51 protein-coding genes and 1 tRNA gene (1 of these 52 cut by a window edge) are annotated in these 53,919 nt (G+C 60.0%); 22 read left to right on the top strand and 30 right to left on the bottom strand.

Annotation, left to right across the window (positions count from 1 at the left end; all coding sequences use genetic code 11):
* Nucleotides 1-401 precede the first annotated feature (401 nt).
* Entirely contained in the window at nucleotides 402-749 is a 348-nt protein-coding gene (locus VMV64_RS17105) for a DUF167 family protein (RefSeq protein ID WP_325332560.1), read from the top strand.
* A 60-nt stretch (nucleotides 750-809) separates the two neighbouring features.
* On the opposite strand, the gene rng is transcribed toward VMV64_RS17105, so the two are convergent.
* From rng to leuS, 10 genes are all read right to left on the bottom strand, one after another.
* Nucleotides 810-2,261 carry a ribonuclease G gene (gene rng, locus VMV64_RS17100; RefSeq protein WP_325332558.1) on the bottom strand — a complete coding sequence of 484 codons (1,452 nt, stop codon included), beginning with the start codon at nucleotides 2,259-2,261 and terminating at the stop codon, nucleotides 810-812.
* A gap of 83 nt (nucleotides 2,262-2,344) precedes the next feature.
* Nucleotides 2,345-2,962, bottom strand: coding sequence for a Maf family protein (locus tag VMV64_RS17095; RefSeq protein WP_325332556.1), 618 nt, complete (start codon nucleotides 2,960-2,962; stop codon nucleotides 2,345-2,347).
* A gap of 4 nt (nucleotides 2,963-2,966) precedes the next feature.
* A complete protein-coding gene (rlmH, locus tag VMV64_RS17090; RefSeq protein WP_325332554.1) occupies nucleotides 2,967-3,437 on the bottom strand; it encodes a 23S rRNA (pseudouridine(1915)-N(3))-methyltransferase RlmH in 471 nt (156 codons plus the stop codon).
* Nucleotides 3,434-3,787 carry a ribosome silencing factor gene (gene rsfS / locus VMV64_RS17085; RefSeq protein WP_325332552.1) on the bottom strand — a complete coding sequence of 118 codons (354 nt, stop codon included), beginning with the start codon at nucleotides 3,785-3,787 and terminating at the stop codon, nucleotides 3,434-3,436. The genes rlmH and rsfS overlap by 4 nt, the downstream gene beginning before the upstream one ends.
* Nucleotides 3,788-3,791: 4 nt before the next feature.
* A complete protein-coding gene (gene nadD / locus VMV64_RS17080) occupies nucleotides 3,792-4,463 on the bottom strand; it encodes a nicotinate-nucleotide adenylyltransferase (protein ID WP_325332550.1) in 672 nt (223 codons plus the stop codon).
* An 81-nt stretch (nucleotides 4,464-4,544) separates the two neighbouring features.
* Nucleotides 4,545-4,823: a hypothetical protein gene (locus VMV64_RS17075; RefSeq protein WP_325332548.1), complete on the bottom strand. Its 279-nt coding sequence runs from the start codon at nucleotides 4,821-4,823 to the stop codon at nucleotides 4,545-4,547.
* A gap of 26 nt (nucleotides 4,824-4,849) precedes the next feature.
* Entirely contained in the window at nucleotides 4,850-6,106 is a 1,257-nt protein-coding gene (locus VMV64_RS17070; RefSeq protein WP_325332546.1) for a glutamate-5-semialdehyde dehydrogenase, read from the bottom strand.
* A gap of 94 nt (nucleotides 6,107-6,200) precedes the next feature.
* Nucleotides 6,201-7,211, bottom strand: coding sequence for a DNA polymerase III subunit delta (gene holA, locus VMV64_RS17065; protein ID WP_325332543.1), 1,011 nt, complete (start codon nucleotides 7,209-7,211; stop codon nucleotides 6,201-6,203).
* The gene (lptE, locus tag VMV64_RS17060) at nucleotides 7,192-7,698 is read right to left on the bottom strand and encodes an LPS assembly lipoprotein LptE (protein ID WP_325332541.1); all 507 of its coding nucleotides are present in this window, start codon (nucleotides 7,696-7,698) and stop codon (nucleotides 7,192-7,194) included. Before lptE ends, holA begins: the two co-directional genes overlap by 20 nt.
* A gap of 10 nt (nucleotides 7,699-7,708) precedes the next feature.
* Entirely contained in the window at nucleotides 7,709-10,159 is a 2,451-nt protein-coding gene (gene leuS, locus VMV64_RS17055) for a leucine--tRNA ligase (RefSeq protein ID WP_325332539.1), read from the bottom strand.
* Nucleotides 10,160-10,371: 212 nt separating this feature from the next.
* Here leuS and VMV64_RS17050 point away from each other — a divergent pair, with 212 nt between their 5' ends.
* On the top strand, nucleotides 10,372-11,274 hold the full coding sequence (locus tag VMV64_RS17050) for a phosphoribulokinase (RefSeq protein WP_325332537.1): 903 nt from the start codon (nucleotides 10,372-10,374) through the stop codon (nucleotides 11,272-11,274).
* A 75-nt stretch (nucleotides 11,275-11,349) separates the two neighbouring features.
* Here the strand turns inward: VMV64_RS17050 and VMV64_RS17045 are convergent, their stop codons facing one another.
* Together VMV64_RS17045 and VMV64_RS17040 are read right to left on the bottom strand one after the other, a co-directional pair.
* Entirely contained in the window at nucleotides 11,350-13,221 is a 1,872-nt protein-coding gene (locus tag VMV64_RS17045) for a GNAT family N-acetyltransferase (RefSeq protein WP_325332535.1), read from the bottom strand.
* A gap of 107 nt (nucleotides 13,222-13,328) precedes the next feature.
* Nucleotides 13,329-13,577 (bottom strand): MoaD/ThiS family protein, encoded by a 249-nt coding sequence (locus tag VMV64_RS17040; protein ID WP_325332533.1) that lies wholly within the window; start codon nucleotides 13,575-13,577, stop codon nucleotides 13,329-13,331.
* Nucleotides 13,578-13,639: 62 nt separating this feature from the next.
* Between VMV64_RS17040 and uvrD the strand changes: the two genes are divergently transcribed.
* The gene (gene uvrD, locus VMV64_RS17035; protein ID WP_325332531.1) at nucleotides 13,640-15,808 is read left to right on the top strand and encodes a DNA helicase II; all 2,169 of its coding nucleotides are present in this window, start codon (nucleotides 13,640-13,642) and stop codon (nucleotides 15,806-15,808) included.
* Between the two features lie 18 nt (nucleotides 15,809-15,826).
* Here uvrD and VMV64_RS17030 read toward each other — a convergent pair whose 3' ends face one another.
* From VMV64_RS17030 to VMV64_RS17015, 4 genes are all read right to left on the bottom strand, one after another.
* Nucleotides 15,827-16,582 (bottom strand): BPSS1780 family membrane protein, encoded by a 756-nt coding sequence (locus VMV64_RS17030; RefSeq protein ID WP_325332529.1) that lies wholly within the window; start codon nucleotides 16,580-16,582, stop codon nucleotides 15,827-15,829.
* Between the two features lie 9 nt (nucleotides 16,583-16,591).
* On the bottom strand, nucleotides 16,592-17,539 hold the full coding sequence (locus VMV64_RS17025; protein WP_325332527.1) for a homoserine kinase: 948 nt from the start codon (nucleotides 17,537-17,539) through the stop codon (nucleotides 16,592-16,594).
* Nucleotides 17,540-17,560: 21 nt separating this feature from the next.
* Nucleotides 17,561-17,905 carry a DUF2782 domain-containing protein gene (locus tag VMV64_RS17020; RefSeq protein ID WP_325332525.1) on the bottom strand — a complete coding sequence of 115 codons (345 nt, stop codon included), beginning with the start codon at nucleotides 17,903-17,905 and terminating at the stop codon, nucleotides 17,561-17,563.
* 247 nt (nucleotides 17,906-18,152) lie between these two features.
* Nucleotides 18,153-18,881, bottom strand: a complete 729-nt coding sequence (locus VMV64_RS17015) for a TIGR00730 family Rossman fold protein (protein ID WP_325332523.1) — start codon at nucleotides 18,879-18,881, stop codon at nucleotides 18,153-18,155.
* Nucleotides 18,882-18,897: 16 nt separating this feature from the next.
* On the opposite strand from VMV64_RS17015, the gene polA reads away from it, so the two are divergent.
* The 3 genes from polA to VMV64_RS17000 all read left to right on the top strand — a co-directional run bounded on the left by polA (nucleotide 18,898) and on the right by VMV64_RS17000 (nucleotide 22,162).
* The gene (polA, locus tag VMV64_RS17010) at nucleotides 18,898-21,603 is read left to right on the top strand and encodes a DNA polymerase I (protein ID WP_325332521.1); all 2,706 of its coding nucleotides are present in this window, start codon (nucleotides 18,898-18,900) and stop codon (nucleotides 21,601-21,603) included.
* Nucleotides 21,604-21,720: 117 nt separating this feature from the next.
* On the top strand, nucleotides 21,721-21,876 hold the full coding sequence (locus tag VMV64_RS17005) for a hypothetical protein (protein ID WP_325332519.1): 156 nt from the start codon (nucleotides 21,721-21,723) through the stop codon (nucleotides 21,874-21,876).
* A 28-nt stretch (nucleotides 21,877-21,904) separates the two neighbouring features.
* On the top strand, nucleotides 21,905-22,162 hold the full coding sequence (locus VMV64_RS17000; RefSeq protein ID WP_325332517.1) for a hypothetical protein: 258 nt from the start codon (nucleotides 21,905-21,907) through the stop codon (nucleotides 22,160-22,162).
* Between the two features lie 92 nt (nucleotides 22,163-22,254).
* Here the strand turns inward: VMV64_RS17000 and VMV64_RS16995 are convergent, their stop codons facing one another.
* Entirely contained in the window at nucleotides 22,255-23,160 is a 906-nt protein-coding gene (locus tag VMV64_RS16995; protein WP_325332515.1) for an ice-binding family protein, read from the bottom strand.
* Between the two features lie 580 nt (nucleotides 23,161-23,740).
* Nucleotides 23,741-24,373: a MarC family protein gene (locus VMV64_RS16990; RefSeq protein WP_325332513.1), complete on the bottom strand. Its 633-nt coding sequence runs from the start codon at nucleotides 24,371-24,373 to the stop codon at nucleotides 23,741-23,743.
* Between the two features lie 325 nt (nucleotides 24,374-24,698).
* Here VMV64_RS16990 and dusB point away from each other — a divergent pair, with 325 nt between their 5' ends.
* The 8 genes from dusB to VMV64_RS16950 all read left to right on the top strand — a co-directional run bounded on the left by dusB (nucleotide 24,699) and on the right by VMV64_RS16950 (nucleotide 32,705).
* On the top strand, nucleotides 24,699-25,700 hold the full coding sequence (dusB, locus tag VMV64_RS16985) for a tRNA dihydrouridine synthase DusB (protein ID WP_325332511.1): 1,002 nt from the start codon (nucleotides 24,699-24,701) through the stop codon (nucleotides 25,698-25,700).
* A complete protein-coding gene (locus tag VMV64_RS16980) occupies nucleotides 25,697-25,933 on the top strand; it encodes a helix-turn-helix domain-containing protein (protein ID WP_325332509.1) in 237 nt (78 codons plus the stop codon). The genes dusB and VMV64_RS16980 overlap by 4 nt, the downstream gene beginning before the upstream one ends.
* 158 nt (nucleotides 25,934-26,091) lie before the next feature.
* The gene (gene purH, locus VMV64_RS16975; protein ID WP_325332507.1) at nucleotides 26,092-27,660 is read left to right on the top strand and encodes a bifunctional phosphoribosylaminoimidazolecarboxamide formyltransferase/IMP cyclohydrolase; all 1,569 of its coding nucleotides are present in this window, start codon (nucleotides 26,092-26,094) and stop codon (nucleotides 27,658-27,660) included.
* A gap of 94 nt (nucleotides 27,661-27,754) precedes the next feature.
* The gene (purD, locus tag VMV64_RS16970; protein ID WP_325332505.1) at nucleotides 27,755-29,050 is read left to right on the top strand and encodes a phosphoribosylamine--glycine ligase; all 1,296 of its coding nucleotides are present in this window, start codon (nucleotides 27,755-27,757) and stop codon (nucleotides 29,048-29,050) included.
* Nucleotides 29,051-29,060: 10 nt separating this feature from the next.
* Nucleotides 29,061-29,564 carry a 5-(carboxyamino)imidazole ribonucleotide mutase gene (gene purE / locus VMV64_RS16965; protein ID WP_325332503.1) on the top strand — a complete coding sequence of 168 codons (504 nt, stop codon included), beginning with the start codon at nucleotides 29,061-29,063 and terminating at the stop codon, nucleotides 29,562-29,564.
* A 215-nt stretch (nucleotides 29,565-29,779) separates the two neighbouring features.
* On the top strand, nucleotides 29,780-30,337 hold the full coding sequence (locus tag VMV64_RS16960) for an L-threonylcarbamoyladenylate synthase (protein WP_325332501.1): 558 nt from the start codon (nucleotides 29,780-29,782) through the stop codon (nucleotides 30,335-30,337).
* Between the two features lie 13 nt (nucleotides 30,338-30,350).
* Nucleotides 30,351-31,253 carry an oxygen-dependent coproporphyrinogen oxidase gene (gene hemF / locus VMV64_RS16955; protein ID WP_325332499.1) on the top strand — a complete coding sequence of 301 codons (903 nt, stop codon included), beginning with the start codon at nucleotides 30,351-30,353 and terminating at the stop codon, nucleotides 31,251-31,253.
* A 48-nt stretch (nucleotides 31,254-31,301) separates the two neighbouring features.
* Nucleotides 31,302-32,705 carry an amino acid permease gene (locus VMV64_RS16950; RefSeq protein WP_325332497.1) on the top strand — a complete coding sequence of 468 codons (1,404 nt, stop codon included), beginning with the start codon at nucleotides 31,302-31,304 and terminating at the stop codon, nucleotides 32,703-32,705.
* A gap of 45 nt (nucleotides 32,706-32,750) precedes the next feature.
* Here VMV64_RS16950 and VMV64_RS16945 read toward each other — a convergent pair whose 3' ends face one another.
* The 4 genes from VMV64_RS16945 to ilvD form a co-directional block, all read right to left on the bottom strand.
* Nucleotides 32,751-33,074: a c-type cytochrome gene (locus tag VMV64_RS16945; RefSeq protein WP_325332495.1), complete on the bottom strand. Its 324-nt coding sequence runs from the start codon at nucleotides 33,072-33,074 to the stop codon at nucleotides 32,751-32,753.
* Nucleotides 33,075-33,118: 44 nt separating this feature from the next.
* Nucleotides 33,119-35,164, bottom strand: a complete 2,046-nt coding sequence (locus tag VMV64_RS16940) for a thioredoxin domain-containing protein (protein ID WP_325332492.1) — start codon at nucleotides 35,162-35,164, stop codon at nucleotides 33,119-33,121.
* Nucleotides 35,165-35,225: 61 nt separating this feature from the next.
* On the bottom strand, nucleotides 35,226-37,013 hold the full coding sequence (locus tag VMV64_RS16935; protein WP_325332490.1) for a GspE/PulE family protein: 1,788 nt from the start codon (nucleotides 37,011-37,013) through the stop codon (nucleotides 35,226-35,228).
* 7 nt (nucleotides 37,014-37,020) lie between these two features.
* Nucleotides 37,021-38,874, bottom strand: a complete 1,854-nt coding sequence (gene ilvD, locus VMV64_RS16930) for a dihydroxy-acid dehydratase (protein ID WP_325332488.1) — start codon at nucleotides 38,872-38,874, stop codon at nucleotides 37,021-37,023.
* Between the two features lie 288 nt (nucleotides 38,875-39,162).
* Here ilvD and lgt point away from each other — a divergent pair, with 288 nt between their 5' ends.
* From lgt to VMV64_RS16915, 3 genes are all read left to right on the top strand, one after another.
* Nucleotides 39,163-39,945, top strand: a complete 783-nt coding sequence (gene lgt, locus VMV64_RS16925) for a prolipoprotein diacylglyceryl transferase (protein WP_325332486.1) — start codon at nucleotides 39,163-39,165, stop codon at nucleotides 39,943-39,945.
* 75 nt (nucleotides 39,946-40,020) lie between these two features.
* On the top strand, nucleotides 40,021-40,701 hold the full coding sequence (locus VMV64_RS16920) for a DUF2189 domain-containing protein (protein WP_325332484.1): 681 nt from the start codon (nucleotides 40,021-40,023) through the stop codon (nucleotides 40,699-40,701).
* The gene (locus VMV64_RS16915; RefSeq protein ID WP_325332482.1) at nucleotides 40,698-41,078 is read left to right on the top strand and encodes a VanZ family protein; all 381 of its coding nucleotides are present in this window, start codon (nucleotides 40,698-40,700) and stop codon (nucleotides 41,076-41,078) included. The genes VMV64_RS16920 and VMV64_RS16915 overlap by 4 nt, the downstream gene beginning before the upstream one ends.
* On the opposite strand, the gene VMV64_RS16910 is transcribed toward VMV64_RS16915, so the two are convergent.
* From VMV64_RS16910 to VMV64_RS16900, 3 genes are read right to left on the bottom strand one after another with little or no spacing between them, the layout of a single operon-like run.
* Complete coding sequence (locus tag VMV64_RS16910; protein ID WP_325332480.1) at nucleotides 41,075-41,257, bottom strand: YbdD/YjiX family protein; 183 nt, start codon at nucleotides 41,255-41,257, stop codon at nucleotides 41,075-41,077. The genes VMV64_RS16915 and VMV64_RS16910 overlap by 4 nt on opposite strands.
* Nucleotides 41,258-41,282: 25 nt before the next feature.
* Nucleotides 41,283-41,963, bottom strand: coding sequence for a DUF4197 domain-containing protein (locus VMV64_RS16905; protein WP_325332478.1), 681 nt, complete (start codon nucleotides 41,961-41,963; stop codon nucleotides 41,283-41,285).
* A gap of 37 nt (nucleotides 41,964-42,000) precedes the next feature.
* Complete coding sequence (locus VMV64_RS16900) at nucleotides 42,001-44,073, bottom strand: carbon starvation CstA family protein (protein ID WP_325332476.1); 2,073 nt, start codon at nucleotides 44,071-44,073, stop codon at nucleotides 42,001-42,003.
* Between the two features lie 65 nt (nucleotides 44,074-44,138).
* Here VMV64_RS16900 and VMV64_RS16895 point away from each other — a divergent pair.
* Both VMV64_RS16895 and VMV64_RS16890 read left to right on the top strand, forming a co-directional pair.
* Nucleotides 44,139-44,214: transfer RNA gene (locus tag VMV64_RS16895), tRNA-Ala, on the top strand.
* Nucleotides 44,187-44,378 (top strand): hypothetical protein, encoded by a 192-nt coding sequence (locus VMV64_RS16890; RefSeq protein ID WP_325332474.1) that lies wholly within the window; start codon nucleotides 44,187-44,189, stop codon nucleotides 44,376-44,378. Before VMV64_RS16895 ends, VMV64_RS16890 begins: the two co-directional genes overlap by 28 nt.
* A 197-nt stretch (nucleotides 44,379-44,575) precedes the next feature.
* Here VMV64_RS16890 and VMV64_RS16885 read toward each other — a convergent pair whose 3' ends face one another.
* The 5 genes from VMV64_RS16885 to VMV64_RS16865 all read right to left on the bottom strand — a co-directional run bounded on the left by VMV64_RS16885 (nucleotide 44,576) and on the right by VMV64_RS16865 (nucleotide 48,123).
* Nucleotides 44,576-44,878 carry a DUF3223 domain-containing protein gene (locus VMV64_RS16885; RefSeq protein WP_325332472.1) on the bottom strand — a complete coding sequence of 101 codons (303 nt, stop codon included), beginning with the start codon at nucleotides 44,876-44,878 and terminating at the stop codon, nucleotides 44,576-44,578.
* Between the two features lie 122 nt (nucleotides 44,879-45,000).
* Entirely contained in the window at nucleotides 45,001-46,902 is a 1,902-nt protein-coding gene (locus VMV64_RS16880) for a hypothetical protein (RefSeq protein WP_325332470.1), read from the bottom strand.
* Nucleotides 46,889-47,401 carry an ABC-three component system middle component 5 gene (locus tag VMV64_RS16875; RefSeq protein ID WP_325332468.1) on the bottom strand — a complete coding sequence of 171 codons (513 nt, stop codon included), beginning with the start codon at nucleotides 47,399-47,401 and terminating at the stop codon, nucleotides 46,889-46,891. Before VMV64_RS16875 ends, VMV64_RS16880 begins: the two co-directional genes overlap by 14 nt.
* Entirely contained in the window at nucleotides 47,395-47,949 is a 555-nt protein-coding gene (locus VMV64_RS16870; protein ID WP_325332466.1) for an ABC-three component system protein, read from the bottom strand. The genes VMV64_RS16875 and VMV64_RS16870 overlap by 7 nt, the downstream gene beginning before the upstream one ends.
* Nucleotides 47,950-47,970: 21 nt before the next feature.
* On the bottom strand, nucleotides 47,971-48,123 hold the full coding sequence (locus tag VMV64_RS16865; RefSeq protein WP_325332464.1) for a hypothetical protein: 153 nt from the start codon (nucleotides 48,121-48,123) through the stop codon (nucleotides 47,971-47,973).
* Between the two features lie 421 nt (nucleotides 48,124-48,544).
* Here VMV64_RS16865 and pepN point away from each other — a divergent pair, with 421 nt between their 5' ends.
* The 3 genes from pepN to VMV64_RS16850 form a co-directional block, all read left to right on the top strand.
* On the top strand, nucleotides 48,545-51,190 hold the full coding sequence (gene pepN, locus VMV64_RS16860; protein WP_325332462.1) for an aminopeptidase N: 2,646 nt from the start codon (nucleotides 48,545-48,547) through the stop codon (nucleotides 51,188-51,190).
* Between the two features lie 463 nt (nucleotides 51,191-51,653).
* Nucleotides 51,654-52,697 (top strand): Fic family protein, encoded by a 1,044-nt coding sequence (locus VMV64_RS16855; protein WP_325332460.1) that lies wholly within the window; start codon nucleotides 51,654-51,656, stop codon nucleotides 52,695-52,697.
* On the top strand, nucleotides 52,697-53,919 hold the 5' portion of the coding sequence (locus tag VMV64_RS16850) for a DUF3375 domain-containing protein (protein WP_325332458.1). The gene runs 232 nt beyond the window's last position; 1,223 of the gene's 1,455 nt are visible here — the first part of the coding sequence; the start codon lies at nucleotides 52,697-52,699; its stop codon lies beyond the right edge, outside the window. Before VMV64_RS16855 ends, VMV64_RS16850 begins: the two co-directional genes overlap by 1 nt.

Genomic DNA, 53,919 nt, shown 5'->3' with positions numbered 1-53,919 from the left:
CGGCATCCCGGATTTACAAATTTCGCGGCTCAATGGCTGGCCTGTCGGTGTCCCCTGTCAACGCTTCGCTACGCACCTCGCGATGCGCAACGCATGACTCGGGGTCAAGACGGTTCGCTACTCCTTTCTTGTGTTGGACTTGCACCAACTATCACTTGCCAGTTTGTGCTGGCGCACTGCCTTTTTGTTTGGTTACTTGTATTTTGGGCAAGTGTATAGACTGGGGACATAGACGTGTTTCTTCTTACGCCACGCCGGGTTTGTTTTGCAAAAACAATTCTGATCAATGGATAAACTGAATCCCACAAAGATTATATGACGCATGGCGCCAGGTTACATTTCACTTTTGATATCGAATTTACGTTAGGCATCTTAAGCGCCAATCTATGAGGCAAGAGTCAATGCATGTCGGAGGTAGAGCGCGTAAAAAATCAGCAATTAATTCTTTCTGTGCCTGGGATGGTGAAACGTTAGTGCTCAATATTCTCGGTAAACCTAGCGCAAAACGGGATGCTATTGGCAAGGTTAAAGGTGAACAACTCAAAGTTAGTGTCACTGCCGCGCCAGTGGCGGGCAGAGCAACCGATCATATGGTTCGATTCCTGGCAGAAGAATTTGGGGTGACATTCAATGATATTGAAGTTGTGTTTGGCAGATTCAATGTCAATAAACAACTACGCATTAAATCGCCTAGGAATCTACCATCTGTTATTAGCAAACATTTATCCAAAGAAGTGCAAAATGCCTAAAAATTCGTTCACGCCGAAGCCGCTTCGCAGATCGGCTTAACTCCAGCGTTCGTGCCCCCTCTACATCAACACAATATCGTACTGCTCCTGACTGTACTGATTCTCCACCTGAAGATAAATCGGCTTGCCGATAAAATCGCCCAGCTGCGCCAGGCTTTGTGATTCCTCGTCGAGAAACAGGTCGATCACCTTCTGGGAAGCCAGGATGCGAAACTCGCGCGCGCTGAACTGGCGCGCCTCGCGCACCAGCTCGCGCAGGATGTCGTAGCACACCGTCTGCGCCGTCTTCAGAACCCCGCGCCCCTGACAGGTGGAGCAGGGCTCGCACAGGATGTGCGCCAGGCTCTCGCGGGTGCGCTTGCGCGTCATCTCCACCAGGCCCAGCGCGGAGAAGCCGTTCACCGTCATGCGCGTGCGGTCCTTCGCCAGCGTCTTCTTGAACTCGGCGAGCACGGCGGCCTGGTGCTCCTCGTTGTCCATGTCGATAAAATCCACGATGATGATGCCGCCGAGGTTGCGCAGCCGCAGTTGGCGCGCGATCGCCTGCGCCGCCTCGAGGTTGGTCTTGAAAATGGTGTCGTCGAAATTGCGGCCGCCGACGAAGCCGCCGGTATTCACGTCTACCGTGGTCAACGCCTCGGTCTGGTCGATGATCAGATAGCCGCCGGATTTCAGGTCGACGCGCCGCGCCAACGCCTTTTCGATCTCGTTTTCCACGCCATGCAGGTCGAACAGCGGGCGCTCGCCGGCATAATGTTCGAGCAGGCCGACGACGTTGCTGGTGTACTCCAGGGCGAAACCCTGCATTTTCTGGAAGGTCTCGCGCGAATCCACCCGAATGCGGATGGTTTCCTCGTTGACGAAATCGCGCAGCACCCGCAGCGAGAGATTCAGGTCGTGGTAGAGCATGGTGGTCGGCTTGGCGCTTTTGGCTTTGTCGTTGATGTCGCGCCACTGCTTGCGCAGGTACTCGATATCGGCCGCAAGCTCGCTGTCGGAGGCCGCTTCCGCCATGGTGCGGATGATGAAGCCGCCGCCCGCATCGGGCTGCAGCAAGTGCTGCAACTTGTCGCGCAGGAGCTCTCGCTCGGCTTCGTCCTCGATGCGCTGGGAGATGCCGATGTGGGTCTCCTGCGGCAAAAACACCAGAAAGCGTCCGGCGATGCTGATCTGGGTGGAAAGGCGCGCGCCCTTGGTGCTGATCGGGTCCTTGATCACTTGCACCAGCAGGGTCTGCCCCTCGTGCAGGATCCTCTCGATCAGCCGGGTTTCCACATCCTGGCGCTCCTGCCAGATGTCCGCCACATGGAGAAAGGCGGCGCGATCCAGGCCGATCTCGACGAATGCCGACTGCATGCCCGGCAGCACCCGGCACACCCGGCCGACGTAAATGTTGCCGACCAGGCCGCGGCTGCTGATGCGCTCGATATGGATTTCCTGGGCCACACCCTGTTGCATGACCGCCACCCGGGTTTCCTGCGGGGTGACGTTGATCAGTATTTCTTCGCTCATATTTTTTGATTTTTATCCGCGGATGTCCATGGATAGCCCAGATTTTAATCCGTGTAAATCGGTGTTAATCCGCGGCAAGTGATTTATAAAACCTCAATGCCAAAGCTGGCCAGCAGCTCCGCCGTTTCGTACAGCGGCAGCCCCATCACGCCGGAGTAGCTGCCTTCTATTTTTTCGATGAACGCCGCCGCATGCCCCTGGATCGCGTAAGCGCCAGCCTTGTCGAGCGGTTCGCCGGTCATGGCGTAACGGCGAACGGCATGATTGGTCAGCTTGCCGAACTGTACGATAGACGCTGACAGCTTTTGCTCGATCCTCCCCGCATTCGCCACCGCCACGGCAGTGAGCACTTCATGCCTTTTTCCCGACAAAGCCAGCAACATCTCCATGGCTGCGTCCCGGTTCGCGGGTTTGCCCATGATCCTGCCGTTCAGCACCACCGCCGTATCTGCCGCCAGCACGGGGAAATGCGGCAGCCTGCGCTGTTGCACGCGCAGCCAGCCGACCTCGGCCTTGGCGTGACTGACACGCAGCACGTAGTCATGCGGGTTTTCGCCGGGCAGGGGGCTCTCGTCCACATCCATGCCGCGCGCCAAGTCGTCCCGAAGCAGCAACAGTTCGAAGCCGACGCCGATTTGCGCGAGCAACTCGCGCCGGCGCGGCGAGCGCGAAGCCAGGTAAATTTTTTTATCTGAAATCAAACCCTTACTCCCGATGATAGGGGTGGTTCTGGATTACCGTCATGGCACGATACAGCTGCTCCGCCAGGACCACCTGAACCAGGCCATGGGGCAGCGTCAGACGGGACAAGGACCAGAGCCGGTTGGCTTGGCGCTTCACCTCCGGGTGCAAGCCGTCCGCGCCTCCGATGACGAAAGCCACGTCGCGCCCGCCACGCATCCAGTCTTTCAACTCATCGGCCAGTTCCAGGGTGCTCCAGTCCTTGCCATGCTCATCCAGCACCACTCGCACGCAATCGGCCGGCAGGGCGGCTTCGATGCGACTCCGCTCTGCCTCATGAACCTGTTCCCTGGTTTTTCCGCCGGCCCGCTTTTCCGGTTTGATCTCGACCAGTTCGATGCGGGCCTCGCGCGGCATGCGCTTGGTGTATTCCCCGAAGCCCTCTTTCACCCAGGCGGGCATCTTGTGGCCGACCGCCAGGATCAACAGTTTCACGGATGAACCGTGGATTCCGCCAATTTAGGTTTCTTGCTCATCGGAGGGCCGCCCCACAATTGCTCGAGATTGTAGTATTCCCGTACCGTGGGCTGCATGATGTGAACGACCACCGACCCCAGGTCCACCAGCACCCACTCGCCGGTTCCCTCACCCTCCACGCCCTGCACATGCGCACCGGCCTCCTTGAGCTTTTTCTGCACGTTATCGGCCAAGGCCCGGGTCTGGCGGTTGGAATCGGCGCTGGCTACGATCATGTAATCGGTCATGCTGGTGAGCTTGCGCACATCCATTACCACGATATCGCGCGCCTTGATGTCTTCCAGCGCGGAAATTACCGCTTGTTTCATGGCTTCAGGTTCCATTGATGTCCTTATAGAGTCCGTTTGTCTGAATATAATCGAGAACCGCGTCGGGGAGCAAATAACGCGGGCTGCGCCCGGCTGCGAGATCGCTGCGGATTTGCGTGGCGGAAATGTCGAGCGCAGTGACCGGATGCACGAGAATGGCGCCGGATGGTGCATCACGCAAGGCCTCCGGCTCATTGACCAGGCGCCGGTTGAGTTCATCCAGCAGCTCGGCGGGCAAGGTTGCGGCAGCCCGGGTAATGCCGGCCACGCCAGGGCGCTGCGCCACCACGATATGAGCCAGGCCGAACAACTCGCGCCAGCGATGCCAGGTGGTCAGGCCGAGAAAAGCGTCCGTGCCCATGAACAGGCACAGCGACTGCATCGCGCCCAGCTCCCGGCGCAAATCCAGCAGGGTTTCCACCGTGTAGCTGGGAGTCGGCTTGAAGATTTCTCGCTCGTCGAGCGCGAACAGCGGGTTGCCGGCAATGCCCAGGCGCACCATTTCCAGCCGCTGTTGCGGCGAGGCGAAGGGCGGGCTGCGATGTGGCGGCAACCCCGCCGTAATGAAGCGCGCCTCGCTCAGGCCCAGCCCTTCCACCAGCTCCTGAGCCAGCCGCAGATGGCCGAAATGAGGGGGGTCGAACGTGCCGCCGAGAATACCGACAGGGGAAATCATCTGGTAATCGGTAATGAGTGATGGGTGAGAAGCATAACCCTCCTACCACTTACCCATTCCTCATCGCCCATTCCCCACTTATCAGTGATCTTCAATGTGATGCGTTTCCTCAGCAGGCAGGCCGGTGTCGGGGTCATTCCAGTCCGCAATGCCGATTTCAGCCTCCACTTCCGCCAGCGACTCGCCGGGCTCGTAATCGGAGTCGGCGTTGTATTCCATGTCCTGCACCGCATCCAGCAGCGTCGGGAAAGGCCCGAACGCCTTGTCGGTTTCCCTGTCCTGCCAGTAAAAACCGTCCGGCCGTTCGATAATCCGGGTTTGGTCATACCCGGCTGGAGTTTCTGGAATGTTGATCGTCATGCCGCCCTCCTTAGTAAAATATAATTTTAGCCACGCACTTGGCCGTCGCCCAACACGATGAATTTCTGGCTGGTCAGCCCTTCCAGCCCGACCGGACCGCGTGCGTGGATCTTGTCGGTTGAGATGCCGATTTCCGCTCCCAGCCCATATTCGAAACCGTCGGCGAAGCGGGTCGAGGCGTTCACCATCACCGAGCTGGAATCCACCTCGCGCAGGAAACGGCGCGCCCGGCTGTAGTCTTCGGTGACGATGGATTCGGTGTGCTGCGAGCTGTAGGTGTTGATATGCTCGATCGCCGCATCGAGATCCTTCACCACCCGCACCGAAAGGATAGGCGCAAGGTACTCAGTGTGCCAGTCTTCCTCGGTGGCTTCCTTCATCTGCGGAATGATCGCGCGCGCTGCCGGGCAGCCGCGCAGCTCCACGCCCTTGTCCTGATAGATCTTGCACAGCGGCGGCAGCACCGTCGCCGCCACGCCCTCCGCCACCAGCAGGGTTTCCATGGTGTTGCAGGTGCCGTAACGGCTGGTCTTGGCGTTGTCGGCGATCCGGATCGCCTTGTCCAGATCTGCCTTGTCGTCGATATAAACATGGCACACGCCATGCAGGTGCTTGATCACCGGGATGCGCGCCTCGGCGATCAGGCGCTCGATCAGTCCCTTGCCGCCGCGCGGCACGATCACGTCGACGAATTCCTTCATGGTGATCAGCTCGCCCACTGCGGCGCGGTCGGTGGTTTCTATCACCTGCACCGCCGTCGCCGGCAAGCCGGCCGCGGCCAGCCCTTCGCGCACGCAGGCGGCGATCGCCTGGTTGGAGTGGATCGCTTCCGAACCGCCACGCAGAATCGCCGCGTTGCCCGCCTTCAGGCACAAGCCGGCGGCATCCGCCGTGACATTGGGGCGGGCCTCGTAGATGATGCCGATCACACCCAGCGGCACGCGCATCTTGCCGACCTGGATGCCGGAGGGACGGTAATTAAGGCCGGTGATCTCGCCCACCGGATCGGGCAGGGCCGCAATCTGCAACAGCCCCTCCGCCATGCCGGCAACGCCTTTTTCGGTCAGGGTCAGGCGGTCGAGCAGGGCTTCTTCCAGGCCGGCCTCGCGGGCTTCGGCCAGATCCTTGGCATTCGCCGCGATCAGCTTGGCGGTGTCGCGCTGGATTGCACTCGCCATTGCTGTCAGCGCCTTGTTCTTGGCATTGGTGTCGGCCTTCGCCATCAGGCGCGAAGCGGCGCGTGCCTGCTGGCCGACGGTATGCATGTAAGCTTTGATATCCATCCACATACTCCTTAAAACCTGATTAACCGCGAAGGCGCGAAGAACGCCAAGGGTTAACGCCACATTTTTCTTTGCGCCTTCGCGCCTTTGCGGTTTAGCCTGTTCGGGCTATCCCCAGCCCCAATTGCAGCAGCTCGTCCCACACATCGCCACGGCTCAAGCCCTTGATCATTCGGTCCAGCGCCGCAGCCTGCTTCAACCCGGCAACCAGCCTGGTTTCGCTCAGTCGGCCCAGTGCGCGCTGGACCAAGCCTTGGCGGGATTCCCATACCCGCGCCTCGCGGAACAGTTGCGGCAGGGCGGCGCCCCTGCGCTGGCCCAGCTTCAATTTTGCCAAAGTGCGGATTTCCTGGGTCAGCGCCCACAGCGCCAGCGTCGGCGCCACGCCCTCACCCTTCAGCCCTTCCAGAATCCGCGCCAGGCGCACGACATCTCCAGCCAGCATAGCATCGGAGAGATTAAATACATCATAGCGCGAGACATCCAGCACCGCTTCGCGAACCTGGTCAAAATTCAGCGGGCCTTCGGGGAACAACAACCCGAGCTTCTGGATTTCCTGGTGTGCCGCCAAGAGATTGCCTTCGACGCGGTCAGCCAGGAACTGCAAGGTCGTCGCGTCGGCACGCTGTTTCTGTGCCGCCAACCGCACCCCGATCCATTGCGGCAGTCGCGGCCGCTCTACCGGATAAACCGGTATCGCCGTGCCGGTCTGCTCCAGCACCTTGAACCATTTCGTCGCCTGCGCCTGCTTGTCGAGCTTGGGGCAGGTCACCACGGTGATGGTTTCATCCGGCAACCGCGCACAATAGTCCTGCAGCGCCTGGCCGCCCTCCGTGCCAGGTTTGCCGGTGGGGATGCGAATTTCAATGATACGCCTGGTGGCGAACAACGACAGGCTGTTGCCGCTCGCCAGCAGGTTCTGCCAGCTGAAGCCGGACTCGACCGTAAACACCTCGCGCTCGGCATGGCCCTCCTGGCGCGCTTTGGCGCGGATCGCATCGGCGGCCTCCATCGCCAGCAGCGGCTCGTCGCCGTAAATCAGGTACAACGGCGCGAGGCCGCGCTGCAAATGCGCGGCCAGCTGGTCAGCGTTGAGTCGCGCCATCTTCCGGTTGGAGCTTCGCCGCGGCCAGGCGTCGCATCAGCTGGCTGAGCACATCGTTCTGCATGTCGCGGTAGAGCAGCGCCTCTTCCTGCTCCTTCGCCAGGACCAGGGCATCGTCCCAGAGCATGGCGCGCCTCATTTCGATGGGCAGGGGAGAAATCAGGTCACGCCCCTCCTTGTCTATCAAGCGGAAGCCCACGCGGTAAATCAACTCGTATTCCCTTACCCGTCCAGCGCCGCTCAGCGCCAGGATGCGTTTTTCCCGCGCGGCCCCCTGCACCTGCAGCACCGCCTGCGCGTCTTCGGCCTTGTCGGTTAGCTTGGTCTGGGTCCCGGAACGAATCGCCCGGCCGATCTCCGCCGCCAGCGCAGGATTGCCGCCACCGTCCACATACAGCAACTCGAAAGGCAAGTTCGCCACGCCACGCAACTGGAAGCCACATGCGGCTAGAAAGAGAAGAGCGGTTACCGCCAGGAGTTTGCGCATCGTTAATCCTCTAAACCACGACATTGACCAGTCGGCCCGGCACCACCACGACTTTCTTCGCTGGTTTGCCTTCCATGAACTTCTGCACGTTGGGGTTGGCCAGGGCCAGTTGCTCGATCGCCTCTTTCAATGCGTCCTTGGCAACAGTGATGCTGCCCCTGAGCTTGCCGTTGACCTGCAGCACCAGTTCGATCTCGTCCTGCACCAGTGCCGCAGCATCTACCTTGGGCCAAGGCGCATCGAGCAGGTTGGCCCCGCCCTTGAGCTCGGCCCACAACGCCTGGCAGGCATGCGGCACGATCGGTGCGAGCAGTTGTACCGCAGCCTCCAGCGCCTCCTGCATCACGGCACGCCCGGCGGGGCTGTCGTCGCCGGCCTTGCCGAGCGCGTTCATCAGCTCCATCACTGCGGCAATGGCGGTGTTGAACTGCTGGCGGCGGCCGTAGTCGTCGCTGACTTTCTGTATGGTGCCATGCAACTGGAAGCGTAGCGTCTTGAGTTCCGCGGTCAGATCGCCGCCCTTGTAGCCCTCGACCACGCCCTTCTCGACGTGATCGTGCACCGCCTTCCAGAGTCTTTTCAGGAAGCGGTATGCGCCTTCCACCCCGGCGTCGGACCACTCCAGGCTCTGCTCCGGCGGTGCCGCGAACATCATGAACAGGCGCGCGGTATCGGCACCGTACCGGTCGATCAGCGCCTGGGGGTCTACCGTATTGCCCTTGGACTTGGACATCTTGGTGCCGTCCTTGAGCACCATGCCCTGGGTCAGCAACTGGGTAAAAGGCTCGCTGCAGTTCACCAGCCCGACGTCGCGCATCAGCTTGTTGAAGAAGCGCGCATAAAGCAGATGCAAAATGGCGTGCTCGATGCCGCCGATGTACTGATCGACCGGCAGCCAGTAGTTGGCGCGCTCGTCGAGCATGGTCTTGTCGTTATCCGGGCCGGTATAGCGGGCGTAGTACCAGGAAGACTCGACGAAGGTGTCCATGGTGTCGGTCTCGCGCTCGGCCTTGCCGCCGCACTTGGGACAAGTCGTCTCGTAGAAGGACGGCATTTTCTTGATCGGCGAGCCGATGTCGATCTTCACGTCCTCCGGCAGCACCACCGGCAGGTCTTTTTCCGGCACCGGCACGTCGCCGCAGGACGCGCAATGGATGATCGGGATCGGGCAGCCCCAGTAGCGCTGGCGCGAGATGCCCCAGTCGCGCAGGCGGAACTGGGTGCGCTTGGCACCCAGGTTTTTGGTCTGGAGATCGCCGGCGATGGCGTCGGAAGCCTGGCTGAAATCCAGTCCGTCGTACTTGCCGGAGTTGATGCACGTCCCGTGCTCGGCATAGGCATCCTGCCACGGCGCGGGGGTATCATCGCCAGCCGAGGTACGGATTACGGCCTTGACCGGCAGATTGTATTTGGCAGCGAAAGCGAAGTCGCGTTCGTCATGGGCGGGAACGGCCATCACCGCCCCTTCGCCATAACCCATCAGCACATAGTTGGCCACCCACACCGGCAGCTTCTCGCCGTTGAGCGGGTGCGCCACGAAGCTGCCGGTGGGCATGCCCTTCTTTTCCATCGTCGCCATGTCGGCTTCCGCTACGCTGCCGTGCTTGCATTCCTCGATGAAAGCGGCAAGCTCCGGATTGCCCTGAGCCGCTTCGGTGGCAAGCGGATGTTCGGCGGCCACCGCCACATAGGTCGCACCCATCAGGGTGTCGGGACGAGTGGTGAAGACCTTCAGCACGCCCTGGTCATTGTCATAGGGGAAATGAACTTCGGCACCGAAGCTCTTGCCGATCCAGTTCTTCTGCATGGTTCTGACCTGCTCCGGCCAGCCGGTCAGGTTGTCCAGATCGGCGAGCAGTTCCTCGGCGTAGGCGGTGATCTTCATGAAATACATCGGGATGTCGCGCTTTTCCACCAGCGCGCCGGAGCGCCAGCCGCGGCCGTCGATCACCTGTTCGTTGGCAAGGACGGTCATGTCCACCGGATCCCAGTTCACCGGAGCGGTTTTCTTGTAGATCAGGCCCTTCTCGAACAGCCGGGTGAACAGCCACTGCTCCCAGCGGTAGTAGTCCGGCTTGCAGGTGGCCAGTTCGCGCGACCAGTCGATGGCCAGGCCGAGGCTCTTGAGCTGCCCGCGCATGTAGTCGATGTTGGAGTAGGTCCACGCCGCCGGGGCCACGTTGTTCTGGATCGCCGCGTTTTCCGCCGGCAGGCCGAAGGCGTCCCAGCCCATCGGCTGCAGCACGTTGTACCCCTGGAAACGGTGGTAGCGCGCCAGCACGTCGCCGATGGTGTAGTTGCGCACGTGCCCCATGTGCAGCTTGCCGGAGGGATAGGGGAACATCGACAGGCAGTAGTATTTGGGCTTGCCAGGGATTTCCACGGCCTTGAACGCGTTGCTTTGATCCCAGAAGGCCTGGGCCTGACGTTCGATCTCGGTGGGTAAGTATTGCGCTTGCATGAACGGGTGATATTCCTCTTTAACGATACGCAATTATACCCGCGAACGGCTGGCTCGGTTTACGCCTTTCAGCGGGTTACTGCGATGAAAAACAAAATAACTTTATCCTTCCATTCAAGAATCGAATGCCCCGCATAGTGACAAAAGCGGCAGCGCACGATTATACTCGCCCCATTCATTATTAATGACTTAAGCAGCGGGAGGAAATCCAGATGTCGAAGAAGCACCCTGTTATTGCGGTTACCGGTTCGTCCGGCGCCGGCACGACCACCGTCAAGGTTGCGTTCGAGCACATTCTCATCCGGGAGAACATCCAGGCAGCCGTGGTGGAAGGCGACAGCTTCCACTCGCTGAACCGGGTTCAATTCAAGGAAGCCGTAAGCAAAGCCGAAGCTCAGGGCAACGGCCATTTAAGCCATTTCGGGCCGGAAGCCAACCATTTCGACAAGATCGAGGCCTTATTCAAGAGCTACGGCGAAACCGGCACCGGCAAGAAGCGCTACTACCTGCACAACGACGACGAAGCCGAAACGCACAACGCCCGCCTGAAGCTGAAAACCAAGCTGAAAGCCGGTGAATTCACGCCTTGGGAAGACATCCCCGGCGGCACCGACATCCTGTTCTACGAAGGCCTGCACGGCCTGGCAGCAAACGGCAAGGTTGACGCGTCCAAATATGTGGATCTGGGTGTCGGCGTGGTGCCTATCGTCAACCTGGAATGGATCCAGAAAATCCACCGCGACGCCAAGGAGCGCGGCTACTCGGCAGAAGCCACGGTGGAAACCATCCTGCGTCGCATGCCCGACTACATCAACTACATTACCCCGCAGTTCTCACGCACCGACGTCAACTTCCAGCGCGTGCCGACCGTGGACACTTCCAACCCCTTCATCGCCCGCGACATCCCGACGCCCGACGAAAGCTTCGTGGTGATCCGCTTCAAGGATCCCAAGGGCGTCGATTTCTGCTATCTGCAAAGCATGATCCCCAACTCGTTCATGTCGCGCCGCAACACCCTGGTAGTGCCCGGCGGCAAGATGGGCTTCGCGATGGAAGTCATTCTCGCCCCGATGATCCACGACATGATGGAAGCCAAGAAAAAGCACAAGAAGTAAGCATCGAGAGCTGCAGCAAAAAAACCGGGTACGGGCTTCTGCCCCTACCCGGTTTTTTTTGCCGCAAACCAGGCCCTATTCGAACAGCATGGTGACTTCGTGCGTATCGCCATGCCGCTCGATGCTGATATCGTCGCAAGCCCGCTTCGCCAGATTGATCATGTTGGCGTTATAGGTCTGGATTTCGGCGGTAAAGCCCCGCAAGCCACGCTTCTTCGCATGTTCCATGAGCCTGAGCTGCATAGCGGTGCCGATTCCCTTACCCTGCCATTCCGGCGACACCATATAGGCGACCTCCGCCATGTTGGCAGACGGGTTCACAAAGTAAAACGCGCTGCCGATAATGGTTTCCTTTCCCTTGGCGCCATACAGCACCAGGAAGGCCACCTCGCTGTCCTGGTCGACATTGCACAGGCGTTGCGCCTCGGCATCGGAAAGATGGCTCAGGCGCCGGAAAAAGCGCGTGTAAAGATCTTCCTTGCTCATACTCCTGAAAAACCCCTGCAAAGCCGGCGTGTCCTTGGCCCGGGTCGGGCGGATCAGCACGGTCTTCTGGTCCCTCAGGAGCAGGCGCCGCTCTTCTCGATCCGAGGCCGCGCCGGACTTCCTGAGAGACAGCCCCTTCTCGACATAACCGAGCTTCCTGGCCTCTTTCAGCAGCTTGGGGCGGAAATCCGGATGGGCAATCCGGATCAGTGCGAGCACCCGTTCGCGAATGGACTTGCCAAACAGGTAGGCAATGCCGTACTCGGTCACCACGTAGTGGACGTCGGAACGCGCAATGGTCACGCCTTCTCCCTGCAACAGCAGCGGGCGGATGCGCGACATCTTGCCGTCCTCCGTCGTGGAGGTCAGGCAGACGACAGGCTTGCCGCCGGGCGACAGGGCCGCGCCCCGGATGAATTCCACCTGGGTCGTCACCCCGCCGCAAAACTGGCCGGCAAACTGGTCAGTGCAGACCTGCCCGGTCAGGTCCACCGCGCAGGCCTGGTTCACCGAAACCATCTTGTACTGCCGGGCGATGGTGTCGATGGCACTGACGCGCTCGATCGACTGGAAGGAAAACAGGGGGTTACCATCGATCAGGTCGTAAAGCCGCCGCGTACCCAGACAGTAGCTGCCGACAACCATGCCCCGGTACTGGCTTTTGCAGCGGCCGGTCACCACCCCATTCTCCATCAGTTCGACCAGGGCATCCGTAATGACATCCGTATGAACGCCGAGATCGCGCCGGTCACCGAGATGCCGGAGCGTCGCCTGCGGCAGGCAGCCCAGCCCGATCTGCAAGGTGGAACGGTCTTCGACGAGGCTTGCGACATGCCGGGCTATCCGCTCGGTCACCTCGTCGACGGGGGCCGCAGGCGCTTCGATAACCGGCGCGTCGTGCCAGACCATGCGATCGAAGCGGCTGACATGGACGAGACTGTCCCCGGTAGTGCGGGGCATGTTGGGGTTGATTTCGGCAATGACGCGGCGGGCGTTCTGGACCATCGAGGCGGTCACGTCAACCGAAACGCCTAGACTCGAATAGCCGAATTCGTCCGGCGGGGATACCTGGACAAATGCCACGTCGATCGGGATACGCCCGTTTTCGACGAGCCCGGGTACCTGCGACAGGGATACGGGTATGTATTCGGCCAGCCCCTTTGCGACAGCAGTGAGCATGTCGCTGCCGACAAAGAAACATTTGTGTCTGTACCGCGTCGAGGGTTTGCCCTCCTTGTGCGGCATCGCACCATCGGTCAGGAAATGGAAAAGCGTCACATCGGGGGGCGGATCGGCAAGGTTCTCCAGCGCAGCGCACAGCAAGCGGGGGGTTGCGCAGGCCGTGCCGAGATAGACATTGTTTCCGGCACGAACCGTAGCAACAGCCTCCTTCGCCGAAACCATCCTGGACTCGTGTCCCGCCAGGGCGGGATGCGTCGAAACGATTTTTGCTAGTTCCATTGCCTGGCCTCCCCCTCTCTATTTCCAGATCGAAGATAAAACCTAACCTAACCCTTCAAATCATATTATGTTTATCCCTGCCTGTCTGCTTTAAGCCACCCACAATCCTATTTCAGCCGTTCGGGAATGAAGGCAATCTCGTCGCCCTCCTTGATCGCCGTCTCTGGGGCGGCCGGCTGCCGGTTCACCATCACCGCCACCTTGTCTCCGGCCAGCGCTTTCCAGCATGCGTCGTCGCGGCGGCCCAGCCAGTCGATCAATGCTTTTACGCTGCTCACCGAAGCCGGCAGCGTAACCTGTTCCGAGGTGCGGTCCAGCGATTCTGCCAGTTGCGCGAAATACATCAGTTTTGTCATCGTGTTTCCTCCGTTGCCATGCTTTATAATAGGTTTTCCGTTGCCCAGAAGTCTACCACGCCATGCCCCAGTCCTTTCTTGCCGGGCTCAACCCCGAACAACTCGAAGCCGCCACCCTGCCGCACCAGTCCGCGCTGATCCTGGCCGGCGCCGGCAGCGGCAAGACGCGGGTGCTGACCACCCGCATCGCCCACCTGATCCAGACCGGTCAGGTCAGCCCGGCGGGGATACTGGCCGTCACCTTCACCAACAAGGCGGCCAAGGAAATGCTGACGCGGCTGGGCGCGATGCTGCCGATCAACACCCGCGGCATGTGGATCGGCACTTTCCACGGCCTGTGCAACCGCCTGCTCCGCGCTCACCACCGCGAGGCCGGCTTGCCCGCGCAGTTCCAGATTCTCGATTCCGCCGACCAGCTCGGCGCGATCAAGCGCCTGCTCAAGGCGCTGAATGTCGACGACGAGAAATACCCGCCCAAGCAGCTGCAGCATTTCATCAACAACACCAAGGATCAGGGGCTGCGCGCCAAGGACGTGGAGGCCTACGACCCCTACACGCGCAAACAGCAGGAGCTGTTCGCCGCCTATGACGAGCAGTGCCAGCGCGAGGGCGTGGTGGATTTCGCCGAGCTGCTGCTGCGGAGCTACGAGCTGCTTTCCCGCGATGCCGCCTTGCGCGCCCATTACCAGAGCCGCTTTTGCCACATCCTGGTGGACGAGTTTCAGGACACCAACCGCCTCCAGTACCTCTGGCTCAAGCAACTGGCGGGGCCGGATGCCGCAGTGTTCGCGGTCGGCGACGACGACCAGTCGATCTATGCCTTCCGCGGCGCGCGGGTGGGCAACATGCAGGATTTCGAGCGCGATTTCGGTGTCGAGAAAGTCATCAAGCTGGAGCAAAACTACCGTTCTCACGGCAACATCCTGGATGCCGCCAACGCCCTGATCCGCCACAACCGCGGCCGGCTCGGCAAGAACCTGTGGACCGCCGAAAGCACCGGCGAGCCGATCCGCCTGTACGAAGCCGCCAACGATCAGGAAGAAGCCCAGTTCATCGTCGACGAAGCACGCGCGCTGAAGCGCGAAGGCGTGGACTTCGCCCAGATCGCCTTGCTGTACCGCTCCAACGCCCAATCCCGCGTGCTGGAGCACGCCCTGTTCAACGCCGGCATTCCTTACCGCGTCCATGGCGGCCTGCGCTTCTTCGAACGGCAGGAGGTCAAGCACGCGCTGGCCTACCTGCGCCTGATCGGCAATACCGACGACGACGGCGCCCTGATGCGGGTGATCAACTTCCCGGCGCGCGGCATCGGCGCGCGCAGCCTGGAGCAGTTGCAGGAAATCGCCAGACAAAACCAGCCCAGCCTGTGGCAGGCGGCAAAAAGCGGACAGCTCGGCGGCAAGGCGGGGTCGAGTATCGGCGCCTTTCTTGAGCTGATCAGGGCGATGCAGGACACCTGCGAAGGTCTGCCATTGCCGGAGCAAATCGAGCACATGCTGGCGCAGAGTGGGCTGGTGGCGCATTACCAGGCCGAGAAAGACGGCGCCGACCGGGTCGACAACCTCAACGAACTGGTCAACGCCGCCGTCGGCTTCGTCAACGAGAACGAGGACGACAGCCTTACCGCTTTCCTCACCCATGCCGCGCTGGAGGCGGGCGAGCATCAGGCCGAGGCGGGCAGCGACGCGCTCCAGCTGATGACCGTGCACGCCGCCAAGGGGCTGGAGTTCCACGCCGTGTTCCTGAGCGGGCTGGAGGAGGGACTGTTTCCCCACGACAACGCCCGCAACGAAGCCGACGGCGTCGAGGAAGAGCGGCGCCTGATGTACGTCGCCATCACCCGCGCCAGGCGCCGGCTTTACCTCAGCCTGGCGCAGAGCCGGATGCTGCACGGCCAGTTCCGCTACGGGCTGGCTTCGCGCTTCCTGAGCGAGATCCCGGAAAACCTGCTGAAACGGATCAACCCGGCGCCTAAAGCCTCACGCCCATACCCGCAATCTGTTGCGGACAACTGGGCGGCACGGCCAGAGCCGGCCAAACCCAGCGCTTATGAGCGCAGTATGATCGACTCGCCCTGGCATGTCGGCCAGAACGTGGCTCACGCCAAGTTCGGCGCGGGCGTCATCGTCAACTGCGAAGGCAGCGGCGCGGATGCACGGGTGCAGGTGAAATTCCGCAATGCTGGGGTGAAATGGCTGGCGCTGGAGTATGCCAAGCTGACGGCTGCTTGAGCTGGACGGAAAGGGAAGTTACGCCGGCAGCGTGGGCGACTCGGTTTCCTGCTCCCGCTCAGCCGGAAAAATATCCTTGTAGCCCAAATAGATCGAGGCATTCAGTACCGGCACCAGAATCAGCATGCCGAGGCCGAAGGGGATCATTGCGATCATCATCAGGATAAAGGCGATCACCCCGTAAACCAGAAACGGCCACATATTGCGCAGACAGCCCACAAAGCTCAGCTTCATCGCGTCCATGGCCGTCATGTTGCGCAACACCACCAGTGCCGGGGCGAACCAGTACGCCATCAGCAGCGGGATCAAGAGCGCAAAGGCGACCAGCAGGGCGATCAGCATTCCGCCCATCGCGCCCACCATCGCCTCGTTCGGCTCTACGCCCTGCATCTGGCCCAGCGCCGCCGAGCCGAGAATGGCGCCGCCGCCGCTCATCATCATCAGCCCGAGGATAATGATCGACCCCACCAGATACAGGCCGCCGACGGTAACAAGCTGGCCGGTGTTGTGCTTGAATCCTGCGATCAGATAGCCCAGTTCGAGCTCTTCACCCGCCTCCACGCCGCGGCAGGCCAGCATGAAGCCGGCGGTGAACACCGGCGCCAGCAGCGTCATCACCAGCGGACCGACCACGGGAATGATGGAAACCACGATGACGATCAGAAAATAGATCACGAACAGCGCGATCCAGATCGGCGGATTCTTCCGGAACAAGGCGAAGCCGCCCACTATCCACTGCCAGCCCCGTCCGGCATCGACTTTACGCACTTCCATGTTTGATCCTTACAATAAATGCTGCAATTCGGACGGCGTCGCCACATGCCGCTGCAAAATACGGCGGAAATGGCCGGGGTCCTTGGCGTGGGTGAGCTCGCCCGGGCGCGGAAAATGGAAATCGTAGAGGCGCGACAGCCAGAAGCGCAGCGCGCCGGCGCGCAGCATCGCCGGCCATGCCTGCTGCTCCATCTCGGACAGCGGACGGGTCTGGTGGTAGGCGCGCAACATGGCCGCAGTCCGCTCACTATCCAGCGATCCATCCTCGGCGATGCACCAGTCGTTCACCGTAATCGCCAGGTCGTAAAGCCAGGCGCCGCTGCAGGCGTAGTAAAAATCGATGGCGCCGCTCAAGGCGTCGTCCTTGAACAATACATTATCGCGGAACAGGTCACCGTGGATCACGCCGCGCGGCAGGTCCTCGAAGCGAAAGCCGGACTGGTAGCCGATTTCCTGGCTGAGCAATTCGGTTTCCTCGGGCGGCAGCTTGGGCAGCACCAGCGGCGCGGTCGCCTTCCACCAGGCCGGACCGCGCGGGTTCGGCATTTCAGCCTTATAGGAACGGCCGGCGAGGTGCATGTCAGCGAGCATTTCGCCGACTTGGCTGCAGTGGTGCGCATTCGGCTGCTCCAGCGACTTACCCTCAAGGCAGCTGACGATACAGGCCGGCTTGCCGTTCAGCTCGCCGAGAAAGCTGTTTTCCAGGCTGGCGATCGGCCGCGGGCAGGGGATGCCGTGGGAGGCAAGATGGTCGAGCAGGTTGAGGAAAAACGGCAACTCTTCGCGGTTGAGCTTCTCGAACAGAGTCAGCACATAGCGCGCATGGCTGGTGGTAACAAAATAATTGGTGTTTTCGATGCCGGCGGAAATGCCCTGCAGATCGACCAGGCTGCCCAGGGAATAATTCTTCAGCCAGACGGCAAGTTCATCTCTGGAAACGGTAGTAAAAACGGACATGCGGTAACGATCGTGAGTGGCTTAGAAACGCATCAACACCCACTGCGGCACGCGCACCCCGGAATCCAGGTTGTCCTGACGCGAGAATTGCCCGTCCCCTTTGTGGTCAACCAGGTAGTAGGGCACGCCATGGGGCGGGGTGACTTTCAGCATGTACAGCTTGCCGCCGATGCGGTATTCCTCGACCTTTTCCTCGCCGCGCTTGATGATGGTCACCTGCGGCTCCAAAGCCGGGTCAAGCTCCATTCCTGCCGGCGCCGCAGGCGGCTCGGGGATCGGCTGCAGGTCCTTGGGCAGGGTTTTGGCGCCTTCCGCATAGGCAGGCAGGGTCAGGGCAATCAGCAATAGGGCGATCAGGGCGCGCATGTTTTTTTCCTTAAATACAGAAGACCATTATACATTTGAATCGATAAAAAGCTGTTGAACCGCAAAGGACGCAAGGGACGCGAAGAAATTCAAGGGCTTGAACAACTTAATCCGCTTACCAGATGGGTGGTGCAGAATAATTCATTTACTCATTGTTTCGCCTAGAGGCGCCTACTTTTGGTACCTTGCGAACCTTAGCGTCCTTTGCGGTGAAATGCCGTTTTTAGGTTAAAGGGCTTATTCGAAATTACAGGCTGAGCAGCATTTCCCGCTCGGCGGCGGAAGGCTCGAAACCGCGAGTTTCATAGTACTTGAAGATCGCATCCACCACGTCCTTGGGCTCGTCGATCAACTGGATCAGGTCCATGTCGTCCGCATTGATCGTTCCCTCCTTGACCAGGGTATCCCTGAACCAGTCCACCAGGCCGCGCCAGTAAGGTTCATGCACCAGGATGATCGGAATTTTGCGGGTCTTGCCGGTCTGCACCAGAGTCAGCGCTTCCATCAGCTCGTCCAGAGTGCCGAAGCCGCCCGGCATCACGACGTAGGCCGTGGCGAACTTGACGAACATCACCTTGCGCGCGAAAAAATGGCGGAAGGTCTGGCTGATGTTCTGGTAGAGGTTGGTATGCTGCTCGAATGGCAGCTGGATGTTCAGGCCGACGCTGGGGGATTTGCCGAAAAAGGCGCCCTTGTTGGCCGCCTCCATGATGCCCGGGCCGCCGCCGGAAATCACGCTGAAACCGGCATCGGACAAGAGCCGGGAAATTTCCTCGGTGAGCTTGTAATAATGATGATCGACGGAGGTGCGGGCGCTGCCGAAAACGCTCACGGCGGGACGGATGGAACTCAGGCGCTCCGTCGCCTCGACGAATTCTGCCATAATCTCGAACACGCGCCAGGATTCCCTGGCTGAATAGGCGTACCCGGCAATGTCCGTGCCCTGCATTTTGGGGATTTTTTCTGAGCCGTTCATAAAGGTTTAACCGCAAATGGAAACTAAAACGCTGCTGCTGGTGGATGGATCATCTTACCTGTACCGCGCTTTTCACGCGCTGCCAGATCTGCGCAACCGCCTCAACGAGCCGACCGGGGCGATCTACGGCGTGCTCAACATGCTGCGCCGCCTGCACAAGGATTATAGCGCCGATTATAGCGCCTGTGTGTTCGACGCCAAGGGGAAAACCTTCCGCGACGACCTCTACCCGCAATACAAGGCCCACCGCCCGCCGATGCCGGACGACCTGGCGCGCCAGATCGAGCCGCTGCACGAGGCGATCCGCGCCATGGGCTGGCCGCTGTTGATGGTGGACGGGGTGGAAGCCGACGATGTCATCGGCACCCTGGCCGAAATAGCCTGGCGCCAGGGCATCCGCACCGTGATCTCGACCGGCGACAAGGACATGGCGCAGCTGGTCAATCCGCACGTTTCCCTGGTCAACACCATGAGCAACGAGAAACTCGACGAGGCCGGCGTCGCCGCCAAGTTCGGCGTACCCGCCACGCGCATCGTCGACTACCTCGCCCTGGTCGGCGACGCGGTGGACGGCGTGCCGGGCGTGGACAAGGTCGGGCCGAAGACCGCGGTCAAATGGCTGGCCCAGTACGGCTCGCTCGACAACCTGATCGCCCATGCCGACGAGATCGGCGGCGTGGTCGGCGAGAACCTGTGCAATACCCTGGACTGGCTGCCCAAGGGCAGGGAGCTCCTCACCATCAAATGCGACGTGGCGCTGCCGGTCACCCTGCAAGAACTTGGCCCGCAACCTCAGGACACGCCGAAGCTGATTGAGCTGTTCGAGCGCTGCGAGTTCAAGACCTGGCTGCGCGAGGCGGTCGATGCCGGCACGCAAAATCAGGCCGGCGAGACGGTCGAACGGCCACCGAAGCAGGAAGCGAGTTATGAAACGGTATTGACCGAAGCTCATCTGTCGGCCTGGATCGAACGCCTGGAGCGCGCCGAGCTGATTTCGGTCGACACCGAAACCACCAGCCTCGACCCGCTGGCGGCAAAAATTGTCGGCATCTCCCTGGCGCTGGAGCCGCACCATGCCGCCTACATCCCGCTCGCCCACCGTTACGCCGGCGTGGCGCAGCAGCTCGATCGGGAAACGGTGCTGCGCCGGCTCAAGCCCCTGCTGGAAAGCAAGACCCGGCCCAAGCTCGGGCAGAACCTCAAGTACGACAAGCACGTGTTCGCCAACCACGGCATCATTCTCGACGGCATCGTCCACGACACCCTGCTGCAATCCTACGTGCTCGAAAGCCACAAGCCGCACGACATGGACTCCCTGGCGCTGCGCCACCTCGGCGCCAAGACCATTACCTACGCCGAGGTCGCCGGCAAGGGCGCAAAGCAGATCGGCTTCGACCAGGTCGACATCGAAACCGCCACCCGCTATGCGGCGGAAGATGCCGACATCACCCTGCAACTGCACCAGGCCCTGTTCCCGCAGATAGAGCCCGATGCCAAGCTGGGCTTCGTTTACCGCAATATCGAAATGCCCCTGCTCGACGTGCTGTTCACCATGGAGCGCAACGGGGTGCTGCTGGATACCCAACTGCTCGCCCAGCAAAGCCACGAGCTCGGCACCAGCATGCTGCGGCTGGAAAGGGAAGCGCACCAGTTGGCGGGCCAGCCGTTCAACCTCAACAGCCCGAAGCAGATCCAGGAAATCCTGTTCGACCAGCTCAAGCTGCCGGTGAAAAAGAAAACCCCCAGCGGCGCCCCCTCCACCGACGAGGACGTGCTGCAGGAGCTGGCGCTGGACTACCCGTTGCCGAAATTGCTGCTCGAATACCGCGGGGTGGCCAAGCTCAAGTCCACCTACACCGACAAGCTGCCGCGCATGGTCGACCCGCAAACCGGCCGCGTCCACACCAGCTACAACCAGGCGGTGGCGGTGACCGGACGGCTGGCCAGTTCCGACCCCAACCTGCAGAACATCCCGGTGCGCACTCAGGAAGGGCGGCGCATCCGCGAAGCCTTCATCGCTACGCCGGGCAGCCACATCATCGCCGCCGACTACTCGCAGATCGAACTTCGGATCATGGCTCATCTCTCCAGCGACGAAAGCCTGCTCAGGGCCTTTGCCGCTGGCGAGGACATCCACCGCGCCACCGCCTCGGAAGTCTTCGGCGTAACGCCGGCCGAGGTCAGCAGCGAGCAACGCCGCTACGCCAAGGTGATCAACTTCGGACTGATCTACGGCATGTCCGCGTTCGGCCTGGCCTCGCAGTTGGGCATCGAGCGCAACGCCGCCCAGGCCTACATGGAACGCTACTTCGCCCGCTACCCCGGCGTGGCCCGATACATGGAGCGCACCCGCGAAGCCGCCAAGGCGCAGGGCTATGTCGAAACCGTGTTCGGCCGCAGGCTATGGCTGCCGGAAATCGGCGGCGCCAACGGCATGCGCCGCCAGGCCGCCGAGCGCGCCGCGATCAACGCGCCGATGCAGGGCACCGCCGCCGACCTGATCAAGCTCGCCATGATCGCGGTGCAGGGCTGGCTGGAGAAACACCGGATGCAGAGCCTGATCATCATGCAGGTGCACGACGAACTGGTGCTGGAAGTGCCCGACGCCGAGCTGGAAACCGTCCAGCGCGAATTGCCCGGCCTGATGTGCGGGGTAGCTCAGCTGGCCGTGCCGCTGATAGTGGACATGGGGGTCGGACCGAATTGGGAGCAGGCGCACTGAAATCGACCCATCACCATGGCGGTTGACACGCATGGACATGATGCAGACGATGGTGGAAAATGTGCCGGAGCAGCGCCACCACATGCAGCCAAGCAAATCATTCTCCGGTACTTTACAATGAAATTCGTCGTCCGATACTGGTCATCCCAGCTCCCGGATTACCGCAAGCCGGACGGCGAACCGCATTGGCTGGATTACTCCCTGCACCCCGCCACCAAGCTCGGCCTGCATAACGCCTTGCTGACCCTGCAAGACCGCCTGCAAATCCCTTGAACAGCATGGCGGCCATTACGGGTGTGCGGTGTTCGTGCTGGAATTCGGCAAAGAGGAAAAACTCACACAGGAGGCCGCCGAGCGGCTGTTCGCCTCGCTACCGCACGGTGAAGTTAAATGGCTGGATATCCGGAATTTTCTGCTGTTGCCGCTGGCCGAAGCGAAAGATTCAGTTTCCTCCACGCACGAGGGTGAGCAGGAACAGCAGCTTCACCTGTTCGAACAACACCATACCCCCTACGACGAGGCCGGGGCGGAACGCCACAAAATTGAAACGGATGCTTAAGACATCGAATTCAACTCGCATAAGGCGCCCATCCCTGCGAACCCCATTGCATAGAAAAATTCCAGGGTCGTTATCGTCGCGGACTGTAGCTCTCAACCGTGACGACGACGAGCAAATCCAAGACCCGCGAGTCCGAGTCCCAGCAGCGCCAGCGTGGCTGGCTCGGGAACGGTCCCATTACCGTTGCTGCTGCCGCCGCTGAAGCCGACGCTGCCGTAGTCCTCGCGCCCGCTGCTGAAGTCTTCGGCGATGCAATCATTGGAGATGGTGTTGCCAATCATCGTCACCGCAGCATTGAGCGAGATGGCCCTACCGCACAGAATTTTTGCGGTCGAACCGAAGCTGACGGTGTCGAGGGCAATAATATTTCCTGCAAACACAGTACTGGAACCCAGAGTTGCGGCCCCGGTGCCGGCCCCGCCAGTGACGCCCATCAGCCAATACACGCCGCTGAGTTCGCTAGTTGAATCCCCACCGATGACGTTAACAGAAGAGGCGCTTCCAGTTGTGAGCGCAGTCCCTATCTGGAAAACGAAGTCCCCATCGGGGTTGCTCGAAAAGTCGAGAGTGAGGGCTCCGTTCAACGCAGCCGTTGTATCAAAATGATAGACGCCGGGCGCGAGCACCATTCCAGCCAGATCCAAGCCAGTCAAGTCATTGGGACCGTATGGCAGGAGTTTCAGAGTATTGTACGCAGTGAGGGCGTCACTCTGAGCCTGCGCCGCGGCCGCATCACCTAAGTGTACAGCACTGGGGTTGAGCAACGCGTTAATCCCATTGACGGTTAGGCTCTCCTGGCCAGTGATCGACGCAGCTGGGTAGACACCCACATCTCCCCAGAGGGTGGTCGTGCCGGTATTGGTCACGCTCGGGGTGGCACCCAAGACCGAGAAGCTCTGCGCCGTACCCAGATATGGCGTCGCCATTGCCGGCGAGGCGCCGTAAAGCGCTCCGATCACTGCCAATGACAGTACCAACAAGTTTTTTGGTGTTTTCATCTCATGCTCTCCTTGATCGTTATTTAATATCAGTAGTGCCCGGCTAAATCGAGTCATGAAGGCTGCAAAGCGCAGTATTGATCGATTCTGGGGTGCCCCCTATTGGATAGGTTGAATTGCTATTCGGTCTTCAACTGAAAATAAGCACATCCTATGCCATATTAAATAACTCCAGTATCATCAATATGATAGGAATTAAATAAGTTTTCTGACTGCCCTTCTCCCACCAATGTGTAAAGAATTCCGACAGTCCGCCACAGGCAATTCCTTCCCCTTGCGCCGGCTTAGAACCCAAAGGAATTCATTGGCGGTTGAATACTTTTTTCAGGTTAAATTCAACCCCGTGCAGTGCCTCATTCTGATTGGAATTTAATCGGCTATTGGCACGAACGACTTTCTGAAGGATATCGTTGGCCTTGGCGGTCCAGATGTAAGGTTTGGCGATGAAGGGAGCGCCACCCTTTTAATATGCGTTATTTCCCAGTTTTGCCCAGACTCACCAAAACGACTGTTGAGGAGGCAAAAATCCAAATTTGGCATTTTTTGATTGAGTGCGAGGGACGCACCCCGCTCACCCGGCTTACTTACCGAGCAGCCCGCTTTGCGCGATGCCGTCGAACACAAACTGTACCGCCAGGGCGGACAGCAGAATGCCGAAAATCCGGTTGATCACCTGCATGCCCGTCACGCCGAGAAAGCGGTGGATCTGGCCGGCGGTCAGCATGGCAACGAAGGTCACCAGCATAATAGCGAGGAGGGCCGCCAGGACGACCAGCTGCTGCGTAACCTGCCCCTCGGCATTCGCCATCAACAGAATGGCCGCCCCAATGGCGCCGGGTCCGGCAATCAGCGGGGTGGCGAGCGGGAACACGGCAATGTCATGCTTGTGTTCGGCCTCCCGATCCTCCTCATCCGTCGTCGATGTAGCACCGGAAGTACGCGCAAACACCATGTCGATGCTGATCAACAGCAACAAAACGCCGCCAGCCGTCCTCAGCGCCGCCAGAGAAATACCCATCCCGGCCAGCAGAAACTTCCCGAGCAGTGCAAAAACCAGCAGAATCACCGTGGCGATCACGATCCCGCGGATAGCGATAGAACGCCGCTCCGAAGGGGCGGCTGTTGCCGTCAAGGCGGCGAACATCGCCGCCACATCGATCGGAGCGACCGTTGCAAAGAAAGTTGCCAGGGCAATGCCCGCTGTCTCAAACATTGATGCTCTCAAAAGTTTTGCTGCACATCATTCATTGAAGCACATATTTTTGCTTGCACCGGCCATAACGATAGCACGCTATGGCGCCACACTTTGCCCCCGCACCGAAACCGGGCATATACCGGCTAAATTTAACGCCGCCCACTTCTGCATGGCCAGCCCCATCTCGCAGGCATGGCATGGCACGCCCCACATCAGGGCAGGATCGTAAGCGGAAACCGGCTTGCCGACCCTGATCAGGGATGTGTTTTTTCCTTGCGGCTATCCCTTTCACGGCAACGGGTTTGGGATTACAATACCGCCCTTCCCGCTCAAAAAATAAGCCATGAAAATCGGCCCCTATTCACTGAATAGCAATTTGGTCGTTGCCCCCATGGCAGGGGTGACTGACCGTCCTTTCCGTAAGCTGTGCCGCAGCTTCGGCGCGGGACTTGCCGTTTCGGAGATGGTCGCCTCCAATTCCCTGCTCTACGGCAGCGAGAAAACCAAGCGCCGGGCCGACAACGTGGGCGAATCCGAGCCGGTGTCAGTACAGATTGTCGGCGCCGATCCGGCGATGCTGGCGGAAGCGGCGAAATACAATGCGGACCGTGGCGCCCAGATCATCGACATCAACATGGGCTGCCCGGCGAAGAAGATCTGCAACGTCATGGCCGGTTCGGCGCTGTTGCAGAACGAACCTCTGGTGGCGCGCATCCTGGAAGCAGTGGTGAAAGCGGTGGATGTGCCGGTGACCCTGAAGATCCGCACCGGCTGGGACAAGAACAACCGCAACGCCATCAATGTGGCACGCATCGCCGAGGCCTCCGGCATCCAGGCGCTGGCCATCCATGGCCGCACCCGCGCCTGCGGCTACAGCGGCGACGCCGAGTACGACACCATCGCCGCGGTCAAGGCTGAAATCCATATTCCGGTGATCGCCAACGGCGATATCACCACGCCGCAAAAAGCCAAATTCGTGCTCGATTACACCCGGGCCGACGCCGTCATGATCGGTCGTGCGGCGCAGGGCCGGCCATGGATTTTCCGCGACATCGCTCATTACCTGAAAACCGGCGAGTTGCTGCCGCACCCCGATGTGGCCGAGACCCACAACTTGCTGAACAGCCACCTGCATGAACTTTACGTCTTTTATGGCGAGCACACCGGCGTGCGCATGGCACGCAAGCACATTGCCTGGTATACCCGGGGCCTGCCGGATTCCGCCGGGTTCCGCCATGCCATGAACCAGTTGCAATCCCCCCGCGAGCAGCTTGACTCCGTCGAGCGCTTCTTTGCCGAGTCGACCGGGCATACTTATATGATGGAAAACGAGATGGCAGCATGATCAACGAAAACGAAATTTCAGTCTGCGTGCGCAAGGCGTTGGATGGCTACTTCAAGGATCTGGACGGGGAAAAGCCCTGCGCCATCTACGAGATGGTGGTGGGATGCGTGGAAAAGCCGCTGCTGCAGGTGATCCTCGACCACGCCCAAGGCAACCAGACCCGCGCCGCCGAAATCCTCGGCCTTAACCGCAACACCCTGCGCAAGAAAATGAAAACCCACGGGATCAAGTAAGAACCCCGATTCTAAAGCCAACCACGAATTACACGAATGATCACGAATTGACCCGAATGCTTACAAATTGACGTATGGTTTTGGGCAAGATTTTATTCGTGTGCATTCGTGAAAATTCGTGACATTCGTGGTTAAACCGCTTTCCCAGGAAAATTTACATGACCAAAATCAGCCGCGCCCTCATCAGCGTTTCCGACAAAACCGGCGTACTCGAATTCGCCCAGACCCTGCGCCAGTTCGGCGTGGAAATCCTCTCCACCGGCGGCACCGCGAAAATGCTCGCCGATGCCGGCGTGGCGGTCACCGAAGTCGGCGACTACACCGGCTTCCCTGAAATGCTCGACGGCCGGGTCAAGACTTTGCACCCGAAAGTGCACGGCGGCATCCTGTTCCGCCGCGACCTGCCGGCCCACGTGTCGGCCGCCGCCGCCGCCGGCATCCCGCCGATCGACCTGGTCATCGTCAACCTCTACCCGTTCCGCGCCACCATCGCCAAGCCCGACTGCTCGCTGGAAGACGCGATCGAGAACATCGACATCGGCGGCCCGACCATGGTGCGCGCTGCCGCCAAGAACCACCGCGACGTGGCGGTGGTGACCGACCCGGCCGACTACGCAACGCTCGCCGCCGAAATGCTGGCCAATGGCGGGGCGCTCAGCAGCGAAACCAAATTCAAGCTGGCGGTGAAAGCCTTCTCCCACACCGCCGAGTACGACGGAGCGATCAGCAACTACCTCACCGCCATCACCCCGGACGGCGGCAAGCAGCAATTCCCGGAACGGCTCAACTTCCAGTTCGCCAAGGCCCAGGCCATGCGCTATGGCGAGAACCCGCACCAGCAGGCTGCGTTCTACGTCGCGCCCGGCGAAAAGGAGGCGAGCATCGCCACCGCGCGCCAGTTGCAGGGCAAAGAGCTGTCCTACAACAACATCGGCGATGCCGATGCCGCACTGGAATGCGTCAAGCAGTTCGACGCGGCGCCGGCCTGCGTCATCGTCAAGCACGCCAACCCCTGCGGCGTGGCCTACGGTGCCAACCTGCTCGAAGCCTATGACCTCGCCTACAAGACCGACCCCGAATCCGCCTTCGGCGGCATCATCGCCGTCAACGGCGAACTGGATGCCGCAACCGCGCAGGCCATCGTCGAACGCCAGTTCGTCGAAGTCATCATCGCCCCCAAGGTTTCGGCAGCGGCCAGCGAAATCGTGGCGGCGAAAAAGAACGTGCGCCTGCTGGAATGCGGCCAGTGGTCGAAGGAGCCGGCCCAGCGACTGGATTTCAAGCGCGTCACCGGCGGCCTGCTGGTACAGGGTGCCGATCTGGCGCTATATAACGAACTCAGGGTGGTCACGAAACGCGCCCCGACCGAAGCCGAGATGGCCGACCTGCTGTTTGCCTGGCGCGTGGCCAAGTTCGTCAAATCCAACGCCATCGTCTATGCCAAGGGCAAAATGACCATCGGCGTCGGCGCCGGCCAGATGAGCCGGATCAATTCCGCGCGCATAGCCGCCATCAAGGCCGAGCATGCCGGCTTGCAGGTCAGCGGTTCGGTGATGGCCTCGGACGCGTTCTTCCCGTTCCGCGACGGCATCGATTCGGCTGCCCAGTCCGGCATCGTCGCCGTGATCCAGCCCGGCGGATCGATGCGCGACGAAGAGGTGATCGCCGCTGCGGATGAACACGGCATGGCGATGGTGTTCACCGGGATGCGGCATTTCCGGCATTAAGCTTTAACCGCAAAGGCGCGAAGGCGCAAAGGGTTCTGAAAACTCTTTGCACTAACTTTGCGCCTTTGCGCCTTAGCGGTTATTGGGGTTAGACATGAAAATTTTAGTCATCGGCAGCGGCGGACGTGAACATGCGCTCGCCTGGAAATTGGCGCAAAGCCCGCGTTCGACCAGGATCTTCGTCGCTCCCGGCAACGCCGGCACCGAACTTGAACCGGACCTGACCAACGTCGCGCTCAGCACGATTCCCGAGCTGCTCGAATTCGCCAAGCAGGAAAAGGTCGCCTTTACCGTGGTCGGCCCGGAAGCACCGCTGGCCGCCGGCATCGTCGACGTCTTCCGTGCCGAAGGGCTGAAAATCTTCGGCCCGACCCAATTCGCGGCGCAACTGGAAAGCTCCAAGGATTTCGCCAAGGCCTTCATGGTGCGCCACGGCATCCCCACCGCGGCTTACGCCACCTTCACCGATGCCGCCCAGGCCCACGCCTACATCGACCAGCAGGGCACCCCCATCGTGATCAAGGCCGACGGCCTGGCGGCGGGCAAGGGTGTGGTAGTGGCTCTGGACCTGAACGAAGCGCACGCCGCCGTAGACATGATGCTGGCCGGCAACAAGCTGGGCAGCGCCGGCGCCCGGGTGGTGATCGAAGAATGCCTGCTCGGCGAGGAAGCCAGCTTCATCGTCATGGCCGACGGCAAGCACGTGCTGCCGCTCGCCACCAGCCAGGATCACAAGCGCCTGCTGGACGGAGATCAGGGCCCCAACACCGGCGGCATGGGCGCTTATTCGCCGGCTCCTGTCATTACGCCGGCGCTGCACGCGCGCGTGATGCGCGAAGTGATCGACCCGGTGATGCAGGGCATGGTGCAGGAAGGAGAGATGTTCACCGGCTTTCTCTACGCCGGCCTGATGATCGATGCCAAGGGCAATCTCAAGGTGCTGGAATTCAACTGCCGCATGGGCGACCCGGAAACCCAGCCGATCATGCTGCGTCTGAAGAGCGATTTGCTGACCTTGGTGGAGCACGCCGTCAACGGCACGCTCGACCAGGCCGAAGCGGAGTGGGACCGCCGCGCCGCGCTGGGCGTAGTCCTGGCCGCCGCCGGCTATCCCGACGACCCGCGCAAGGGCGACGTGATCAACGGACTGCCGCCGCTCAACGACCTGCTGGAAGAAACCCCGCGCGACTTCCACGTGTTCCATGCCGGCACCGCCATGAGAGACGGCAAGGTCGTCACCAGCGGCGGCCGCGTGCTGTGCGTCACCGCGCTGGGCGACAAGGTGCAGCTGGCACAGCGGCGCGCTTACGAAATCGCCGACCTGATCAAGTTCGATGGTTGCCAGATGCGGCACGACATCGGCTACCGGGCGATTAAAGCTAAACATTAGAGGAAACTCCATGACTATCCCGTTCGTCGCCATCCTGATGGGCTCGGATTCCGACCTGCCCGTGATGAAAATCACCCTCGATACCCTGGCCGCTTTTGGCGTGCCGTACGAGGTCAGGATTTCCTCCGCTCACCGCACTCCGGCGGCCACGGCGGAATACGTGGCGGATGCCGATCAGCGCGGCTGTGCCGTGTTCATCGCTGCAGCCGGCCTGGCTGCGCACCTGGCGGGCGCAGTGGCCGCTCACACCATCCGGCCGGTAATCGGTGTGCCGATGGAAAGCGGGCCTCTCAATGGTTTCGACGCACTGCTATCCACCGTGCAGATGCCGGGCGGCATACCGGTAGCCTCGGTTGCCATCGGCAAGGCCGGCGCCAAAAATGCCGCTTACCTCGCCGCCCAGATCCTGGCATTGCAGGACAGCGGCTTGGCTCAACGTCTGAAAGACGACCGCGCCCGCACCGCCGAGCAGATCGCCGCCCAGAACCGGAAGCTGCAAGCCTCTCTCAAGTAAAGGGTGCCCTAATCCTAGAAAAAACTTTTAACCACGAATTTACACGAATAAAACACGAATGTTCACGAATAATCAGTTGGTTAGTGTGGATAACCTGATTCACCTGTTTGGTGCCAAAAGTATGTGCCTCCAGGCGACACGATGATTGTCTCTAACTATCCGTGTTTATTCGTGAACATTCGTGTCATTCGCGGTTAATCGCCGTTTTTAGGATAATGCCCTACTCCGCCGCCCTGATCCGGAAAGTGCGCGCCCACCTTAGTGGTGACGGAATCATCGCCTATGCCACCGAATCCTGCTATGGCCTGGGCTGCGACCCACGCAACGCCCGCGCCGTGCGCCGCTTGCTCCAACTCAAGAGCAGGCCACAGTCCAAAGGCCTGATCCTGATCGCAGACCGCTTCAGCCGCCTGCGGCGCTACGTGCTGCCGCCCACGGCGGAACAATCGAGGCAACTCGACCAGACTTGGCCAGGACCGCATACCTGGCTAATGCCCGCTTCCCGCCACACGCCACGCCGGCTACGCGGCCGGCATGAAAGCATTGCCGTGAGAGTGACCGCACACCCCGATGCCGCCGAATTGTGCCGGGTACTCGGCACAGCCCTGGTTTCGACCAGCGCCAACCGCGCCGGGCTGAAGCCGTTAAAAACTCACGCCGCCTGCGTCAAAGCCTTCGGCCAGGGTGTTCTGGTACTGCCGGGCCGGGTCGGCGCCCGCAAAACCCCCTCCACTATCCAGCACCTGCTGACCGGCAAGATCATCCGACCCTGAATATGGGCACCATATGAACCGCGACGCCGTCAAAACTTACCTCACCGATTTGCAGGAACGCATCGTAACCATGCTGGAGCAGACCGATGGCCATACTTTCCTGCGCGACGCCTGGCAGCGCCCGGAAGGCGGGGAGGGCTTGAGCTGCGTGATCGAGGAGGGTAAGGTGTTCGAGCGTGGCGGCGTAAATTTCTCCCACGTGCGCGGGCAGAAGCTGCCTGCCAGCGCCACGGCCAAACGCCCAGAACTGGCCGGGTGCGGCTTCGAAGCGATGGGACTGTCGCTGGTGCTGCACCCGCGCAATCCTTACATACCCACCAGCCATTTAAACCTGCGCTTCTTCTGCGCGCAACCGCCCGACGGTGAGCCGGTGTGGTGGTTCGGCGGCGGCATGGACCTGACGCCTTATTACGGCTTCACCGAGGATACCGTGCATTTCCACCGCACCTGCCGTGATGCGCTGACGCCGTTCGGCGCGGAATATCACCCCCGCTTCAAGCAATGGTGCGACGAATACTTTTACCTCAAGCACCGCAACGAGCCGCGCGGCATAGGCGGGATCTTCTTCGACGACTTCCATGAGCGCGATTTCGATTTCAGCTTTGGTCTGATACAAAGCGTCGGCGAGCACTTCCTCGCCGCCTACCTGCCCATCCTGCAACGCCGCAGCGCCACGCCTTACGGCGAACGCGAGCGGGATTTCCAGGCCTATCGCCGGGGCCGTTATGTCGAATTCAACCTGGTGTGGGATCGCGGCACCCTGTTCGGCCTGCAATCGGGGGGGCGTACCGAATCCATCCTGATGTCGCTGCCGCCCATCGTCAAATGGCGCTATGACTGGCATCCGGAAAAGGGCTCGGATGAGGAACGGCTGTACCGCGAGTTTCTGGTGGCGAAAGACTGGCTGCAACCGTAGCCAGGGATTGCCAACATAATTACACTTCGCATCAACAAGGGAGACGACATGCAGATATTTCGCACAAAAACCATAACGCCGGATGACTTTGGCGACACCGGGCTGAAAAAATGCCTGACTGCCTTCGACCTGACATTCCTCGGCATTGGTGCGATTATCGGCACCGGTATCTTTGTCCTCACCGGCATCGCCGCCGCTACCCAGGCCGGCCCAGCCGTAGTGCTGTCGTTCATCGTCGCGGGCTTCGCCTGCGCCTTCGCCGCACTCGCCTATTCCGAACTTGCCTCTGCAGTGGGAGGCTGCGGTAGCGCCTACGGCTACAGCTACGCAGCGTTCGGCGAACTGGTAGCATGGATCATCGGCTGGGATCTGATTCTCGAATACGGCGTCGCCACGGCGGCGGTGGCCAACGGCTGGTCGGGCTATTTCAACAACGCCCTCACCGCCATTGGCATGGGCCTGCCCGAAGTGCTGACCAAGGCACCCAGTCTGGGCGGCATCGTCAACCTGCCGGCGGCGGGCATCGTGCTGATACTGATGGTGCTGCTGGCGATCGGCGTGCGCCAGAGCACGAAAATCAACACTGCGATGGTGTTTGTTAAGCTGCTGACCATCGCGGTATTCATCGGGGTCGCGTTGTTCAACATCCACCCTGAAAACTGGACCCCATTCATGCCCTTCGGCTGGTCTGGCACCAGCCCTGAAGGCAAACCAGTCGGCGTTTTCGCTGGCGCAGCGATGGTGTTTTTCGCTTATGTCGGCTTCGATGCCGTTTCCACGGCTACGGAGGAGGCCAAGAATCCGCAGCGCGACGTGCCGATCGGCATCATTACCTCGCTGGTGTTCTGCACCCTGATTTATATCGTCGTTTCCGGCCTGCTCACCGGCATCGTGCCCTACACACAGCTCAACGTGCCTTCGCCGGTGGCGCACTCGCTCCATCTACTTGGCATCAACTGGGCCTCGGCGCTGGTGGCGACGGGCGTGATCGCCGGACTGACCACGGTGATGCTGGTGCTTTATTACGGACTGACCCGAGTGATTTTCGCCATGTCGCGCGATGGACTGCTATCGCCGTTCTTCGCCCGCGTCCACATTAAGACCCATACTCCGGTTCGGGTCATTATCCTGTGCGGCCTGGTTATCGCCACCATCGCCGGCTTCATTCCGCTGGGCGAACTGGCCGAACTGGTCAACATCGGCACGCTGGCCGCCTTTGTGCTGGTGTGCCTGGGGGTGATTGTGCTGCGCATCACCCAGCCCCATCTGCACCGTCCGTTCAGGAACCCGCTGAATCCGTTCTTCCCCTTGCTCGGCGCATTTTCCTGCGGGGCGCTGATGGCGTTCCTGCCGGCCATGACATGGCTGCGTTTCGTGGTCTGGCTGGTGATCGGGCTGATCGTGTACTTCGCTTACTCGATGCACCACAGCAAGCTGGCAAAAGCTCAATAAAAAAGCCGGCCTTTTGGCCGGCTTTTTCTTGATGCACCGCCCGAATTACTTCAAGGTCAGCACCCAAGCCACGATCTTCTTGATGTCTTCGTCCTTGACGGCGGCGTTGCCACCCTTAGGAGGCATAGGCACAGGACCCCACACGTCCTTGCCGCCGGCAATGACTTTCTTGGTCAACTTGTCGACCGCGCCTTTGTCAGCGGCGTATTTCTTGGCCACATCCTTGTAAGCCGGGCCGACCACTTTAACGGCGACCTGATGGCAGGCCATGCAACCGCTCTTTTGTGCCAGCGCCAACTGATCATCAGCTGCTGCTTGTCCAGCCACCAGCAAGGCCGCAGCAGCGGCAATTCCCAGAATTGCTTTCATCTAATACTCCTTAGTTTAACTTCAGAAAAAAGTGACCCGCCATATTATCCAATTTTTCCAGCTTTGCAAACCTGTAGCAGGATATCTACATCCGATATTTCTGGTAAGCATTTAACGCCCTGGCACACCCATGCGTTGACAACGGGCGTCGCCGGCTTGTCGAGGCTGCCGGGCAGGTTCTCCAGCTTGCTCGGCAGCGCCAGCACCATGGTCGTGGGCCGGTATTCCGTCGCCAGGGCCTGTTGCCAAGCCGCAAGCTGCTCGGCAGGCCCGCGCAGGATGACGATCTGCGGCGGCTCCAGGTATTCCTCCAGCACCGCGAGAAAGGACATGAAGCCGGTCGGCTGGGCGGCGATCTGCGGATAAAACAGCTTCAGGGCGCGCTCCGCCGCCGCTAGGTAGCGGGTTTCACCGAGCAGGTGCCCCAGCCGCTGCAACGCGAACGCCGCCACGCCGTTGCCGGAGGGGGTGGCAGTGTCGAACCCAGATTTGGGCCGGGAAATCAGGGTTTCGTGGTCATGCGCGGTGAAATAGAAGCCGCCCTGGTCGCGGTCCTCGAACCGGGCCAGCAGCGCTTCCGCCAACTCGCGCGCAAACTCCAGGTCGGTGGTGCGGAAACGGGCCTGCATCAACTCCACCAAAGCGTCGAGAAGAAAGGCATAGTCGTCGAGATAGCCGCCCAGGTTGGCTTTGCCGTCCTTCCACGAGGCCAGCAGGCGGTTATCCCGCCATAAATCGGTTCGAATGAAATCCGCGGCCTGCTGCGCCAGGGCGATCCAGTCTTCCCGGCCGAAGGTGCGGCCGGCATGGGCCAGCCCCTTGATCATCAGGGCGTTCCAGCTGGTCAGGACCTTTTCGTCCCGCCCCGGCCGTACCCGCTGTGCACGCAGGCTCATCAGCTTGGTTCGTGCGCTGTCCAGCAAACGCCGTGCATCGTCCAATTTCACGCCCAGCTCCCGCGCTACCTGGTCGAGCGGACGGGCGACATGGAAATGCCAGTGGCTGCCTTCGAAGTTGGCCGGCTGGTCGAGTCCGTAGTGCCGCGCCAGTACGGCATATTCGTCGGCAGCAAGCGCGGCGGCAACTTCCTGCGGCGTCCATACGTAGAATTTGCCTTCCTCGTGCTCGGAATCGGCATCCAGCGCGGAATAGAAGCCGCCCTGCGGCGCACGCATTTCCCGCACCAGCCACGCCACGGTCTCTTCCGCCACCGTGAGGAAGCGCTCGTCGCCGCCGCAGCGCCAGGCATCGGCATACAGCTCGAGCAGCGGGCCGTTGTCGTAAAGCATTTTCTCGAAATGCGGGATCAGCCAGCGCTCGTCCACGCTGTAGCGGCAGAAGCCGCCGCCGAGCTGGTCGTTGATGCCGCCGTCGGCAATTTTGCGCAGCGTCTGGCGTGCCATTTCCAGCACCTGCCCGTTCCCTACGGCGGCATAACGGCGCAGGCAAAAGGCGATTTCGCTCGGCCGGGGGAATTTGGGCGCGCCGCCGAAACCGCCGTGCACCGGGTCGAAGCTTTTCTCGAGCTGGGATAACGCACTTGCCAGGGGCGCGGGGCTAGGCTCCGTCCCAGCCTTCGGCGCGGGGGCGGACGACGCCAGGCTTTCCCGCAGCGAGATATTTTGCCGGGCAATGTCATGCCGGTGCTCGCGATAGGCCTGTGCCACCTTCGGCAGCAGGTCCTTGAAGCCGGGCCGGTTGTAGCGCGCCTCCGGGGGGAAATAAGTGCCGCCGTAGAAGGGTGTCTGATCCGGGGTCAGGAACAGGGTCAGCGGCCAGCCGCCGCTCCTTCCGGTAAGCAGGGTGTGAGCGCTCTGGTAGATCTGGTCGAGGTCCGGCCGCTCTTCGCGGTCGACCTTGATGGCAATATAGTCGCGATTGATCAGATCAGCGGTGGCCTCGTCCTCGAACGATTCGTGCGCCATGACGTGGCACCAGTGGCAGGTGGAATAGCCGATCGAGAGCAGAATGGGCTTGTCCTGCTCGCGCGAAAGTGCGAGCGCTTGCTCTCCCCATGGATACCAATCTACCGGATTGTCGGCGTGCTGCTGCAGGTATGGGCTAGATTCGGAAACAAGATGGTTGGCCATGAAAGTCTCCTGAAAAGGCAATATTCAGGATACCACAAAGACCGACTGTTTTTGTCAACCATTACATGCCGGAGGGTGGCGGGGCGACTTTCAAAACTTCCTCTATCGTGGTTAGCCCGCTCGCGACCTTCTGCGCGCCGCTGATCCTGAGCGGCTTCATGCCTTCCTTGTAGGCCTGCTCGCGCAGGGCGGCGACATCGCAGGCCGGCTTGATCAGCTTGCGCAGGCCGGGCGACATGATCAGCATCTCGTACAAACCAATGCGGCCGAGGTAGCCGGTCATGCGGCATTCCAGACAGCCTTTCGGCGCATTCGCCGTCGCCGGCGCGGCGGCCTTCCACGGTTTGACCATAGACTCCCAGACTTCGCCGTCGAGCGCTTCGCGCTCCTTGCAGTGCGGGCACAGGGTACGCACCAGGCGTTGCGCCATCACCCCGAGCAGGGTCGCGTTGATCAGGTAGGGCGGGACACCCAGATCGAGCAGGCGGGAAATCGCCGAAGGTGCGTCGTTGGTGTGCAGGGTGGACAGCACCAGATGCCCGGTCAGCGCCGCCTGGATCGCCATTTCCGCGGTTTCCAGGTCGCGGATCTCGCCCACCATGATGATGTCCGGATCCTGCCGCATCAGGGTGCGCACGCCGCTGGCGAAATCCAGGCCGATGTTTTGCTGCACCTGCATCTGGTTGAGCTGGGGCGCGATCATCTCGATCGGGTCTTCGATGGTGCAGACGTTGACTTCCGGCACCGCCAGCTGGCGCAGGGCGGAATACAGCGTGGTGGTCTTGCCCGAGCCGGTCGGTCCGGTGACCAGGATGATGCCGTTGGGCTGACCGGTCATCTGGGTCCAGCGCACCACGTCCTCGTCGGAGAAACCCATTTCCTTGAAGTTCTGCGCGATCACGTCGGGATTGAAGATACGCATCACCATCTTTTCGCCGAAGGCGGTCGGCATGGTGGAAAGGCGCAACTCGATTTCGTCGCCATCGGGCGAGCGGGTCTTGATGCGGCCATCCAGGGGGCGGCGCTTCTCGACGATGTCCATCCGACCGAGACCCTTGAGGCGGCTGGTCACCGCGCCCATCACCGCGAGCGGGATCTGGTAAACGTGGTGCATTACACCGTCGATACGGAAGCGCACGTCGCCGTAGTCGCGCCGCGGCTCGAGATGGATGTCGGAAGCGCGCTGATCGAACGCGTATTGCAGCAGCCAGTCGACAATGTGGACGACATGCCGGTCATTGGCATCGAGGTTGCCGGTGCGCCCCATCTCCACCAGCTGCTCGAAGTTGGAAAGGCCGCCGCCAAAGGCTGAACTCTGCGATTGCGAGGCTTTCTTGACCGAACGCGCCAGGTTGTAGAACTCGGCAAGATAGCGTTGAATATCCAGCGGGTTGGCGACGACACGTTTGATGTCGAGGCGCAGGATCGGTGCCAGCTCTTTTTCCCACTCGTTCAGGAAAGGCTCGGCCGTGGCGACCACCACCTCGCGCGAGGTGACTTCGACCGGCAGGATGCGGAAGCGCGCCGCATACGTATCCGACATGATGTTGGTGACGGCGGTCACATCGATCTTCAGCGGGTCGATGTGGTAGTAGGGCAGCTGGACCCAGTCTGCCAGCCATTCGGTCAAGGCCTCGAGGCTAAGCAGCTTGTGCGGGGGCTTGGCCGATTTCCATTTCTGCTCGGCGATTTGCACCAGTGGATGAACCTCGCCCCGAGCACCTCGCGCCGGCAACAACAGGTTGGCGGTATCCGCCTTTTCAATCAAGCCGTCGGCGATCATCGCCTCGACCAGCTCACGCAAGCTGAGCTTGTGGTCGGCCTTTTCAGGCTTGGCGGAATGGGCCATTCGTTTCTTAGCGCCGCTCAACCTGTGACACGTCGCGCACCGCGCCCCGGGCCGCGCTGGTGGTCATCGCCGCATAGGCCCGCAGCGCGGCCGAGACGATGCGGTTGCGGTTCGCCGGCTTCCAGGCTTGTGCACCTTTAGCTTCCATGCTGAGCCGGCGGTGGGCCAAGTCCTCGTCGCTGATCCTGAGGTTGATGGTACGGTTCGGGATGTCGATCTCGATGCTGTCGCCTTCTTCGATCAGGCCGATGGCGCCGCCTTCCGCTGCTTCCGGCGAGGCGTGGCCGATTGACAGGCCGGAGGTGCCGCCGGAGAAGCGCCCGTCGGTGAGCAGGGCGCAGGATTTGCCCAGCCCCTTCGACTTCAGGTAGCTGGTGGGGTAAAGCATTTCCTGCATGCCCGGCCCGCCGCGCGGCCCTTCGTAGCGGATCACCACGACGTCGCCGGCGACGACCTTGTCGGCGAGGATGCCCTCCACCGCATCATCCTGGCTTTCGAAAATGCGTGCGCGGCCATTGAATTTGAGGATGCTTTCGTCCACCCCAGCAGTTTTGACGATGCAGCCGTCCACGGCGATGTTGCCATAGAGCACGGCCAGGCCGCCGTCCTGCGAATAGGCGTGGGCCTTGTCGCGGATGCAGCCTTTTGCGCGGTCGATGTCGAGATCAGGATAGCGCTTGTCCTGACTGAAGGCGGTCTGGCTCGGCACGCCGCCGGGCGCGGCGCGATAGAAAGTTTTCACCTTCTCGTCCTGGGTGCGCATTACGTCCCATTGCTCCAGGGCGAAACCCAGGGTGGCGCTATGCACCGTCGGCAGATCGCGGTGCAGCAGCCCGGCGCGGTCGAGTTCACCCAGAATGCCCATGATGCCGCCAGCACGGTGCACGTCCTCCATGTGGTAGGTCTGGATCGAGGGCGCCACCTTGCACAGGTGGGGAACCTTGCGGGAAAGGCGGTCGATATCCTGCATGGTGAACTCCACCCCACCCTCATGCGCCGCCGCGAGGAGATGCAGCACGGTGTTGGTCGAACCGCCCATGGCGATGTCCAGCGTCATGGCGTTCTCGAACGCCTGGGATGAGGCGATGCTGCGCGGCAGCACGGAAGCGTCGTCCTTTTCATACCAGGACTTCGCCAGCGCCACAATCAGCCGGCCCGCTTCGAGGAACAGACGCTTGCGGTCGGCATGGGTGGCCAACAGCGAGCCGTTGCCGGGCAGCCCGAGGCCGAGCGCCTCGACCAGGCAGTTCATCGAGTTGGCGGTGAACATGCCGGAGCAGGAACCGCAGGTGGGACAGGCGGAACGTTCCATGGTCAGGGTTTCGGCATCGGTGTAATGGGGATCCACCGCCGCCACCATGGCATCCACCAGATCGAGGTGCAGCGTCTTGCCGTGGATGACCGCCTTGCCCGCCTCCATCGGCCCGCCGGAAACGAAGATCGTCGGGATGTTGAGGCGCAGGGACGCCATCAGCATCCCGGGGGTGATTTTGTCGCAGTTGGAAATACAGATCAGCGCATCGGCGCAGTGGGCGTTGACCATGTATTCGACGCTGTCGGCGATGAGTTCGCGCGAGGGCAGGCTGTAGAGCATGCCGGCGTGGCCCATGGCGATGCCGTCATCCACCGCGATGGTGTTAAATTCCTTGGCCACGCCGCCGGCTTTCTCGATCTCGCGCGCCACCAGCTGCCCCATATCCTTGAGGTGGACGTGGCCCGGCACGAACTGGGTAAAGGAATTGGCGATGGCGATGATGGGCTTGCCGAAATCGCTGTCGGTCATGCCGGTGGCGCGCCACAGGGCGCGGGCGCCGGCCATGTTGCGGCCGTGGGTGGAGGTCTTGGAGCGGTAAGCGGGCATAACACTATCCTTGCGAGCAGGAAAAAAAGAGATTAACCTAAAAACGGCGATTCACCACGAATGACACGAATAAAACATGAATGTTCACAAATAGTCATGGCATGGTGTTTTTACCTGCGCCCACTATCACGGCGAAGCAGTTCCGTTTTGTATTCGTATGTTTTTATTCGTGTAAATTAGTGAACATTAGTGTCGCCTAAAGGCGCCTACTTTTGGCATTCGTGGTTAAACTGATTTTTCCAGGATTAACGTATAATCCGCATTTTAACCGAATTCCCTGCCGCCTCAATGCTGATCCATCCGCAATTCGATCCCGTCGCCCTCCATCTCGGCCCGCTCGCCATCCGCTGGTACGGCCTGATGTACTTGCTGGCCTTCGGCCTGTTTCTGCTGCTCGGACGGCAACGCATCAAGACCGGCCCGCAGCCGGGCTGGACCGTCAAGGAGCTGGACGACCTGCTGTTCTACGGGGTGCTGGGCGTAGTGCTGGGCGGCCGGCTGGGTTACGTGCTGTTTTACCAGCCGGCCCATTTCCTTGCCCATCCGCTGGAGATTTTTTCCGTCTGGCAGGGCGGCATGGCCTTCCACGGCGGCTTCCTCGGCGTGCTCGTCGCGATGGGACTATTCGCCCGCAGGACCGGAAAAAGCTGGCTCGCCGTCACCGATTTCATCGCCCCGCTGGTGCCGCTCGGCTTGGGCGCGGGGCGCATCGGCAATTTCATCAACGGCGAGCTGTGGGGCCGACCGAGCGATGTGCCCTGGGCCGTGGTGTTTCCCCAGATCGATTCGATTCCGCGCCACCCCTCCCAGCTTTACCAGTTCGCGCTCGAGGGCCTGGCGCTGTTCGCCCTGCTCTGGCTGTTCTCGCGCAAGCCGCGCCCGACCGGCGCAGTGTCCGGCCTGTTCCTGATCGGCTACGGCAGCTTCCGCTTCCTGGCGGAATTCACCCGCGAGCCGGACAACTTCCTCGGCCTCCTGGCGCTCAATCTCAGCATGGGGCAGTGGCTTTCCCTGCCGATGATCGTAGCGGGCATGGCGATGCTGCGCTGGGCGTACCGAAAAAGCACTTAAATCGTGGAGCGACCGCTTAATTATCGCAAGATTTCATTTTCCCATATTCGAAACTGGGTCGCCCACGGCTGGCGGATGTTCCGCCAAACTCAAAATACCAGCGTCGCCTATGCCGGCATCTTTGCCATGGTCGGCGCGGCCTTGCTCGCGGGCGTAATGATTCTGGACATCGCACCGATGGTTTTTCCGCTGGCCGGCGGCTTCATGCTGGTCGGCCCGGCTGTTTTGGCCGGGTTCTTCAATGCCGCAAAGGTTCAGGCATCTGGGCGGAATGCCCGCCTGGTCGACTTCTTCGCCGGGTTCCGCCATAGCCCTCCGGCGCTGTGGGTGCTTTCCGTGGTCTGCATGTTCCTGTTCCTGATCTGGCTGACCGATGCCGCCATTGTTTACAGCCTGTATTTCGGCACTGTGCCGGTACTATCCGCGCTGGAATTTTTTTCGGCCTTCGGCAGCGGCGGGAGATGGCTTTCCTTCCTGCTGTTTTCCTCAGTCACCGGCGCCGTGCTGGCTTTCATGATCTTCGCCATTTCCGCCTTTTCAGTGCCCCTGATCCACGACCGCCGCCTGGAGCTGACAAAAGCGGTCAGCGCCAGCGTGCGCGTGGTTTTCGGCAATTTCAGCGTGATGATCGCCTGGGGAATCGCCTTGACGCTCGGCGTGGCCGGTTCGATCCTGCTGTTCATGCCCCTGTTCGTGGTGGTGTTCCCGGTACTGGCCTTCGCCAGCGAGCGGGCCTACCGGGATATCTGCGTTTGAACCCAATCCGGATTGCCGGCTATTGGAAAGCGGCGGGGTGGATGCTGGTGCTGGCGATCATCGCTCTTTCGCTGACGCCGTCCCCACCTCATTTGAACGTGGAACAAGGCGACAAGCTCGGCCACTTAGCCGCCTATGGCCTGGTGACGTTATGGTTCGCCCAGCCCTACACCGCCCTGCGCCAAAGGATCTGGCTCGCGGCCGGCATGGTGGCGCTGGGCATTGCCCTGGAATATGCCCAGCGCGCCACCGGTTACCGCTCATTCGAGGTTGCCGACATGATGGCGGATGCGCTCGGCGTTGCGATCGGCTGGCTGCTGGCGCCGCCGCGCCTGCCCAATCTCCTGTCATGGACGAAAAATCACCTGTCCCGCTAGCAGCAACGGCGCACTCCCTCCCACTTGCGTTCCTGTTCCTGCCTGAAAAACTCCTTGGCACTTAATACTGACTCGCCCGGATGCGCCTCGGCATGATGGCGCAGATAGCACTCGTAGGCGTCGTCGCCGGACGCCCGGCGAATGAAGCGCCACAACGCGCCCAAGCGAACCCCTAACATCGCCCGGCCCATCCGGGTTGCCGCACTAGCGGCCATAGCCGAATATCTTGCCGATCAACTTGCTGCCGCTACCGACAGGGTCCTTGCGGATGGCGCGCTCTTCCTCGGCAATCGTTGCGTATAAGCCGTCCAGCGTTTTCTGGGTCACATACTGTTCGATATTGGCCTGCTTCTCTTCCACCAAGCCGTACTTGGCGGCCTTGCCGGCAAAATCATTGTAGCGCTGCGCAAGGCCGACCTTTTGGGTGCTCTTTTTCACCATGGGCAAAAACTTCACCCCCAGCGCATCCTCGGTATTCTTCCTGAAGTAAGCCGTGGCGGCATCATCTCCGCCGCTGATGATCGCCCTGGCATCCTGAATGGACATCTTTTTCACCGCCTCGATCAGCAGCGTCTTCGCTTCCGGCACTGCCATTTCGGCCGCGCGATTCATCGCCACCACCAGTTCATCCGCCTGCTTGCCCATGCCAAAGGTCCGCATCACTCCTTCGACCCTGGCCAGACTGTCCGGCAGGGGAATTTTGACTTTTTCGTTGTTCAAAAAACCGTTTTCCTGCCCCAGCTTGCCCACCGCCGCCACCGCGCTCTTGGTCAGCGTTTCTTTCAGGCCACCCGCCATCTCGCCCGTCGTCAGACTGGCTATGTCGGCAGCAACAGCCTGCCCGCAGATCATCAGCAAGCCCAGAATCTTCCACATGGTTTTCATCTCGCACCCCTCTTTCGCTGTGAATCTAATGGTTCCCTCAGTCCCTCACCCAGTCTTCCACCAGGCGCGACGGCTCATGCGCCGATTCGGAGAGCGGCGGCACCGGCTTGCCGCGCACGTGCCGCGCCGCCACCCGTAGCATGTCGAAAATGACCACCCACAGCACCACCACGAAAAAAATCGTCAGCCAGGCATCGAGCTGCTGATTAAAGATGAGCTGCGGGGCGAACTTGGCCTTGGCCGCCGGCAAAGCCCCACTGGCGAGCTTGTCCGCCATGTCGTTGGCGGCGGCGAAAAAGCCGACCCGCACATCGGAGCTGAACACCTTCTCCCATGCCGCACTGGTCGTCACCATGGCCAGCCACGCCAACGGCACTCCGGTGACCCAGGCGTAGCGAAGCCTGCCGGACTTGACCAGGATGCCGGTGGCGACCGACAGGGCGATTGCCGCCAGCATCTGGTTGGAAATGCCGAACAGCGGCCACAGGATGTTGACGCCGCCATTCGGGTCGATGACGCCAATGTAGAGAAAATAACCCCAGGCTGCGACAACCATTCCACTGGTGAGCAGCACCGAGGGATACCAGGAAGTCTCTCCCAGTTTAGGCGAGAAATTGCCCAGCATGTCCTGCAGCATGAAACGGCCGACGCGGGTGCCGGCGTCCAGGGTGGTAAGGATGAACACCGCCTCGAACATGATGGCGAAGTGGTACCACATCGCCAGCATCCCCTGCCCGAATGCGCTACCGAAAATACTCGCCATCCCCACCGCCAGCGAAGGCGCGCCGCCGGTGCGGGCGAACAGGGTTTTTTCACCCATATCCCTGGCCAGCAATTCCATCTGCTCCACCGTCACCGGGAAGCCCCAGGACGAAATTTTCGCCACCGCGTCCGCCGCCTCCTTGCCCACCACGCCCGCCGGGCTGTTGATGGCGAAGAACACGCCGGGGTCGAGCACCGTGGCGGCGATCATCGCCATGATCGCGACAAAGGATTCCAGCACCATGCCGCCGTAGCCGATCATGCGGATGTCCCGCTCGTTGGCGAGCAGCTTCGGCGTGGTGCCGGAAGCAATCAGCGCGTGGAAGCCGGACACCGCGCCGCAGGCGATGGTGATGAAGACGAAGGGAAAAACGCTGCCGCCGAAAATCGGCCCGCTGCCGTCGATGAACTGGGTCAGCGCCGGCATCTTGATCTCCGGCCGCATGATGATGATGGCGATCGCCAGCAGGAAAATCGTGCCGAGCTTCAGGAAGGTGGACAGGTAATCGCGCGGCGCCAGCAGCAGCCACACCGGCAGGATCGCCGCGAGAAAGCCGTAGCCGATGACCAGCCAGGCCAGCGTCAGCCCCTCATGGTCGAACAACGGGCGCAAGGTTTCGCTATGGTCGATCCAGCCGCCGCCCGCCACCGCAAGCAGCAGCAGGGCGAGGCCCAGCAACGAGCCCTCCAGCACTCGGCCGGGGCGGATGTTGCGCATGTAAAGACCGACCAGCACCGCAATCGGGATGGTCGCCGCCACCGTCGAAGTCGCCCACGGGCTGTGCTTCATGGCATTGACCACCACCAGCCCGAGCACCGCGATCAGGATCACCATGATCATCAGCGTACCCACCAGGGCCGCCGCGCCGCCGACCGGCCCGAGTTCGTCGCGCGCCATCTGGCCCAGGCTACGCCCGTCGCGGCGGGTGGAAAAGAACATGGTGACCATATCCTGCACGCAGCCGCCCAGCACCGCGCCGACCAGTATCCACAAGGTACCCGGCAGATAGCCGAACTGCGCCGCCAGCGTCGGCCCGATCAGCGGCCCCGGCCCGGCGATGGCGGCGAAATGGTGGCCGAACACCACCCACTTGTTGGTCGGCACGAAGTCGCGCCCGTTGTCGAAACGTTCCGCCGGCGTCGCGCGGGTTTCATCCAGTATCAGTACCTTGGCTGCCAGCCAGGCGCTGTAAAAGCGGTAGGCAATGGCGTAAACGCATGCCGCTGCGGCAATGAACCAGATCGCGTTGATGCTCTCGCCCCGGTTGAGGGCAATGCCGCCCACCGCCGCCGCACCGAGAACCGCCACCAGCAACCAGCCTATCCGCGAAAGAAGCGTGCCTTGCATTTCCATCCCCTCAACAGCTCTTTTAAATAGCGTTGATTATAAGGTAATATGCCCGTTCCAACTGTGGGCCGATAGCTCAGCTGGGAGAGCGCCGCGTTCGCAATGCGGAGGTCGTGAGTTCGATCCTCATTCGGTCCACCATTTTAGAAAGCCCGGAGGGTATCCGGGCTTTTTTCTTGCCCGCGAAGTGCGGCGATGGCGGTCTGCTTGGCCTTCATCATTGGCTAAGTGTGGTGATTGGCGATACCGCCATGAGCGCGCTATTCGGCCAGGAAGCCAAGCTCACGGCCCTGCGTGTGGGGTAATAGCCGAAGTAAAGGGGTAATGGTGTAGCGCAATACCCCAATATGCACGCGCGGGGCCGGTTCCAACATTCCAACAAATTGTTGGAATGTTGGAACCGGCCCTGAGGATTTGTTTTTATCAGGGTAGCGTGCTTCGGGAGCAGTTCATAACAGCCTCTAAGCCTTCATCACGGCCAGCCTTCCGGCCACCATCGCGGCTATTTTCTATTGGCGACGCAGTCAGTCCAGCTGATGTTGTCAGAGGTCCCATCAGTTTTGTGAATTTGAAAACCGCGACTCCCTTCCTCTTGAATGAGCAACTGGATGCGAGCCACTCCAGGAGCAAGTTTTTTGGGATAATCGGTATGGCTTTCAAAAAGAGTTAAACAAAATTTCGTGTCTTCAGCATTCAGAAAATCACCAATCTGATAGCGATCTACAAGAGCCCGGATAAATTCTGTGAGGTCGCCCTTTTTTCGGAAGAAGTGCTCCCCTATTGTCACGCTTATCGCTTGGCCCATATATTCTCCATTTTCACATTAATGTTGTTTGCTTGCGGCAATCGTAGAGGTTGAAAGCCAACTGTCGAAAAAAAGAGCGGCGCCGCTAATGGAAACATAGCTGGCCGTTGCGGGCGGCAAGGTTATTTTATGTTTATGGATTTTTCATCGTGTGTAAATTTTGGCCCAACGATATATGTATCGTTATCTAATTCAGGGCAGACGCTCATTGTCGTCATGATGATTTGATGAACGACATCGGAGTCCTCAGAATGCCTCGCGATAATTTTTTGGAAATTATAGCTTCTATCGACCTCCATCCCGCCGTCTTCGATGCCGTCCAAAATCAGAAGGCGTGGGTAGCGGAAATAATCCTGCTCAAGCGAGGAGAGGAGCAGCGCCAGATGGAAACCGTGGCGCAAAAATACCATCGAGCTTGCTGAAAATTGCTTTTGGTCGTCGATGGTCAACTGGTTCGCGGCGAAATCTATGTCAATTTCATCAGCCTGCGCAAACTCTGCCTGTCGGAACAGATCCTCCTTGAGAATCGTCTTCAAATTGTTCACGACGGACAAATAGGCAGAGCTGCGGCGGCCAGTCTGCTGGCGGGTCACCGCCTCGATGCGCCCACGCGTCCACTCCAATCGGCTCTCCACCTCGCCAAGCTTTTGTGTCAATTTTTCAAGCAAGTCGGCCAGCTTCTTCAGCTCCAAGGCATTTTTTATCTCTTGCTCTTTGCCGCCAATTTCCTTCGAGATCGACTGCATCAAAATTTGATTAGGCGATCTCCAATGAGCCTGATTGCGCTTGAATTCAGCCTCTAAGGATTTTAGCTGCGCTTCGGCCGAGGGAATTTCAAGCGTGATCGAATCAAGCTCTTCCAATTGTTGCATGCGGATCGTGCTAGATTCCTTTAGTTGCAGAGCCAGCTCGTTTCTCATCCGAGCCAATTGCGACCGCGCTGAATCCTCGGCGATATCAGACTTGCACAGCGCGCATGAAGACTTGTTTTCACCCACCGCTTCGAGTTTGGTAAAGCAACTTGGGCAAAACGAAAAGACCGCCGTACCCAAGTAGGACTCGGCTATCGCGGACTCCTCCAAGCTAAACATCCGTTCTTCAAGCTCTTTAAGAAAAAGTTCTGAATCCGCAATCTCGGTCTGAAGGTCAATTTTTTTCTGTTTGAGCTTGGACAACTTGGAATGAGCGTCGCTCAGCTTCGTTCTTAACGAATTATCTTCCTTTGAAGAAGAGGTTTTGGCGGACGCCTCGCTATTGATATTTTCAAGCCTGGACTGCAGGAAAGTGACTTCGCTCGCCAGCGTTTGAATTTGATTGTCCAAGAAATCAAGCGATATATTGGTTCCAGAACTTCCAAACGTACTGTAAATCGTTTTGATGCTCGCCCGAATGGCCGACGCTTCTTTGTCGGCTGCGGACTCCTGCAGTTTCAAATCGTATAGCTCAGTTGAGTCGATTCCCAGAAGATAGTCGCCCACGGCCGCACGAGTTATGCCGCGATCAAACCGATCATGACGGAATAAATCCGATGAAGGCGTCTCTTGGTCCGAGTAGACCAAGCGCATCAATTGGTGCATCGTAATATTCGAACCTCCCTCGCCACGGAGCTCAGGCATTTCCAGCAGTCGAAACATCACTTGGGAGAAGCTCTCCTTCGATTCGCTCCGTTTGAATGGGTATTGTTGCCACATTGACGCCCCGACATCCATTGCAGTCTGCATGCCGCCCCAAAATATTGACAGCGGCTGCATCAGCTGGGTGCTCACGTGCCTGCGCAAGGTCACGACAGCCTCGTTGGCGGTGATCTCCAAATAGATGTCGTCGCACAGCTGGGCCACTTGGTTGAAGCTGATGCTTTCCGAGCCGAGAGCGTATGCGATAAAGCGAATAGCCGTGGTTTTGCCAGAGCTATTTTCGCCGGTGATGACGTTCAGCCCCGCATGGAAAGAAATATCCATAACCGAATTGCCGTTTTTTTTAACGACCAAGCGATCAACGAGAATGGTAGGCTTATGCAATGTCATATCGATGTTCTATAAGGCTGGAGCGATGCTTGAGCCCGTTATCTCCATTGGTGGGCATGGCGAGCAAATCCGACAGGACAAACTTGCCCACGACGGTTTGCCGCTCCTGAAACCTTGCGACCGCCGCCGCCAAATCGTCTGGCATGTCGCTTTCGGTAAGCACGAGAATCCCGCGTTTCAATCCAGCGACGTCGATGAGGTCCGCCGCCACAAGCCCGCTTAGCGCGGCAAAAAATATTGGCCGCATTCTTTCAAAAGCGGCCCGAGTTCCAGACGCGTGGCGATAGGGGTTTTCCGTCTCCTTCACCGCCGCCCGCATGGTCCGAAATTCGGCGGGAAATTTAAAACCGATCATTTTGTATGGATAGACTAGAAAATAGTCCGCGATTCTAGCCGCGTCGATTGATAACTCAATCCGTCGCTTGGCTGACGACATGGCGATGGCCAATATTCTTATGGCGCTATGGTAAGGGTCCAGCGCTGGATCGTATATCAGCATGCGTCCCACCTGACGTAACAGTTCCCAGCCAAGAAATAAACCAACCCTTGAATGTCCATCTTGTCCAACATTAGTGGGTTGCTTTCAAGCATTTGCAACGCTGGAGATATTACTTTTTCCAACATGGCCGCGTCCACGATTTCTCGGGAAGCCTCGGCCTGCACCAATGGTAATACCGATTGCTCAAAATTGACGACAATCTCCGCCATTAAAAAAGTGAATATGGTCTGTGCTGATTTGGAGCCTTGTTGACGCATGATGGCCTTATAGGCCGATTGCTTCTTGATCAGCGCCCCTTTTAGCAAGTCGGCTCGCCCCGAGGCGTTCAGCTTATCCTCAAGACCCCGTATATCGGAGCTGGTTTCGTTGGACAGAAAATGCTCAAGTTTTTCCGTCCACGTGGAAAGCGTTTGATCCGCGAGGGTTTCGGCAAGGTATTGCTCGACGAGCTTGGCCATTGCCGTAGGCTCACGCGCGGCATTGTAGGTTTTATTTACATCCCTGCCAGCGACGTCGCCCGCGACTGTGTTGTCTTGGACTGTGGTCATCACGCTTGCCATTTCAGCCTATTATTTCTTATTGATATCGCGACCGGCGATATCGCCGGCCGCCACATTGCCCCGGATCGTCGTGGAGTTTTTGGATTTGTCCACGATGATTCTCAACGTCCAGCCCGCGAACAAGCCGCCAATAAAGCTCAGAATTTCAGACAGATGCTCCATTGTTTCCCCTATGTCTTGTTTATCGCGCAAATTAGCAGATAAATGCTAGGTTAGCATTCTTTTGCAAAAGAATGCTATTTGGGAATTTTATTTTCCAGTTGGACTTTCATCGTAACAATGACTACAAAATCGCGTCCGCATCGAGATAGCCTCGTTGGCAGGCCATTGAGCACCATGGGGTCTAGCTATGTAGCTCTCAATGACCGTTTCCCAGCACGGATCAGTTGTTTCCCTGCATTTGACGTATGACCGTTCTTGGCACTTCCACGACATTCGGTTTCGAGTACAAAACGTATATTATGGATCTTAATTCAGCAGATCAGCGGCCGCCAGCAATAAATCAGGCCGAAGTCCACAGCCTCACCCATAAATCCACAATCATTTTCTGTCACACTACGATTTTCCCTCAACGTGTGCCCTAATGACTCAAGATACCCCGCAAACCATTAACTTGACCGACTACGCGCAGCCCTCTTTTTTAATTGACACGGTCGATGTTGACGTCAATTTCCAGAGCGGAGAAGCACTGGTGACAGCGCAGCTGTCAGTACGTCGCAACCCGGCAGTGAAGACGTCCAATGGCCCGCTGGTACTCGATGGGGAAGAATTGGAGTTGATCTCAGTAAGCCTCGATGGCGTGCCCATGGCACCTGACCGTTACCGCTTAAGTACCGGCCATCTGACTCTGGTCGACTTGCCGGATGCCTTCTGCCTGGAGACGGTGACGCGCATTCACCCTGACGGCAATACCCGCCTGTCCGGCCTCTACCTCTCGGCTAACGGGTATTTCACCCAGTGCGAAGCGCAGGGCTTTCGCCGCATCACCTGGTTCCAGGATCGTCCGGACGTGATGTCACGCTATACCGTTACCCTGCATGCCGACAAAGCGGCGTTCCCGCAATTGCTAGCCAACGGCAATCCCGTCGCCAGTGGTAACGAGGAGGGTGGGCGGCACTGGGCAAAGTGGCAAGACCCCTTCCCTAAGCCTTGCTATCTGTTCGCTATGGTTGCCGCCAAGCTCGACGTACTGCGCGACAGCTATCGAACCACGTCTGGCCGCGAGGTCCAACTGGCGATCTTCGTCGAGCCAGGCAAGCTGGATCAGTGTGTGCACGCCATGTCTGCCCTTAAAAAGTCGATGCACTGGGATGAGCAGACCTTTGGCCTGGAATGTGATCTCGACCATTACATGATTGTCGCCGTCGGTGACTTCAACATGGGGGCAATGGAAAACAAGGGGCTGAACATTTTCAACACAAAGTACGTGCTGGCTCGGCAGGATGTGGCCACTGATGTTGATTACGAAAATATCGATAGGGTGGTAGCGCACGAATATTTCCACAACTGGACCGGCAACCGGGTGACCTGCCGCGACTGGTTCCAGCTGTCGCTCAAGGAAGGGCTGACCGTCTTTCGTGACCAGGAATTCGGCGCCGATGTACATAACCGTTCGGTGGCCCGTATCCGCGAGGTACGCAGCCTGCGTGCGGCCCAGTTCCCCGAGGACAGCGGTCCGATGGCTCACCCCGTGCGACCGGCCTCATACATCGAAATCAACAACTTTTATACCGCTACCGTGTATCAAAAAGGTGCTGAGGTCGTGCGCATGATCCAGACCCTGATCGGCAAGCAAGCCTTCCGTCGTGGTATGGATCTGTACTTCGCCCGTCACGATGGACAGGCAGTGACCTGCGATGACTTCGTTGCCGCCATGGCCGATGCATCTGGTGCGGATTTCAGCCAGTTCATGCACTGGTACGAGCAGGCCGGTACGCCACACGTTGCTGCGACTGGCCGATATGATGCCACCAATCATCGTTACATACTGAGATTGAGCCAGTCCTGCGCCGCTACGCCCGGTCAATCAGCCAAGCAGCTCTACCATATTCCAGTTGCCATCGGCCTGGTTGGTCCGGACGGACAGGACCTGCCCATACGTCTGGTCGGAGATAATTCCGGCACCCATGTCAGCCAGCTAGTGCTGTCGCTGTGCAGCGAGACGCAAGAATTCATCTTCGAAGAAGTCTTGGTCGATCCCGTACCCTCGCTATTGCGTGATTACTCGGCCCCCGTCGTACTCGATTATGCTTACAGTGACGCAGAACTCGCTCACCTGATGGCGCACGACAGTGATCCATTCAACCGCTGGGAAGCGGGGCAGCGCCTGGCCAATCGCCTGATTATCGCTGCGACCACCATACTCAGTGCGGGAGGCACGCCGATCTGGCCAGTCAGCTTCGCCCAAGCGACGGCGCGGGTGCTGGCCGATGCCGACACCGATCCCGCCTTTGCCGCTGAAGCTCTGTCATTGCCGAGCGAAGCAACGCTGGCCGAACAACTGGACGTGGTTGACCCCAAGGCACTGCACGCAGCCCGCAATGGCTTGCGCCGCTTCCTCACCGAACATCTCGGCGCGGAATTTCAGGCTTGCTATGAGCGTCTTGCGCCGAGAGAGGGTTATCGTCCTGATCTGATCGATGTTGGCCACCGTGCGTTGCGCAACGTCTGCCTTGGCTACCTGTGCGAAGCGGATAGCCAGTCTACCCGTGCGCTGGCGCGACAACAGTTCGATAGCGCCGATAACATGACCGACCAATTTGCCAGTCTGTCGGTCTTGGCGCAGAGCGAAGGCGAGGAACGACAGCAATCATTGGATGCCTTTTATCAGCGTTGGCAAGGCGAAGCGCTGGTCGTCGACAAGTGGCTTCAAGTACAGGCCACCAGTCGTCGCCCAAGCGTTCTGAATGAGGTCAAGCGGCTAGTCGAACATCCCGCATTCGACTTGCGCAACCCGAACAAGGTCTACGCGCTTCTGCGCGCTTTCAGCAGCAACCATGTGCATTTTCATGCAGCCGATGGCAGCGGCTACCACTTTCTTGCCGAGCAGACGCGTAAGCTGGATGCCGTCAATCCGCAGGTCGCTTCCCGAGTCGCCCGTTGTTTTGACCGATGGAGAAAGTTTGATGCCAGTCGCCAGGCACATGCCCGTGCTGCCCTGGAGATTCTGCGCAACCATACTGGTTTGTCGCGTGATTTGTTCGAGATTGTGGATAAACAGCTAGGGTAATCCATCTTTCAGAGCGCGGGAGGGGATTGGAACAAGTGGCGGTTTTCACTCTTAGCGAGTTTGCATTGTAAATCCAGCATTGCTTTGACAAAGTGCAACGATATGCATCATTTTTAGACAAACTGCAAAATTATGGGCCTTGAATCCCCAATTATTGAAGCCGATAACCCGAAAAACTAGTGGTTTTGTGCAAAGATATGATTCCCATTGGGTGCAACTTTATGGGTTCAGTTTCAACTCTGGCTTCTTCTTTTCCGACGTGGTGCCCGCACGGATGGGCTTCCGGGGTTCGTGCGAAGGGCGACAACGACCGATACGTCCCGATTTTCGCTATTTTCCTGCTCTCCGTGCTCCCCCGTTTGGCCGAAAGAAATGAGGTAATCCGACGAAATAATGGGGTAATGAATTGCATGCATACCCCAATGCAATGTACGATTACCCTATTTCCAGAGACTGGCACCCAATGCACTCGCTGACCCCTGAATTCCTGGCAAATCTTCGCTACAACGGCTTGCAGATCGCCACGATGCGGACCCTGGGCGAATACCGGGGCAAGCAGCAACTGTACGTGGCGCAGTCGCCCGAGGTGTTGAGCGACCTCCGCCAGATTGCTGCCATCGAGTCGACGGAATCGTCCAACCGGCTGGAAGGGGTTGTCGTCCCCAAAGATCGCCTGAAGTCGCTGGTGATCAAGAACGCCACTCCCAAGAGCCGCTCGGAGCAAGAGGTGGCCGGTTACCGCGATGCGCTGGGACTGATCCACGAAAACGCGGAGCAGATGCCTTTCTCGGAAGGCACCGTTCTCCAATTGCACAGCATCCTGTACCGCTACATGCCGCAGCCCGGCGGTCACTGGAAGGCCACCAACAACGACATCGTCGAACGGCACCCGGATGGCAGCTCGCGTATCCGCTTTCGGCCCGTGGCCGCGCACCTCACGCCGATGGCGATGACCGATTTGGTTGGGCGCTATCGCACCGCGCTGGATCAGCATCTGGCCGACCCTCTGGTACTGGTGCCGCTGGTCGTGCTGGACTTTCTGTGCATCCACCCCTTCCCGGACGGCAACGGGCGCATGGCGCGGCTGCTGACCTTGCAACTGCTGTATCACTTCGACTACACCGTCGGACGATACATCAGCCTGGAGCGCATCTTCGAGGAATCGAAAGAGAGCTACTACGAAACGCTCGAAGCCAGCTCGCAGGGTTGGCACGAAGCCGCGCACAATATCGCGCCATGGCTCGATTACTTCTGGGGGGCGCTGCTCAGAGCCTACAAGGAGTTCGAGGGGCATGTCGGCACCATCGAGCGCGGGCGCGGGGCCAAGGGTGGCCGGGTGCGGGCCGAGATTCTGAAACGCAACTTGCCCTTCTCGATCTCTGAAATCGAAGCCGCCTGCCCCGGTGTGAGCCGCGACACGGTTCGGCTGGTGTTGCGCGCGATGAAGACAGAAGGCTTGATTGCGCCCACCGGCAAGGGGCGCGGGGCGAAGTGGGTCAAACCTTAATGAGCCTCGACTACGCCACCCTAGACCTGCTGCGCCAGAGCCACCCGGCTTGGCGGCTGCTACGCTCGGATCACGCACCGCTGGTAGCGAGTTTTCTGCAGCGCGCGTTCATCGCGCCCAATGTGCGGGTGATGGCACAGGCAGATTTGGCTGAGGCGCTGGAAGACGAACTGTTTGCGCTGCGCGAACAGCTGGGCGCGGAGGCCTTCCCCAAGTCCGCGCTCGACTACCTCAACGACTGGGCTGCCACCGAGAAAGGTTGGCTACGCAAGTTCTACGCCCACGGGTCGGACGAACCGCATTTCGACCTGACCCCGGCGACCGAGAAGGCGATTGCCTGGCTGGGAACGCTCACCGAGCGCAACTTCGTGGGCACCGAGTCGCGCTTGCTCACTCTGTTCGAGCTGCTCAAGCAGATGAGCGAAGGCAGCGAAACCGACCCGCAAGCGCGCATTGCGGAATTGCACAAGCGGCGCGACGAGATCGACGTCGAAATCGCCCGCGTTCTGGCCGGTGACATTCCGCTGCTGGACGACACGGCGCTGAAAGACCGCTTTCAACAGTTCATCCAGCTTGCGCGCGAACTGCTCACCGATTTCCGCGAGGTGGAGCATAACTTTCGTGGGCTGGATCGGCGCGTGCGGGAACGCATCGCGCTGTGGGAGGGCTCAAAAGGCGCGCTGCTGGAAGAAATCATGGGAGAGCGAGACGCCATTGCCGACTCCGACCAGGGCCGCAGCTTTCGCGCCTTTTGGGATTTCCTGATGTCCAGCAGCCGTCAGGAAGAACTGTCGGCGCTGCTCGAGCGCGTACTGACCCTGCCCCCGGTCGCCGAACTCAAGCCCGACGCCCGCACCCGCCGCGTGCATTACGATTGGCTGGAGGCCGGCGAGCACACCCAGCGCACAGTGGCCCAGCTCTCGCAGCAGTTGCGGCGCTTTCTGGACGACCAGGCTTGGCTGGAGAACCGCCGCATCATGGACATCCTGCATGGCATCGAGGCCAAGGTGCTGGCGCTGCGGGAATCGCCGCCGCCGGATGAGATGATGACCATTGCGGACACCGCTGCCGATATCGAGTTGCCGATGGAACGGCCGCTCTACACCCCAGCCATCAAACCGTTGATCGCCGATATCGCGCTGGAGTCAGGCGACGCCGAAGTGGATGCGGCAGCTCTGTACTCGCAGATCGTGATCGACAAGGGCGCTTTGATCAGGCATAT

The organism is Sulfuricella sp. (assembly GCF_035531155.1).
Taxonomy (GTDB): Bacteria; Pseudomonadota; Gammaproteobacteria; order Burkholderiales; family Sulfuricellaceae; genus Sulfuricella.
Note: the sequence above shows the minus strand (reverse complement) of the source record. Positions and strands in the feature narration are given on the sequence as shown.

What these genes read in the sequence shown, in the direction of transcription:
- VMV64_RS17045 (WP_325332535.1), bottom strand. Translation starts at nt 13,221, where the DNA reads ATGGAACTAGCAAAAATCGTTTCGACGCATCCCGCCCTGGCGGGACAC.
- VMV64_RS17005 (WP_325332519.1), top strand. Translation starts at nt 21,721, where the DNA reads ATGAAATTCGTCGTCCGATACTGGTCATCCCAGCTCCCGGATTACCGC.
- rng (WP_325332558.1), bottom strand. Translation starts at nt 2,261, where the DNA reads ATGAGCGAAGAAATACTGATCAACGTCACCCCGCAGGAAACCCGGGTG.
- purD (WP_325332505.1), top strand. Translation starts at nt 27,755, where the DNA reads ATGAAAATTTTAGTCATCGGCAGCGGCGGACGTGAACATGCGCTCGCC.
- VMV64_RS17025 (WP_325332527.1), bottom strand. Translation starts at nt 17,539, where the DNA reads ATGTCCGTTTTTACTACCGTTTCCAGAGATGAACTTGCCGTCTGGCTG.
- VMV64_RS16935 (WP_325332490.1), bottom strand. Translation starts at nt 37,013, where the DNA reads ATGGCCCATTCCGCCAAGCCTGAAAAGGCCGACCACAAGCTCAGCTTG.
- lptE (WP_325332541.1), bottom strand. Translation starts at nt 7,698, where the DNA reads ATGCGCAAACTCCTGGCGGTAACCGCTCTTCTCTTTCTAGCCGCATGT.
- VMV64_RS17040 (WP_325332533.1), bottom strand. Translation starts at nt 13,577, where the DNA reads ATGACAAAACTGATGTATTTCGCGCAACTGGCAGAATCGCTGGACCGC.
- holA (WP_325332543.1), bottom strand. Translation starts at nt 7,211, where the DNA reads ATGGCGCGACTCAACGCTGACCAGCTGGCCGCGCATTTGCAGCGCGGC.
- VMV64_RS16870 (WP_325332466.1), bottom strand. Translation starts at nt 47,949, where the DNA reads ATGACCACAGTCCAAGACAACACAGTCGCGGGCGACGTCGCTGGCAGG.
- VMV64_RS16920 (WP_325332484.1), top strand. Translation starts at nt 40,021, where the DNA reads ATGTTCCGCCAAACTCAAAATACCAGCGTCGCCTATGCCGGCATCTTT.
- VMV64_RS17075 (WP_325332548.1), bottom strand. Translation starts at nt 4,823, where the DNA reads ATGACGATCAACATTCCAGAAACTCCAGCCGGGTATGACCAAACCCGG.
- VMV64_RS16950 (WP_325332497.1), top strand. Translation starts at nt 31,302, where the DNA reads ATGCAGATATTTCGCACAAAAACCATAACGCCGGATGACTTTGGCGAC.
- purE (WP_325332503.1), top strand. Translation starts at nt 29,061, where the DNA reads ATGACTATCCCGTTCGTCGCCATCCTGATGGGCTCGGATTCCGACCTG.
- leuS (WP_325332539.1), bottom strand. Translation starts at nt 10,159, where the DNA reads ATGCAAGCGCAATACTTACCCACCGAGATCGAACGTCAGGCCCAGGCC.
- polA (WP_325332521.1), top strand. Translation starts at nt 18,898, where the DNA reads ATGGAAACTAAAACGCTGCTGCTGGTGGATGGATCATCTTACCTGTAC.
- VMV64_RS16960 (WP_325332501.1), top strand. Translation starts at nt 29,780, where the DNA reads ATGCCCTACTCCGCCGCCCTGATCCGGAAAGTGCGCGCCCACCTTAGT.
- VMV64_RS16940 (WP_325332492.1), bottom strand. Translation starts at nt 35,164, where the DNA reads ATGGCCAACCATCTTGTTTCCGAATCTAGCCCATACCTGCAGCAGCAC.
- purH (WP_325332507.1), top strand. Translation starts at nt 26,092, where the DNA reads ATGACCAAAATCAGCCGCGCCCTCATCAGCGTTTCCGACAAAACCGGC.
- VMV64_RS17050 (WP_325332537.1), top strand. Translation starts at nt 10,372, where the DNA reads ATGTCGAAGAAGCACCCTGTTATTGCGGTTACCGGTTCGTCCGGCGCC.
- rsfS (WP_325332552.1), bottom strand. Translation starts at nt 3,787, where the DNA reads ATGAAACAAGCGGTAATTTCCGCGCTGGAAGACATCAAGGCGCGCGAT.
- nadD (WP_325332550.1), bottom strand. Translation starts at nt 4,463, where the DNA reads ATGATTTCCCCTGTCGGTATTCTCGGCGGCACGTTCGACCCCCCTCAT.
- hemF (WP_325332499.1), top strand. Translation starts at nt 30,351, where the DNA reads ATGAACCGCGACGCCGTCAAAACTTACCTCACCGATTTGCAGGAACGC.
- VMV64_RS16855 (WP_325332460.1), top strand. Translation starts at nt 51,654, where the DNA reads ATGCACTCGCTGACCCCTGAATTCCTGGCAAATCTTCGCTACAACGGC.
- lgt (WP_325332486.1), top strand. Translation starts at nt 39,163, where the DNA reads ATGCTGATCCATCCGCAATTCGATCCCGTCGCCCTCCATCTCGGCCCG.
- VMV64_RS16980 (WP_325332509.1), top strand. Translation starts at nt 25,697, where the DNA reads ATGATCAACGAAAACGAAATTTCAGTCTGCGTGCGCAAGGCGTTGGAT.
- pepN (WP_325332462.1), top strand. Translation starts at nt 48,545, where the DNA reads ATGACTCAAGATACCCCGCAAACCATTAACTTGACCGACTACGCGCAG.
- VMV64_RS17070 (WP_325332546.1), bottom strand. Translation starts at nt 6,106, where the DNA reads ATGGATATCAAAGCTTACATGCATACCGTCGGCCAGCAGGCACGCGCC.
- VMV64_RS16995 (WP_325332515.1), bottom strand. Translation starts at nt 23,160, where the DNA reads ATGAAAACACCAAAAAACTTGTTGGTACTGTCATTGGCAGTGATCGGA.
- VMV64_RS16905 (WP_325332478.1), bottom strand. Translation starts at nt 41,963, where the DNA reads ATGAAAACCATGTGGAAGATTCTGGGCTTGCTGATGATCTGCGGGCAG.
- ilvD (WP_325332488.1), bottom strand. Translation starts at nt 38,874, where the DNA reads ATGCCCGCTTACCGCTCCAAGACCTCCACCCACGGCCGCAACATGGCC.
- VMV64_RS16865 (WP_325332464.1), bottom strand. Translation starts at nt 48,123, where the DNA reads ATGGAGCATCTGTCTGAAATTCTGAGCTTTATTGGCGGCTTGTTCGCG.
- VMV64_RS16880 (WP_325332470.1), bottom strand. Translation starts at nt 46,902, where the DNA reads ATGACATTGCATAAGCCTACCATTCTCGTTGATCGCTTGGTCGTTAAA.
- VMV64_RS17015 (WP_325332523.1), bottom strand. Translation starts at nt 18,881, where the DNA reads ATGAACGGCTCAGAAAAAATCCCCAAAATGCAGGGCACGGACATTGCC.
- VMV64_RS16875 (WP_325332468.1), bottom strand. Translation starts at nt 47,401, where the DNA reads ATGCTGATATACGATCCAGCGCTGGACCCTTACCATAGCGCCATAAGA.
- uvrD (WP_325332531.1), top strand. Translation starts at nt 13,640, where the DNA reads ATGCCCCAGTCCTTTCTTGCCGGGCTCAACCCCGAACAACTCGAAGCC.
- VMV64_RS16990 (WP_325332513.1), bottom strand. Translation starts at nt 24,373, where the DNA reads ATGTTTGAGACAGCGGGCATTGCCCTGGCAACTTTCTTTGCAACGGTC.
- VMV64_RS17030 (WP_325332529.1), bottom strand. Translation starts at nt 16,582, where the DNA reads ATGGAAGTGCGTAAAGTCGATGCCGGACGGGGCTGGCAGTGGATAGTG.
- VMV64_RS17105 (WP_325332560.1), top strand. Translation starts at nt 402, where the DNA reads ATGCATGTCGGAGGTAGAGCGCGTAAAAAATCAGCAATTAATTCTTTC.
- VMV64_RS16910 (WP_325332480.1), bottom strand. Translation starts at nt 41,257, where the DNA reads ATGTTAGGGGTTCGCTTGGGCGCGTTGTGGCGCTTCATTCGCCGGGCG.
- VMV64_RS16900 (WP_325332476.1), bottom strand. Translation starts at nt 44,073, where the DNA reads ATGCAAGGCACGCTTCTTTCGCGGATAGGCTGGTTGCTGGTGGCGGTT.
- VMV64_RS16945 (WP_325332495.1), bottom strand. Translation starts at nt 33,074, where the DNA reads ATGAAAGCAATTCTGGGAATTGCCGCTGCTGCGGCCTTGCTGGTGGCT.
- VMV64_RS17020 (WP_325332525.1), bottom strand. Translation starts at nt 17,905, where the DNA reads ATGCGCGCCCTGATCGCCCTATTGCTGATTGCCCTGACCCTGCCTGCC.
- VMV64_RS16885 (WP_325332472.1), bottom strand. Translation starts at nt 44,878, where the DNA reads ATGGGCCAAGCGATAAGCGTGACAATAGGGGAGCACTTCTTCCGAAAA.
- dusB (WP_325332511.1), top strand. Translation starts at nt 24,699, where the DNA reads ATGAAAATCGGCCCCTATTCACTGAATAGCAATTTGGTCGTTGCCCCC.